This window comes from Nocardiopsis coralliicola (genome assembly GCF_054779695.1).
On the sequence record NZ_BAAGXT010000025.1, the window covers coordinates 1 to 52365 of the forward strand.

Consider the following 52365-nt stretch of genomic DNA (forward strand, 5'->3'; position numbering starts at 1 on the left):
TCGGGCGGGCGGCGCGGCGGCGATGCCGAGCGCGGCCGCGCCCGCGGCGGCAGCGCCGCCGATCAGCACGGCGCGCCGCGTGGCGCCGAAGCGCCCGGTTCCCGGGACGGCGCCCGTACCGCCCGGGGCGGACAGGAGCGGGGCGGGCAGGGCGGGAACCAGCAGGGAGGGCGCTCTAGAGGGGAGCCGCGGGGGCGGGGCGAGGGCGGCGGGCAGGCGGTGCGGAGTGGGCGGGGAAGCGGGGGATTGCGGGTGCGGGACTCCCGGCATGCGCGCTCCTGGGACTCGGCGGGTGCCCGCCGCCCGCTGGGGCGGCGGTGCGGGACCGTGCTCCATCCCGCCATGGGGGACGGACGGTTCCAACCCCCACGCAATGAACATCAGAACCGCGAATGTGACGGATCAGTGACGTTTCGTGTCCGTCGGCGCGTCGCGCCCGGTCCCGCCGCCGGGCGCCGATCGCGTCCGGCCGGCCCGCGTCCGATTCCGGTCGAGAGCTTGCTTCCCGGCCCGGCAGATGCGCGGCTAGGAAAGCTTTCACCAGGCGTTATCCCATGCCCCCTGAGGTGCGGCGGGTCCCGCCCGGCGCTCCGGGCGCAGCACCGCAACGGTGCCGCAGCCGCCCCAGCCGCTGCGTCGGGGACGAGCGGGCGGCGCGCGATCCGGTCACGCTCCGCAACCGCGGGCCCGGTCAGCACGTCCCGGAGCGGAGGGCAGGGGCCCGGGTGGGGCAGCTCCCGAGGGGAAGGACCGGCGCGCCGGCAGTATTCTGCACCGTTCCCGGGAAAGTACACGCCACAGCCCTCCGCACATCATCCACGCCAGTAATCGAGCGAAGACGGGAACAACCCCCGGCCGACGGCGACAGAAGGCGATGCATTGACCGATCCCCATGCCCGGATTCACGCGGCCTTGCGCGGCCTGCACAGCCCCGCGGAGCGGGAGAAGATCGCCAAGCGGCTACCGGCCGAGAGCGGTGTGGACGCGATCGGTGTGCGGATGAAGCAAGTGTTCGACACCGCCAAGGAGTGGACGGACATCGACCTGCCCGATGTTGCCGGCCTGCTCTGCAGCAGGTGGTACGAAGTGCGTATGGTCGGTGTCTCGATCCTCGACTTCAAGGCGCGGCGCCGGGACCTGGACGACGACGGGCGGCACCGGCTCTACGCGACCTATCTGGGCAACCACGAGTTCATCAACCTCTGGGACTTCGTCGATCGGGCCGCTCCCCGCGTGGTCGGCTGGTACCTGCTCGACAAGTCGCGCCGGCCGCTGTTCGAGCTCGCCCGGTCGGCACGCCCGATCGAGCGCCGCACGGCGATCACCGCCTCCTTCTGGCTCATCCGGCAGAGCGATCTCGACGATCCGCTTGCCCTGGCCCGCCTTCTGCTCGACGATCCCAGCGACCTGGTCGCCCGACCGGTCGGAACCGCGCTGCGCGAGGTCGGCAAGATCGACCAGGGCCGCCTGCTCGACTTCCTCAGCGCACACCGCCACCGGATGAGCCGCCCTACCCTCCGCCTCGCGACCTCACTGCTCCCCGAGGAGGACCGTTGACCGCCTCAGGGGTGCGCAACGCCCGGACGCTCTGGCACTGCCCCCAGGGGGCGCAGATGGCGGGCGGCACCCTGCCGCTAGCCCCTGCCCCGGGTGCCTGCCGGATCGCTGCTGCGGCGCCGGTGAGCAGGTAGCCGCAGCTTCCGGCGGTTCCGCCGGGCACCGCGGTGGAGCGCCGGCCGCGCCCGGCGACCGGGGCGGAGCCGGCACGCCGGGTCACCGGAGTGCGCGCACCGCGCGGTCCACGTCGTCGTCGGTGTTGTACAGGTGGAAGGCGAGCCGTGTCCGGCCCGCGCGCTCGGTCACCGTGATCCCGGCGCGGGACAGGCGCTCGGCGGCGCCCGGCAGGTCGATCGCCGTGATCGCCGAGCCCAGCGGCTCCAGCCCGAGCTCGCCGCGGAAGCGGTCGGCCAGCGCCGTGTTGTGCGCGCCCACCTGCTCCACACCCGCTGCGACGAGCGCGGCCGTGCTCTGCGCTGCGGCGACCCCGGCGAACCAGTTGGGTGCGGCGTCGAACGCGCGCGCCGTCGCGGCGAGCTCCATGTCCGCGGCGTAGAACGACGACGCCGGCACCGCGGCCGCGGCGGGGTTGGCGGCCTGCGGGCGCAGTGCGGCCCGGACCTGCGGGGTGAGCACGGCGAACGCCAGCCCGCGCGGAGCCATCAGCCACTTGTAGGCCGAACCGACCAGCACGTCGGCGCCGATGCCGCCCAGCGGATACCAGCCGGCGGCCTGGGTGACGTCGGCGACGACCCGCGCCCCCGCGGCGCGCGCGGCCGCGGCGATGTCCGCCGCGGGGGCGATCGCTCCGTCGGCCGACTGCACGGGGCTGTAGGCGACGGTGTGCGTGCCCGGTTCCACCGCCTCGGCGAGCTTCGCCAGCGGCGCGCGGCGGACCGTGACACCGCGGTCGGCCTGCGCCAGCCAGGGGAACACGACCGAGGTGAACTCGCCCTCCGGCAGCAGCACCTCCGCACCGTCCGGCACTGACGCGGCGACCACGCCCACCAGCTGCGACGTTGCCGCGCCGAGGGCGGTGTCGTCCACCCGTGCGCCGGCGATGGCCGCCACGTTGGCCCGGGTGCGCTCCACCGCGGCGTCCCAGTCGCTGGGCGCGGCGGTGGCGGAGCCCCAGCCGGAGAGCGCCTCGTCGAGCGCGGCCCGGGCGTGCAGCGGAGGGATGCCGTACTGTGCGGTATTGAGCCAGGTGCGCTCCAGGTCCCACGCGGAGCCGCCCGCGGTGCGGCGCACGCTGCTGCCGGCGGCGGGCGGGGCCTCGGAGGACGTGTCATCGCGGCGCGCTCCGCCGCTCAGGCCGGTACTCATGGAGCCAGTATCGCGCCGGCGTGCCCGGAGCCGCAGACCGGGGCGGACCGCCGGGGGCGGACATCGCGGCGCCGAAGGTCAGGGTTTGCGGGCCACCGCGCAGAACTCGTCCACCGGCTCCGCGGAGCCGTCCGGCCCGGGACGCCACTCGGTGCAGGAGACGACACCGGGCTCCAGGATCTCCAGCTCCTCCAGCATCGCCGCGATCTCCTGGGGCGTGCGCGCCGTCAGCTTCGGCGTGCTGCTCTCGTTCCAGACCCGCACGACCTCGCGGGCGCGCTCGGGGTGCACGACCGCGGTGGGGTGGCTGATCGCCACGTGGCTGCCGGGGGCCAGCGCGGCCGACAGCCGGCCGATGGCACGGCGCACCTCGGCGCCGTCCTCGACGAAGTTGGCGACGCCGAGCAGCATCAGCCCGACCGGGCGGTCGAAATCGAGGGTGCGCGCCGCCTCGGTGAGGATCCGGTCGGGGTCGCGGAAGTCGGCGTGCACGTAGGCGGCCGCGCCCTCCGGGGTGCTCTGCAGCAGCCGGTCCGCTTGGGCGAGGACCAGCGGGTCGTGGTCGGTGTAGACGGTGCGGGCCTCCGGAGCGCACCGCTGGGCGACCTGGTGGGTGTTGTCGGCGGTGGGCAGGCCGGACCCGACGTCCAGGAACTGGCGGAGCCCCGCCTCGGCCGCCATGTACTGCACCGCACGGGCCAAGAACGCCCGGTCAGCCCGGGCGTTGTCGGCGATCTCCGGGAAGAACCCGCGGATCTGCTCGCCCATCGCCCGGTCGGCGGGGTAGTGGTCGTCGCCGCCGAGCCAGTAGTTCCAGATGCGCGCGCTGTGCGGCACGCGGGTGTCGATCGCCTCGCCCATCGGGTTCCCCCTCTCCCCGCGGCCGTCCCCCGCGGTGGGGGAACAGTAGCGCGCCGGACGCAGTCCGGGCAGCGCGCTGCAGCCCTTCAGCGGAACGCGGCGGCGTGGTCGGCCGCCCAGGCCGAGTAGGGCAGAGCGGGCCGCCCGAGGACCTCCAGCACGTCGCCGGTCACGTGGTCCATCCCCGATCCCTCCGCGCGCACGTCGAGCAGCCAGTCGGCGACCTCCGCCGGCATCGCCCCGTCCGCGGTCCACCGCTCCCGGGCCCCGGCGCTGCCGAGTTCGACCAGCCGCAGCGGCCGCCCGAGCGCTTCGGCGAGCTGCTCCACCAGTGTGCGGCGGCTCAGCGCCGCCGGCCCGGTCACCTCGTAGATGCGGTCGGCGGGGTGGTCGCCCAGCAGCAGCGCGGCGGCCATCGCGCCGATGTCGGCCTCGTGCACCACGGAGCTGCGGAAGTCGGCGAAGGGCTCGTAGACGGCCCCTTCGCTGCGGACCGCGCCGGCCCACTCCAGGGTGTTGGCCATGTACTCCCACGGCTCGACGTGCACGGTCGGCACGCCGGCTGCCCGCATCTGCTCGACGGCGTACTCGTCGCCTCCGCCCGGAACGGCGGTGGCGCGGCGCACCCCGGCGCGCGCGGCCGCCCGGGCGAAGGCCGGCGCCGCAGCGACGGTGGCGGCGTCGTGCAGGCTGATCAGGTGGATGCGGTCGACACCAGACAGGGCTGCGGGCCAGCTCGCGGGGTCGGTGAGGTCGCCGCCGGCGGCGACGGCCCCCCGCGGGAGCCCGGCGGTGCGCGGCCGCCGGGTCAGCGCGCGGACCTCCTCGCCCGCGTCGAGGAGGGCGCGGACGACATGGCGTCCGACAGTGCCGGTGGCGCCGGTCACCAGAGTCGTCATCGATGGCTCCGCTCGGGTCGGGGCGGAGGCGACATCCTGGCGCATCCGGGCGGCGTCCGTCTACAGGCCGCCTGCGATGTTCCACGTGGAACCGTTGACCTGCACAAAGGAAGGGAAAGCGGCGGATTCGGCGCCGATCGGGCGGAGCATCGGTGCGGGGCCGGCGCGCGCCGCAGGGAGGGCGGGGCGCCGGGCGCGGCGGGGGCGCGGCCGTACCGCCGGGCGGTGCGGTGCATCCGGTGCCGGGGCGCCGGCGGCGCGGTTCATTCGGCTGGAGGGTGCCGCCGCGGCGGGCTGATCGCGCGGGTCCGGGGCCGGGCAGCGCGCCGCGGGAAGTTCTGGCCGGAAGGGTCCTAGAGGCGCCGCTGCTGAGCGGCGGAGACGAAGGCCGCCCACTCTGCGGGCGGCAGGCGGAGCACCGCCCGCAGCGGATGGCGGCTGTCCCGCAGCAGCACCCCGTGGGGGCCGCCCCGGACCGGGTCCGGGGCGGCTTCCACGCAGTCGCCGCCCTTGGAGCTGCTGTAGGTGCTCTTGTGCCAGGCGAGGTGTTCAGTCAAGGCTCTCCCGGACCTTTCTGACGAGGTCCTCCGACTCCGCGGGTGGCAGGGCCACGGCGCGCAGGTCTTCGAAGGCCGCCGCGTACTCGGCGGGGGCATCCGGGTCGCGCGGGTCCTCCACCAGCAGCGACTTGTTGCGGGTCTCCAGCACCACCACCTGGCGGCCCTCCACGGTGAGCAGCTGGAAGCTGCCGTCGAGCCCGGGGTGCGGCGCGGTGGAGAGCCGCACGATCTGGATCGTGATGTTGCTGCTCGCGCCCACGTCGAGGAGGTGGTCGAGTTGCTTGGTCAAGGTCGCGTATCCCCCTACCGGGCGCGAGAGCACGCCCTCGTCCAGCACCACGAGCAGCTGCGGCCGGTCGTCGGCCCAGAGCAGGGCTTGGCGCCCCATCCGGCCGGTGACCAGGGCGTCGATGTGCGACATCGGCGAACGCGGGTAGCCGGACTGGAACTGGGCCCGGGCATAGCCCTCCACCTGCAGCAGGCCGGGCACCAGGCCCAGCTGGAACTGGCGGATCTCGCTGGCGCTGCGCTGCAGCCGGTCGATGTCGCGGAACCACTCCGGAATGCCCCCGCCAGTGGAATGGAGCATCCGCGAGACGACCCCGTTTGTGGCGAGCGCCGCATCAATCTGTTCTGCAATGTCTGGTTTGCACGATCTGACGCCGCGCTCGATCGCGCTGATCATCGCCGGCGAGATCGTGAGCCGTTTCGACAGCTGCTCGAGTGAAAATCCCCGAGACGTGCGGATCCGGCGAATGACGCGCCCGACGCGCAGCCACTCTTCCTTGACGTGGTCGCCCATCTCTACAGTTCAGCACAATTATTCGACGAGAGTCTACTTGGAAAAACGAAGCTCGCCATTTCCGTGTAATCGCTGGCCCCGCGGAGCCCGGAGCCGGGATGGTTGCTGCATTCGGCCCCGCACGGCGGGCAGGCAGACCGGCAGGAGAGCGATCCATGGCACCGCGACTGGCGCACCCGCGCCGCCCCCCGGCGCGCGGGTGCGTGCTGGCCTCGCGGTTCGTCCGAGGGTTCGCCGGTACGGGGCCGAACGTGCGCACCGCCCGGGACTGGGCGGCCCGCGCACTGGCAGGGCTGGGTCCCGATGCCGCCGAGACGGTACGGCTGCTCGTCGGCGAAGCGGTGACCAACGCCGTGGCGCACACCAGGTCGGGCGCACCCAACGGTGCGTTCGCCGTCGTCGTCGCGGTATCCGGGCGGCACGCCCGCATCGAGGTCCACGATGCGGGCGGTGCTGCGACCGAGCCCGCCCCGGCCGCTCCCGACCCCCTCAGTGAGAGCGGCCGGGGCGTCTCACTCATCAGCGTCCTCGCCGATGAGTGGGGTGTCCTGACCAGCCCGGCGTGCGGGGTGTACTTCACCCTGAGCCGTCCGGTCCGGTGGTGACCGGCCGGCCCGCGCTTCCCCCCGCGCGGTCAGGTCAGGCGGGGCCGCACCGTTCCCCCCGTGCGGCCCCGCCGTGTTTCTCTGCCGGTGCAGTATGGCAGGTGTACGGTGAATTTCCCGGGAATGCCGATTATTGCCGCATGTCCGTTTTTTCTGCCGGGGGCTAGGCGGCCGGGCGGCGCATTTCGGCAATGGTGCTCCGTGGTCATTTCGGGCGTATGTTCTGAAAATCGGCATAATGATTGACGTCCGGAGCGGGGGCGGAGAATCGGGTTCCGGCAGCCCGGGGAAATCGGATCCGATTCCGTTGCTCCGTCATTCTGCGGGGGCTGGACCGCCCCATTGGCCGGTGGCAGGTGTGTGCTGCCGCGTATCCGGCAGTGTCATCCGTGCGGCGGTGTCAACGGCCGCGACCACGGATCGGCGGCCTCCGCAACGGCTCCGCCACGGCTGTGCTGCCCGCGGGGCGCGGCCGCAGGGCCGGGCAGCCGCTGCTGCGCGCCTGCTCAGAGGGCCCCCGCCTGCTGCAGAGCGGTGCGCAGGCGGTGCACACCGTCGATGATCTCCGCGGTGCCCGCCGTGCCGAGGAAGGACAGGCGCAGCCGCGGGCCCGGCGGCTCGGAAGGGTGGAAGGGGCGTCCGGGGGCGACCGCGACGCCCGCCCGCGCCGCTGCCGCAGCGACGGCGGACTCGTCGGCCCCCTGCGGCAGGTGCAGCCACAGGTGCCCGCCGCCTCCGGGCAGGTGCGGGGCCGGCAGCTCGGGGAGGCCGGCCAGCAGCGCCGACGCCATCGCGGTGCGCCGTTCGGCCAGAGCCGTCCCGACCGCCCGCAGGTGGCGGCCCCACGCGGGAGAGGAGACCAGCTCCAGCGCGGCGTCCTGGAGCGGTCGCGGCACGAAGAACATGTCCACCACCTGGATGGCGCGCAGCCGCCGCACCACCGGGCCGCGCGCGGCGAGCGCACCCACCCGCAGGCTCGGTGACGTCGCCTTGGTCAGCGAGCGCACGTGCACCACGGTGCCGTGCTCGTCCTGTGCGGCCAGTGGCGGCGGCTGCGCGCCGGAGTCGGCGTGGGCGAGGTGGCGCGCGAAGTCGTCCTCGACGATGAACGCGCCCGCATCGCGCGCGATCCGGAGGACCTCGCTGCGGCGGTGCGGCGCGAGTACCGCCCCCGTCGGGTTGTGGAAGAGCGGCTGGCACACGAGTGCGCGGGCGCCGGTCGACGCGAACGCCTCGGCGAGCAGGTCGGTGCGCAGGCCGTCGGCGTCGACCGGCACCGGAACCGGGCGCGCGCCCGACGCGCGCGCCACCGCCAGGAGCCCCGGATAGGTCGGCGACTCCACCAGCACGGCAGCGCCGGGTGGGGTGAGAGCGCGCAGCGCCGTCGCCAGCGCGCTCTGCCCGCCCGCGGTGACCAGGACCCCGGAGGCGTCGAGCAGCCCGGACGCCCCGCCGATCTCGCGCGCGAACCAGTGCCGCAGCTCCGCCACGCCCTCGACGGGCGGGCGGTCCCAGGCGCCGGGGCGGCGGCCGGCGCGGGCCAGGGCCGCACTGAGGGCGCGCTCCGGGACCAGCGCCGAGTGCAGATAGCCGCCGCTGAAGCTGACCGTCCCCGGCGGTGGAGCGGTGAGCGTCGCCAGCACGCCGCTGTCGTCGACGACGCGGGGCAGCGACTCGCCGCCGGCTCCGGCCGGCTCTGCGCTGAGGGCGACCTCCTGCCAGGAGGTGTCGCCGCCCCGGGCCGGACCGCCGGCCCGGGCGCGGAACGCCCCGGCACCCGGCCGCGTGGTGACCAGCCCCTCTGCGGCCAGTAGCGCCACCGCACGGGACACCGTCACCGGGCTGACACCGAACCGCTCGACCAGCTTCCGGCTGGACGGCAGCTTCTCGCCAGGAGAGTAGCGGATGAGCTCCTGGCGCAGAGACGCCGCCAGATCGCCCACACTGCTACTCTTTTTCATGAGAGTAGATAATAGCGCTACCGTTCCGAGTTCGGTAGCGGTCCGCACCGGAACGCTCGCGGCGGTGCTCGGCGTCGCCGGCTTCTCGCTGATCCTGCCGGCGACCCAGTGGGCCTTCACCGGGTTCGGGCCCTGGACCACTACCGGCCTGCGCGCCACCCTGGCCGGCGCCGCGGCAGCCCTCTACCTCTGGTCGGTGCGGGCGCCGCGCCCGCAGCGGGCCGACCTGCCCGGCCTGGCTGTCGTGGCGGTGGGCTGCGTGCTCGGCTTCCCGCTACTCACCACACTCGCGCTGGTCACCACGGCGACCGCGGACGCGGCCGTGGTGATCGGCGCACTGCCGCTGGCGACCGCCGCCCTCGCGTCCCTGCGCAGCGGCATCCGCCATTCGCCGCTGTTCTGGTGCGCCGCAGTCGCCGGCGCGGTTGTGATCACCGCGTTCACCCTGGTCCGGACGGGTTTCTCACCGGGAGCGGCCGACCTGCTGCTGGTGGCCGCGGTCGCGGTCTGCGCCGCCGGCTACGCCGAGGGCGGACGGCTCGCCGGGCGCATGCCGGGCGGGCACGTCATCGCCTGGGCACTCGTGGCCTGCCTGCCGGCCGGCTGCGCGGTGGCCGCGTTCGGCCTGTCCGCCGAGCCGGCCGACCCGGGGCCGTTCGCCCTGGCCGGAGTGGCCTACCTCGCCCTCGCCGGGCAGTTCGGCGCCTTCATCGCCTGGTACGCCGGCATGGCGCGGATCGGCGTCGCCCGGGCAGGGCAGGTGCAGCTCGCGCAGCCGCTGCTGACCATGGCGGCGGCGGTCGTCCTGCTGGGTGAGGCCCTGCCGCCGGCGGCTCCGGCGGCGGCCCTGGCGGTCCTGGCATGCATCGCCGTGACGCAGCGCGCCCGGTGAGGGTACGGGGGCCGGGGCGCCGGCGGTCGAGCAGGACCTGCACCGGGAACTGAGTACGCATACCGATGCTGCGCTGACGTGCCGGATCTAGCGTCGGAGCATGCTCTACACCACCGCGGGCACGGTCGCTGCCGCCCTCCACTTCGCGTTCCTGGCCTTCGTCGTCTTCGGCGGGTTCCTCGCCTGGCGCTGGCCGCGCCTGCTGGTCCTGCACGCGGCCGTCGCCGCCTACGCGCTCGGCATCGTCATCGTGGGCTGGCCGTGCTTCCTCACCGAGATCGAGAACTGGGCCCGGGCCGGCCTCGGCCAGCCGGTCATGCACAACGGCTTCATCGACCACTACCTCACCGGCACCCTCTATCCCCCGGATCACCTGCTCACTTCGCGCATCGTGATGGGGGCGGTCATCGCGGTGTCCTGGGCCGCGGCGCTGGTGCGCCACGGGGGTGCACTCCGCGCGCCGCTCGCGGGCGGCCGCGCGGACGCGGGCGCCCCGGCTGCAGGCAGCGGCGCCGGCGGTGCTCAGCCGGTGCGCACCGCGCGGATCCGCAGCCGCCGGTAGTCGGCGTACCAGCGCCCGCCGCGGAAGAGGTCCGGCCGGAGCCGCTCGGCGATCCGCTCGCCGAGGGCGGCCGGCTCGGGGGCGCCCGCGGTCAGGTGCGGCGCGAACATGTCCAGCCAGGTGGTGAGCGCGTCGGGTCCGTCCAACGGCGTCGGCCGCTCGAACAGCCGCGCCTCGACCACCTCGAATCCGGCCCCCTCCAGGACCGCGGTGTACTCGGCGATCCCCGGGAAGTACCACGGCGACGCGGGCGCGGGCAGCCCCTGCTCAGCGCGGACCGCGCGGGCCGCGGCCTCGATGGCGGCGACGTTTCCGGCCCCGCCCAGCTCGGCGGCGAGGCGGGTGCCGCGGCGCAGCGCGCCCGCGAGGGCGGCGGCCGCGCGGCCCGCCTCCGGAATCCAGTGCAGCACCGCGTTGCTGAGCACCGCGTCGAAGCCGGACTCCTCCAGGGTGCGCAGGTCGCCGACGCGCAGATCCAGGCCGGGGAAGCGGGCGCGGCCCCGCTCCACCATCTCCGCGCTGGCGTCCACGCCGACCACGTCGGCGCCCGCCTCGGCCAGCTGCGCCGCGTGCTCGCCGGTGCCGCACCCCGCGTCCAGGATGCGCTCGCCGGGTTGCGGCGCGAGCGCGCCGATCAGCTCCGTGCCGTAGGCGGCGACGAAGCCGTGCCGGGTGTCGTACAGGTGGGCGTTCCATGCGGGTCCGGTCATGGTCGGAACCTAACCCGGATGCCCGGAGTATGGAACTCGTGTCTCAATTATTGATACGTCGCCCCGTGGCGCATGCGCTCCCGGGCGGCGGCCGCTGACCGGCGTACCGGGATCTGCTCGGTGGCCCGGGCCAGTCCCATCGGCGGAGTGGCGCTGTAGACCGACTCGGCGCGGGCCACCAGGTAGGTCTCATGCCAGATGCCGACCGCGCCCGGCGCGCGTGCCGCCCTCCGGTTGAAGGCGCGCCATGCGGGCCGGTGCTTCGCCTGGGTGTCGCTCGCATAGGCGTAGAGCTTGTCCAGCGAGTTCCAGTACTGGATCACCGTGGGGTGGCCGCCCTCCAGGGTGAGCCGGTAGCCGAGCATGCCGGAGTCGGGGTCGGCGGACAGCTCGCGCAGCATGGCCGGCATCGCGCGAAAGGGGGGAAGCCACTGGTCGGGGCGGTGCGGGCGGTTGATCGTCATCCCGATGAGGAAGACGACGAGCTCGCCCTCGTGGCGGTGGGTGGTGCGGCTCAGGGTCTTTCGGGCCACGGCGGCCTCCAATTGGATAGTCGAACTCTCCGTTAATGGATAGTTTGACTATCCAATGGAGGGAGGGCGAGGCCGTGGCCGGATGCGGCCGGGATCGGGGGAGGCCGGAAGCTGCCGCGGGCCCGGCGCGGGAACGTGCCGGGCCCGCGGTGCAGGCGTGCCTCAGGGCGCTTCCGCTACAGCTGTGCCAAGTGCTCGAGCGGGAACGGCGGAGCGGCCAGCGGCCGGGTCGCCATGCGCATGAGCATCAGCGGGTTGTCGTCGCCCGCGCTGCGGTTGGCCGACAGGGCGTCGCAGCGGGAGCATCGGTGGATGATCACCCATTCGCCATTGCCGCGTACCGAGATCGCGATCGGCTCCATGCGCGCGCCGCAGTCGGCGGCCCGGTCGCCCGGGACGTCGTCGTCGACGTGCTTGCTGTACAGGCACTGCGGGCAGTGGTTGCGGTGCCGGGTACCGGGAGCGTCCATCGCGACATCGAGGCGGCAGTGGGCGCAGCGGAAGGATTCTGGACCGCGCGGACGGCGCGATCGTGCGGAATCGTGTCGTGGGGACACGGGGACTCCTCGCGGAGAGATACGGGAACGGTCGTCGTGATCCGCACCGCCTCCGCCGCAAGGGCAGTGGACAGGGACTCGGCGCACTGCGGCCGCCGCTGCGGACGCCCGCCCGTCCGGGTCGGGTTCCGCGGGGCCGGATCGCCGCGCGCTACCGGGCCGTGAGCGCCCTCGCGTCAGAGACGGGGGTCGCTTCCCGGGGGGTTCCCCACCGCTTACTGCACATAGTGGCGTCACGCTTCCTTCGCGCCGTGGACTAGGGACGCAGGCGGTGTGCGGCGCTCACCTGCGCCACCACCTGCGCCGACCATCAAACGCGAGGCGGCGCGGGCGGCGCAACAGGTTTTCCGGCGGGCGCTCCGGAGCCGGCGCCCTGTCCCGGTTCGAGAAGAGCAGCGGCCTGGGCTGCGCTCCAGGTGCCCCGCGCCCCCGGTCGGCCGGCGAGGTAGGCGCCGGTTCGCTCGGCGCCCCACCGGTGTACGGCGGCCAGGCCGCGGCCGATGGTGCGGAGGTAGGCGGCCGAGGGCGCGCGGTGCTCGACCGCGCCGGCGGGCCAGTGCGCGGTGAACGTCAGCAGCGGCCGGCCGCCGATCGCACCGCAGAGCAGAAGCGTCTCGTAGCGCCCCTCACCCAGTACGGCTCGGCCGGTGGCCAGGGCCTCCCGCGGGTCGGGCCCCGCGCCGGGCGCCCGGTACATCTCCTGGGCGGCGATGTCGGAGAACTGCCCGGCGGTGACCAGGTAGGCGCGGGCGGGGGCGGCGCCGGGCAGCGCCGCGTCGAGCATCGCCAGACCGCCGCCCCACATCGGCGAATCCAGCCCGAAGTAGACGCCGCCGGGCAGCCACACCGCCGCCTGCGCGCGCGGCGGTGTCCGGTCCCGGCAGCCGGGGTTGGCCCTCGTGCCGCCCGGCGGCGTGCCTCCGGCCACGTAGCAGGCGAACCGCTCCCACGCCGCGTTCGCCCCGTAGCCGGCGTACCAGACCAGCCCGTCCCCGATCGGACCGCTCTCCGTATGCCCGCCGCCCATCGGCCCTCCCGCACTCTCGCCGCCCCCGACAGGATCCCGCCCCGGCCCGGCTGAAGCCAAGGGAAGGCTCCCCGCGCAGGCGGGAGCGGCCCGCGGCGGCTCCGGTGGTGAACCAGGGCCCCAGGGCGAACATGTCCCGGCGGGAAGTGCGGTCGGGGAGCCGCCCGGACCGATGAGGCCGGTCGCCGCTCTACCGCTGGCCGGATGGCCCCGGCGGGTTGATGTGATGGGCTCTGTCAGGCCCAGTCGGGCCCGTCCTCGGCGGCCTCGTCTTCGTCCTGCTCCGTGCGCTCGACTTCATCGGGGGGCGGTCCCTCGTCGGGTTCATCACCGGTCGGGCTGATTCGGTCCACGACCCGCAGTGCCATTCGGGGCTCCCTTCCGGGCTTTCTGCCCACTGTGCGCTCGGGCCGGTCTGGGCACAAGGCCCGGATGCGGTCGTCATCGAGGGCACCGTGCACCCATCGTTCCCGCTGCGCCCGCGCGATGTGGCCATGATGCGGTCAGGCGCTGCATCTTTCCGATAACGCCGCGCGTCGTCGCAGGTAGGCTCTTGTGGCTCCCGCGCATGCGGGAATGGACCGGGCTGCGAATTGTCGTTGTTCGCGGAGTTCATGTGGCTCCCGCGCATGCGGGAATGGACCGAGCCGGATGTTGATGCCGTAGGCGTTGATATCGTGGCTCCCGCGCATGCGGGAATGGACCGGGTTCGCGCATTGTCCGCGAACACGGTCTTGAGTGGCTCCCGCGCATGCGGGAATGGACCGGTCCTGCCCGAGTCGTTCACCCTGCGGGCGGACGTGGAGATCCTGGAATCGCCCGCGTCATCGAACTCGGCGCAGATCCTCCTATCCGAGTCCGACGCCGGGTACAGCGACGTGGAGCAGAACCTCTACTCCTACAACCTGCTGGTCAGGGCAAACGGCAACCTGGACCTCTACCGGTGCGACAAGCCCGGAGCAACCAAACTCGGAGGAGCCACCTCTCCCGCCCCCACCGTGTCCCCGACCGCGCCCACCCGGGTGACGGTGGAGATCACGGTGATGCCCACGACGATCGCGTTCCGGCGGGTCGATACGGCGTCGTCCCCCGCGACGGTGACCGCCACGGACGCGACGTTCCGCGGCCTGGTGCTCGGGGTGGGGGTGCGGTCCGCGCGGGCCCGGTTCTCCAACCTGCGGCTCGTGTAGCCGGGGCCTAGAGGTGCAGCGAACCGGAGATGTGGCCGGCCTGGATCACGCGGCCGCTGACGGTCCCGCCGCTGATGGTGTTGCGGACGCCGCGTTTCGGAGCGTCATCGTCGCCCAGGTGGCCGACCTGGGTGATTTCGCCTTCTACGGTGCCGTCCGTCGCGATGGTGTTCTCGACGCCGTCATCGTCGTCGGCGTGCTGGTGTCCGTATGCCGTGTGTCTACCCATGGGGCGCAGGCTACGAGAGGGGCCGCTGCGACGATCGACGGGCCCCTAGGATTGTGCCGTCCCGCACCCACTGGGCCGGGGTGTGCTTCGCGTGTCGTCCTATGGCCTGCCGGAATGCCTGCCTACCGTGGAGGTTAGCGGCGGGCGCGGCCTTCCAGCGGTGGGCTTTCCCAGGCGTCCGCCGCACCATCCCTGCGCGGTCGCCACCACGCAGCACCGCCCCGCACCCGGTTGGGTGCGGGGCGGCTTTTCGTGCGTCCGGGGTCAGGCGCGGGGCTGGTGCGAGTCGAGCATGTGCCGGGGAAGGCCGCGGCGCCACTCGGCGCGTAGCAGCGCGACACGGCGCTGCAGTTCGGGCGCCGGCGTCTCGGTGTCGACCGGGACCTGGAGCCCGCGGATCAGCTCGATGTCTTCGGTGGGGAGTAGTTCGTCCAGGTCTGTTGGCTCGATCACTGCGGACAGCGACAACGGCGTGTCGATCTCGTCCCGGCCTCGGGCGTCGAGCATGGCGCTGATCGTGCGTCCGGCGATGAGCGCGGCGCCCTTGGGATGCGTGGACAGCGAGTCCACGGCCCGCGTCAGGTGCGCGGGACAGATATGGGCAACCCACGCGGCCACCGCGGTCGGGTAGTCGTGGCGGGCGCGGGACGGCGCCGGCATGATCCAGTCCTCGGACATGCCCCTAGTGTGCCCGGCCTGGTCAGACGTCCACCCGCGGGTCAGCTCGTCGGCGCGATCACGCCGCGGTGCGCGGCCCAGGCCCGTGCCGCCTCTGCCATCGCGCCCAGCCAGTACACGTCGGGGTAGGCGTCGGCCAGGTGGCCGCGAAGGCGGGCGTCAGCCCGCGCGATCGCGTCGGCCGCCTCCGCATCCGCGCGCGCCCACACGTCGGTGCCCGCGATCCACGCCTCCGCCGAAGCCGGGGTGTGGCCGGAGGAGACCAGCTGGACGGCGAGGCACGTCGGGCCGATCGCGGGGGAGCCGACGGTGGGCCATTCCCAGTCGATAACCCAGCACCAGCCGTCGACGTCGTCGACCAGGACGTTCTCGGGCTGGATGTCGGTGTAGGTGAGCGTAGCCCCGCGCAGGAGTTCGGGGGCGTCGGTGACCGCGTCCCATCGGGTCTCGGTCCAGGCGGCCGCGGCGGCAGGCACGGGGGTGGCGGCGATGGCGTCGAGTGCGGCGACGACGAGCGGCAGGTCGCTGGAGCCGGGCGCGAAATCCGCCTTCCTGCCGTGGATCGCTTCGTAGCCCAGCACGAACCATTCATCGTCGACCGCGGTCCAGCGCAGGCGCGGCGCGATGCCGGCGACCGCGGGGTTGATCTGGCCCTCGCGGACGACGGAGTCCAGGTGGCCGCCAGCCCTGTGGGGGACGGACTTGATGAATGTTCGCTCGCCGTCGTAGCCGGTGACGATGGCGGTGGTGGCGCCGGAGTGGCCGCCGGAGATGGGCGCCACCTCGGCGAGGGGCCCGGTGTGGTCCTCGACGAGGTGGCGGATCTGCTCGATTCCGATGGTGGTCTCCTGGATCAGGATCGGGGTCCGCAGCCGCTGCCCGGGCCTCCGGGGCGGCACCAGTGGTCGGGGTCGCAACCTGGGGAGTTGTCGGGGTCGCAGTTGTCATCGTCGTCGGGGTCGCAGCCGCGCGCGGCCCGCGGGTGGGCGTGCCGGATCTCCTCTGCGGCGGCGGCGAACCGCGGACCAGCCAGGATATCGGCGAGGGGTTCCTCGCGGGCGTCGCCGGTGGCCATCCAGGACGACATGATGCAGGGGGTCACGGTCCCTTCGGGGCCGATGGCGGCGCGGCCCTGCCCGCAGTGTCCGCACAGCCCGTCGACGCAGGGCTCGGAGTCCTGTTCGGCGCCGCGGCCGAACGGGCGCACCCGGTCGACGCCGACGCGTTCGACGCCGAGCGCTTCGAGGTCGCGGACCGCATCGGTGGCGTCCGATCCCTCCGGGACGACGACGCCGACCCGCAGCGACACCCCGCGCGCCACGGCCTTCGCGATGTTGTCGCGGGTGCGCGCGTGGGACGGTCGTCCGGTCATCGCGTTGTGGGCTGCGGGGTCGGCGGCGTAGTAGGAGGTGGCCAGCCGCGCGCCGGGCCGGGCGAGCAGCGCCCACCAGGCGTTGGGGACGCGCACCAGGTTGGAGTACACCTCCACCTCCATCCCCGCTCCGAGTGCGCAGTCGGCCACCGCGAGCGCATCCGGGTGCAGCGTCGGCTCGCCGCCGATGAGCTGGATCAGCTCGACGCCGCCGGCGGCGGCCTGTTCGACCACCGAGAGCCAGTCCGCGCGGGTCATGGTGCCGTGGTCGCCGTCGGGGCCGGAGGCGTTGTAGCAGTGCGTGCAGGCCAGCTGGCACTTTCGCGTGAGGTCGAGCCAGAGCATGCGGGTCGTGGGTCTGGTCGTCGGGGTGGGTGCTTCAGGGGTCAGGGTCATCTGTTCTCCCATCTGCTCTGCGGGTCGCTACTTCTTCGCCACCAGCTTCAGGCCCCGGCATTCGGGGCATTCCCGGTACTCCTGCCAGCGCTCCGGCGGGTCGCTCATCAGCGGCCTGATTTCGCCCTGCCCGCCGCAGTTGGGGCAGGGCTGCAGCTCGATCTCGTCGGAGGGCACGGCTAGTACGTGGTCCAGCCGGTGCCGCCGCACTCCGGACAGATCGCTTCGTGTTCCCATCCGGGTTCTGGCGGAGGGCCGTCCTCTCGGCCGGTGCCGCGGCAGTTGCGGCACGTCTCCTCCTCCTTGGCCATGGGGAGCATCGTCGTTGCGCAGGGGGCTTGCATCAGGTCCTCTTCGGCGTCGCGGCGTCGGTCGGGGAGTCCCGGCCCGGGGCGCTGGATCCCCGGGCCGGGTGCCGTGCCCAACTCCAGCGGGCACGGCGGCTTGGGGGTTACTGGCTCCTGCTGCTCTTGCGGGCGGCGCGGGCTCGGCGCGCCGCGCGGCGTCCGGCGGTGCGCAGGCACCGGCAGTAGGTCAGTTCAGCGATCGTCGCGACGGGCCACACCAGCACGGTTAGCCCGGATGCGACGGCGTGGATCCATGCGGGGGCGGCGTCCTGCTCCTGCCACGTCGTGATTTGCTGCGCGCACACTGGCGTGCAGCCGTCTGCGGCGTCGAGGTGCTCGGGGTCGAGGCCGCTCGCCAGCGAGGTGACGCCGATGGCGAGGTAGAGCGTGGCGATGCCGAGTCCGATCGAGGGGGTCATATCCGTCCTGCTGGTCTAGGGGGTGGCCCGGCCCGGGGTGTGCAAGCCCGGGCCGGGGTGCCACGCGGTCCTGACTCCGCGCGGCGTCTGTGGCCCCGGCCCGAGTGATGGAGGGCACCCGGGCCGGGGCGGTGTGCCGCGCCTCTCTCCTGGCGGCGGCATGAGCCCGGAGCTCTCACCCTCCGGGCGGCGCCGCACACGCAGAGGCGCGGCGCTCTGGGGTCCCCGCCCCGGAGGGGAAACGTGGTTCCAGGGCGGGGACGGTCCGGCCCGCCCCACCGGGGGGAGGGGAGAGCCGGAGTCATCGCAGGTCCCACCAGTAGGCGGAGACCTCGGAACCGTCGTCGCGGCGCAGTACGACGACGGCGAGCCCGTTCGACCACGGGCTGTCCACGTAGCCGGCGACGGTCCAGTCTTCGCCGCGGTAGTGGGCACGCTCGCCGACTGGCCACGTCCGTTTCAGCTCGGCGAGGGTGTAGTGCACGGAGGTCATCACGCTGCCTCCTGTGCAGCGAGCCACGCGCGGACCGCGCCGGTGAGCCGATCGGTGTCGGCGGCATCGACCGCGGCGTCCCGCTCGGCGGGGGAGGTGGCGCGGATGGTGCGCTCGACCGCGCCCGTGCTCCGCTCGACCAGTACGGCCACGCAGGGGAGCAGAGAGTGCGAGGCTTCCCAGTGGAGCCACGTCCACCCGGCGCTCACTGGTCGCCTCCGACGAGCGGACGACCGAACCGCCTGCCGGGGGACTCCAGGAGGCGTTCGAGCTCTCCGGAGCTGCTGGCGTGCAGGGTCGGCTCGATGCCGTCGTCCGCCGTTCGCGACGCCGCCCAGCCGGCGGGGCGCCCGTGCTGGTCGCGGGTGCGCCAGATGCGCCAGCCGGGGAACGCCTCGGCGAGGTAGTCCGCCTGGATCTCGTCGACCGGGTCCGGCTCGGCGGGGGCGGAGTGCGGCAGGCGGGCATGGATGGCAGTGCCGGAAACGGCGCCCGCGGGCATTCCCTCGCGCGGCCGAGGCGGGCTATCGTCGAACACGTCATCAGCTCCATGTGCTGGTGGCCGTGCCCCCGGACGGTCGGCTCCGTCGCGGGGGCGTCGTATTGCCCGACGATCCCGCCCCCGATCGGCTGAATCCATTCCACCGGGGTATCCCTGCCTGAGATAGTGGCCAGGTCCGACCGACCCCCACGGGAGGCAGCGATGCCACGACCGAGCGATCCCGTTGCCCTACCGGACTGGGCGTGGGGGCGCGACGACGTCGAGTCCGCCCTGGTCGCGCGCGATATCGGAGCGCTGCTGCGGTTCGTCCAGCAGTACGGAGGCGCCTCCCAAACGCGGTTGGCTGCGGCGACCGGCATATCCCAGGGGCGGATCAGCGAGATCCTCGCCGGGAAAAAGGCGGTGACGGCGTTCGAGGTCATCGAACGGATCGCCGACGGTCTCGCCATGCCCGACCCGGCGCGGATGCGGCTCGGGCTCGCGCCGCGAACCTGGATCGATGGGAATTCCGGATCTGGGCCCCCGGCGGGCCGCGGCTCCTCTACGCTCACGATTCCCACGAGCGAGGAGGGTGCTGTGCGCCGTCGTGAATTCATCGGCCTCGGAGTCGGAGCCGCGGCCGGACTGGCAGGCATCGCCGCCGCCCTCACCCACTACGGCGCGCCCAACCCTGACGCGCCGCGCCCAGTGCGTGAGCTGATTGCCGCCGCGGGCGACATGAAGGCCGCCTATCAGCGGTGCCGGTACGGTCGGGTCGACGCTGATCTGCCGCCGCTGCTGCGCGCTCTGGACGCCGCCGCGACCGGCGCCGCTGAATCTGCGCTGCACGCGGCCCGCGCGGAGGCGTACCACGTTGCCGCGAGCGTCCTGCTGAAACGCGGACAGGGCGGGCTGGCATGGCTGGCCGCGGACCGGGCTATGCGCGCTGCAGAGACCAGCGGTGACGCCATCGCCGTGGGCACCAGCACGCGCGTGCTGGTGCGGGCACTGGTCCGCGATGGCCACTACGGCACCGCGGCTGACCTGGCCGCCGACTCTGCCGCTCGTATCACCCCCGACAGCCCGCAATCCCTCTCGGTGTACGGGGCGCTGCTGCTCACCGGCGCGACCGCGGCCGCCCTCGGTGAGGACCGCGCCCAGGCCGACACGCTGCTCGCCGAGGCCGACGATGCCGGGCGCCGCCTCGGCGGCGATCACAACCACGCATGGACCGCCTTCGGCCCGACAAACGTCGCGCTGCACAGGGTGAACGCCTCCATCGAGCTCGGCGACGCCGGCGTCGCCGTCGACCAGGCCGGCGGCATCGACCTGGGCCGGATCGACGTGGTGGAGCGTCGCGCCGCGCTGCTCGTGGACACCGGCCGCGCCTACACGCAGTGGGGGAAAATCGACCGGGCCTATGAGGCTCTCGCTGCCGCTGAGCGAATCGCCCCCGAGGAGCTGGCCGCCCGTCCGGTCGCACGGAACCTGCTGCGGGAAATGGGCGACCGTTCAGTGGGGCACCTGCACACGCGCATCACCGAGCTCGCCGAGCGGACGGCGCTGGCGGCATGAGCGGGCGCGTGCTGTATGTGGTGGTGTGCGGGGCGGGCCCAGCCGGGGATGTGGGCGAACTCGTCGCAGAGGCGCAGAGCCGCGGCTGGACGGTGCAGGTCATCGCCACACCCTCGGGTCTGGGGTTCGTGGACCACGAGGCGCTGGAGGTGCTCACCGGCCGTCCGCTCCGCAGCCGCCACCGGGCGCGGGGGGCACCTCGCAGCCCGCGCGCGGACGCGATCGCCGTGGCTCCCGCGTCGTACAACACGGTGAACAAGCTCGCTGCTGGGATCGCGGACACCTACGCGTTGGACGTCGTGGGCGAGTCCGTCGGCATCGGTGTGCCGACCGTGATCGCTCCGTTCGTCAACGCGGCCTACGCGGCTCGGGCTCCGTTTCGCCGGTCCGTGGAGTCACTGCGTGCTGAGGACGTCGAGGTGATCCTGGAGTCCGATCCCCACCCTCCCGGGTCCGGTGGCGGCGTCAAGTTCCCATGGCGGCTGATCATGGACAAGGTCGAGTCCGCCGTCGAGTAGGTACGCGCCAGGCCCGGTCTTCGGACCGGGCCTGGCGCTGGCTCTACGCCGAGGCGCTCCACGGCGGAGAGCCGCGTCCCTGGATGGGGATCGCGGTCTCAGGAATATCCGTTTCGGCAGGAGTGGCCCTGCAAGGCGTGCGGAACTCGTCGTCCAGCGTCATGTCCCACTCGTCATCCTGGACTGCTGTGAAGGCATCCATGCGGTCCCGGAAGGTGACGGTGCCGCTCCACGCGATCCCGCCTGGCTCTGCCGCGAGTTCGGCGTCGGCGTCGATATGTTTGCCGCTGTCGCAGTGGAGCGTGACGGGTCCGCTGTATCGGGTTGCCACTGATCCCCCCGGCGTCGTTGTGGCGACTGCCCCTCAGCCGAGGATGCACCACGCGGCCGTGATGGGCACGCATATCCAGCACGTGGCGCGTACCACGCGTTCCTGCCAGCCCTCGGCGTCGGCGGCGAACGGCAGCGGGCTGCGCCACATCCACCACCGTTTCCCGCGCACCCGCAGCGGCCAGGCGAGCGGCACCCCGGCCCGGGTGAGCCAGTCCCCGAGCGTGTGCACGACCATTCCGGCCGCGGCCACTGCGCCGAGCAGCAGGGGATGCGGCGGCTCGACGGCGAGCACCACGGCGGTCGCGAGCGCGGCGCCGAGGCTGACCGTGGTCCACTGCGACAGCGACGCCCGGTCCCGCCCGGTGAGCGAGGCGCCCAGCCCGCGCAGCCCGAGGCTGAGCAGCAGCCACAGTGCCACCGCCGCAGTCGTCCAGTGCAGCGCCGCCGCACCCGCTCCGGCGCCGACCGCCATAGCGGCGGGCACGGTGTGCGTGAGGTGGCGGTGGGCGCCTCGTTCGTCGTACTGGCCGCCGTCATCGCGCGGCGTCCGGGTCGCCCGCCACGCCGCACGCGAAGCCCGCCGCACCGCCGTGCACGCGCCGCGGCTGAGCGGGCCCTGAGACCGCGACGCCGTGCTCGCCGGGTGATCCAGGTCCGGGACGAGCGCCGCACCCGCACCCACCCCGGCCGCGGCCAGAAGCCCGACCGGGCCCGCGTCGGCCGCGGCGGCGAGGAGAACGCCGGCCAGTGCTCCGGTGGCAGCGTGCGATGAGCCCATCATGGGGGCCTCCAGTAGAGGGGGGGAACCGGGGGCGCCCGCGCGCCCGAAACGCCGGTGATCATGGTCCCCCGGACGGGGGTACTCAGTAGTTCACGCAGGTCACGACCTCTACCGGGCCGGTAGTGGTACCGGGGGTTCTACCGGGCCCGGTAGAGGGTCTACTCAGTCCTCCAGGGCGTCCCACACCTCGCGCGGGCACTCTTGGGCGCCGATCATCACCGCCGCCGCAGCGGCCACGATGTGGGCCACCTCGTAGCCTTTGCCGGACGTGCCGTTCACCGTGAACGGGTGGCCGATCGGCTCGATGCCGACCATCCGAAGCAGCTCGGCCAGGCGCCGCGAGGTGAGGCCGCGTGGCTCCCGCGCATGCGGGAATGGACCGCCGCGCTCGGGCGGGATCCGCCAGGCCCGAGAGTGGCTCCCGCGCATGCGGGAATGGACCGCTGTTGGTGGTCGACCATGTGGGGCTGATGGCGTGGCTCCCGCGCATGCGGGAATGGACCGCTGCGCCAGATGGCCAGCGTGCTCGGGGTCGCGTGGCTCCCGCGCATGCGGGAATGGACCGACGCTGATGCGCTGAACCGAACGGTGATCCGTGTGGCTCCCGCGCATGCGGGAATGGACCGCTGCATTGGGTAGTAGGTGTCCGCCCGGTTTGGTGACTCCCGCGCATGCGGGAATGGACCGGTGGCGCCCGGGGTGACGTAGACGGGGCCGCGGTGACTCCCGCGCATGCGGGAATGGGCCGGACACGCAATGAACTTCCTCGCCGCCGTCACCGTGACTCCCGCGCATGCGGGAATGGGCCGAGGAGCCCAGGGTGCCCTTCAGGAGGGCGCCGGTGACTCCCGCGCATGCGGGAATGGACCGGTGGCCCACCTCTTCCACAACACCTTTCCCGGTGCGATGCAGGTGTGCCGCCGCTGGCGGCCCGACCTGGCGGTGTTCAACACCGAATGGGTCCGCGAGCATTACCGGCGGCACCGCATGATCACGCCCGGCACCGAGACGCTGGTGGTGCACCCGCCGATCGACGGCGCCCGCCACCGCACCCGCCCCGGCACGCACGTCACCCTGGTCAACCTGAACCGCGACAAGGGCGGCGAGATCTTCTACCGGCTGGCTGAGCGGATGCCCGACGTCGCCTTCATGGGCGTCGTCGGCGGGCACGGCGAGCAGGTCATCCGCACCGACCTGGCCAACGTGCGCATCCAGCCCCACACCGCGAATGCGCGCCGCGACATCTGGGCGCGCACCCTCATCCTGCTCATGCCCAGCGTGTATGAGTCCTACGGGATGGTCGCCGTCGAGGCCGCGCACTCCGGCATCCCCACCATCGCCAACCCGACCCCCCGGCCTGCAGGAGGCGCTCGACGACGCCGGCATCTGGGTGCGCCGCGACGACACCGGCGCGTGGGAGTCCGAGATCCGCCGCCTGCTGGAGCCCGCGGAGTGGCGCCTGGCCGCGAAACGGGCCCGCGCGCGGGCCGCCGAACTCAACCCCGGGGAGGAGCTGGCCGAATGGGTGGACGCGATCGAGCAGCTGTGATCATCCCGTGGCGGGGCGGCTGTCCGCACCGGGAGGCCGCACTCGGCTGGACGGCCGGGCGATGGAATTCCGCCGGCTACGAGGTGGTGCTCGGCGCGATGGCGGGGGAGTGGTGCAAGGGCGCGGCGGTCGCCGACGCACTTCCGGCCCTCGACGCGGATCTGCTGATCATCGCCGACGCCGACTGCTGGTCCGATGGGATCGGCGCCGCCGTGAACGCGGTCCGGTCCGGGGCGCCGTGGTCGATGCCGCACGGCCCGGTCCGCCGGCTCACCCACGCGGCCACCCTGGACGTGCTCGGCGGCGCCGAACCGGACCCGGGGATGGACCTGGTGCAGCGGCCGTATGCGGGCTGGCCGGGCGGCGGCATCGTCGTCGTCCCGCGGAGTCTCTACGTCGAGGCGCCGTTCGACCCGCGCTTCATGGGATGGTCGGGCGAGGACGAGTCCGCGGCGCACGCCTGGGCCACCCTGGCGGGTCCGCCGTGGCGCGGCGCGGCGCCGCTGTGGCACCTGTGGCATCCGCCCCAGCCGCGCATGTCCCGCCGGTGGGGGAGTCCGGAGGCGCGGTCGCTCGCCGGCCGCTACCAGGCCGCTGCCGGCCGCCCGGACGCGATGCTCGGCCTGATCGGCGAGGCCCGCATCCCCGCATGACGAAGCCCCGCACCCATTCGGGTGCGGGGCGCTTTTCGCGTCCCCGGGGTCACATCTTGGTGCCGATGGCGGCGAGCAGCAGGATGGCGAAGTGCATCAGGAAGGTGCCGCAGCCGAGCGCGAAACCGACAGCACCGACCGCATGCTCGCGCAGCCCGCGGCGGTGGGTCACCCGCAGCGCGTAGGCGCCGGTGATGGTGGCCGCGATGGGCAGCGGAACCAGCAGGCCCAGGCCGGCCACGGCCGGGATCGACGCGATCCCGAGGATCAGCGGCACGATCGCGCTTGCGGCGTAGGGCGCCGGCGGCGCGGCGGTGGGGGGATGCATCAGGGCTCCTGTCAGCGGGCCGGGCGAGTCCGGCGATGATGGGACGCCGTGAGAGGAGCGCGGGTTCACCGCTCAGGCGCGCGATGCTTAGGGGTGCAGCGGGCCGCTGATGTTCCTGGCCTGGATCAGTCGTCCGGCCACCGTGCCGCCGGCGTTCCTCGCCTCCGCGGTAGCGAGCGTGCAAAGCAATCGGGGCGTTCTTTACTAAAAGACGCGTGCACGCATTCGGGGGCCGCTAGCGTGGACGCGCCGTGCTGGCTTCCGCCGTAGGCGTCGGTCTCGTCGTGTCCCTCGTTGGGGCGTGGCGAGCCTGACGCCTATACGAAGGAGATGCCATGCGCGGAAAGCGGCCCACCTGGCGCGACTTCCTGATTCCGGAGTTCCTCCGGCTCGTTGAGACGCTTATCCGTCTGTTCAGCGACGGACCCAGGTAGGCCACCGGCCCTGGGCAGCGGGATGGATTCGACCCCCACTTTCGCTGCTCAGGGCATCTTCCTTGCGGAGCAAGACGCATATTAGACCACACCGTCGGGCCCGACCTTAGTCGACGACACCCTGTCGGCGAGAGGCTTCGTAACATTTTTGTCGGCAGAAACCCCGGTTTCCCCGGAGAGGGCTTCTCCACGTTCAGACCCGCGGCTGGTGCTCGTCCAGCATGTGCCGGGGCAGTCCGCGCCGCCACTCGGCGCGTAGCAGTGTGACACGCCGCTGCAGTTCGGGCGCCGGCGTCTCGGTGTCGATCGGGACCTGGAGCCCGCGGATCAGCTCGATGCCCTCGGTCGGGAGGATCTCGTTTAGTTCGTCGGGGCCGATGACGGCGGACATGGAGATGGGGGTCTCCGTCTCGTCGCGCCCGCGCGCGTCGAGCATCGCGTCGATGGTCCGTCCGGCGATGAGTGCAGCACCGCGCGGATGGGTGGACAGCGACTCGACCGCCCGCGTCAGGTGGGCGGGGCAGATGTACGCGTCCCACGCCGTGACCGCCGTGGGGTAGTCGTGGCGGGCGCGGGACGGCGCGTCCATGATCCAGTCGGACACGGGTCCAGTGTGCCCGACCAGGCTAGACGTCCCGCTTCCGGAATTGGGCGGCGGCCCGGCGGCGCAGCGCGGGCAGCCCCTCACGGGTGCGCCCGTAGGCGATGGCGTTGGTCAGGACCACCAGGTACCGTCCCGCGCTCGGGTCGAGGTACAAGCTCGTGCCGGTGAACCCGTGGTGGTACACGAGCCCGCCGTCGGAGACCAGCCACGCAAGGCCCCTGCTGGTTGAATCGTCGACCCGCACCGCCGGTTGCCAGGACTGCGCGATGTACTCCGCCCACGCGCCCGTCTCCCTCTTCGCCGTGAGCAGGCGCTGGGCGAGCGCGGCGAGCGCCTCGGCGGAGGCGAAGACGCCCGCGTGTCCGGCCGCTCCTCCCAAGGTGTGGGCGTTCTCGTCGTGCACGACCCCTTGCAGCGGTTCGCCGCCCACCAGGCGCCGCTCGGTGGGGGCGACGTTCGCGTTCCGGCCGAGGGGTCCGTATCGGAATCCGGAGGTTCCGAGCTCCACTGCGAATTCGTCGAGGAGGTGGGCCAGAGGGCGGCCGTGGACTCGGGCGAGCAGTAGCCCGAGGAGGATGAACCCGCGGTTGATGTAGCAGTGTACGCCGGCGGCGTCGATCGGTTCGGAGAGGATCACTTCGGCGACGTCGCGCGGGTCTCCGACGTAGCGGTCCAGGCGAGTCGCGGGCATCAGGCCCGAGGTGTGGGTGAGGATCTCCCGCACAGTGACGCCGCCGCCGGGCGCGTACCGCGCCGCAGGGATGTGCTCGCTGATCGGTGCGTCGAGGTCGAGAAGCCCGCGGCCGATCGCACGGCCGACTAGTGGCCACGTTGCGGCCACCTTCGTCAGACTCGCGATGTCGTACAGTGCCGAAGAATCCGGTGCGGCCTCACCGTTCGGTGAGACCGTCCCCGCAGCGGCGAACACGGGCTCGATATCGGTTCCGCCGGCGGCGACAATCCCGCCCGGTGTCTGACCTGCCTCGACCATGCGCTCTAGCTCACCGTGCAGGGCGTCCATGGACGCCTCCGCCCACGCGGACAACTGGCGGGTGGGGGTCTCGGTCACGGCTCCTCCTCGATGTCGGCGCCCAGCGCCCGCAAGGTGCGCGGCAGGTCCTCGTACCCGCGACGCAGGTGAGACATCCCGTAGACGTGGGTGGTTCCCTCAGCGGCCAGGGCCGCCAGGACGAGCGCAGTTGCAGCTCGGATGTCGCCCCCGGCTACGGTAGCGCCGCGCAGTGGCGACGGCCCGGAGATCACGAGTTCGCGCCCGCGTGCGGTGACGTCCGCGCCGAGCGAGGCTAGGCCGGCAGCGTGAGTCTCCCGCTGGTCGTAGACGGTCTCGGTCACAGCGGAGACCCCGGGCGCCTGGGTGAGCACCGCGCATAGCTGGGGTTGCAGATCCGTCGGATATCCGGGGTGTACGCCGGTTGCGATGGCGATCGGTCGCAGGTCGGCGCGTTCAGCGCGCACCGAGCCATGAAGCGGTGCGAGCTTCACCCCGGCTGCTGCGAGCGCATCGATGAATCCGTGGGGCAGATCGCTGAGGGCGGCGCCTGTGACGTCGATGCGGCCGCCGGTGATAGCCCCGGCCAGCATCAGCGTTCCTGCGGCCATACGGTCAGCCGGGACGCGTGCGGCGGCGCCGCCGATCCGGTCGCGTCCTTGCACGAGCAGGGCGTTGGTGTCAGCCTCGATGGGAACTCCCATGCGGCACAGCATCTCTACGGTCGAGTCCACCTCGGGCTCCTCGCTCGGCGAGGTGATCCGCGATTCTCCGCGCGCCGCTGCGGCCAGGAGGAGTGCCGTCACGGTTGCGCCGAGGCTCGGGCCGTACCCGCCTGGGGTAGCGCAGTCGACGTCGAACCCCCGCAACAGATCTGCGCTGGCAGTGATCGCCTGCCTGTCGGCGCGGACCTCGGCGCCTGCGGCGCGCATCGTCTCCAGGTGACGATCGATGCGCCGCACGGCGAAGGCGTCACCGCCCGGTGGAGGAAACGTTGTATGTCCGGTGCGGGCGAGCAGCGCCGCCCCGAAGCACGCGGTCGGGCGGATCCTGCCGCCGAGGTCGGGCGGGATCATGCTCTTCGAGAGGGCGCCGGCCTGGACGCTCATGGTGTCGCCGTGGACGCTCACCCTGGCGCCGGCGGTGTTGATGATGTCGGCGACCACTTCGGTGTCGGTGATCTGGGGGACGTTGCTCAGGTGTACCGGTCGGTCGGACAGTAGCGAGGCGGCGGCCAGGTGCAGGAAGACGTTCTTCGACCCCTGGACGGGTACGGATCCGGTGAGCGGGCGACCGCCGGTAATGCGCAGGTGGGTCATGACTTCACCCGCGCCTGACTCGGATACAGGCCGCCGAGCTGGTCCGTCGGATAGATGGTGACATCCGGGCCGATCAGCGTTCCCGGGGCGACTGAGGTCAGCGCGGGGAGCTGGACGCGGTCGCCGAGTACCGCGCCGAACTTGGTCTGCCCCGTTCCGACTTTGGCGTCGGCGACGGTGACGGACAGCTCGTCAACGGCCGGTTCGACTACAGGCCGGTCGACCCGCAGGTTCGCCAGCACCGAGGAGGAACCGACGTTGACCTGGCTACCGATGATCGAGTCTCCGATGAACACGAAGTGCATCGCCCTGGACTCGGCCAGGATGAGGCTGCGGGCGATCTCGCAGGAGTAGCCGACCTTGCTCCCGGGGCCGATCACCGTGTGATCGCGCACGAGGCCGCGCCCGACGTAGGCGCCGCGGCAGATCAGGGCCGGGCCGATGATGACTGCTCCGGCGTCGACGGTCGCGCCGGGCTCGACGATGACGGCGCCGTCGATCTCGGCGCGGGGGTGAACGACGCCTTCGAGAGAACGGCGGGCAGTGGCGAGCCAGGCGGCCATGGCCGCTTTCACGTCGAAGACGCGCCCTGGCAGGGAGAAGGGAAGAGGGACGGCCTGTGTGTCGCAGTAGTAGGAGAGGTCGAGGAACTCGTTGTGGTGCATCGCGTCTCCAGATGAAGTTGTCCCGGCTCAGACGTGTGCAAGCCCTGAACCGAGGGCCGCGCCCACTCCGACGGGGCGCGGCGGATGTGGGCCCCGCCCCCGCCCCGGTAGGGAACAACTGCGGTGCGGGAGCGGGGCGTCGCCGGCGCCTCTTCCCCTGGGGCGCGCGGCGGCTGGCCCGCTCGGCGTTGGGGAGGAGTGCGCCGCCGAGCGGTCAGGTCGGCCGCCGCACCGGGGGTGGGCAGCGGCCGACGATCAGGGGTCAGTCGGGGTCGTCGCGGCGGGGCAGCCAGCGGGCGCGGTCACTGGCGCCCTCGACGTCTGCAGCGCGGGCGTCGCGGTAGGGGTCGAGGATGGACCGGTGCCCGGCGAACCGCTCATCGCGGTCAGCGTCGCGTTTCTGCTTCTCCTCCGGTTCGGTCACGACGCACCTCCGACGAGCGGCCGGCCGAAACGCCGGCCTGGGGCTTCCAGGAGGCGTTCGAGCTCTCCGGCCGTCGCGGCGTGCAGCGTCGGCTCGACGCCGTCGTCAGCCAGACGGGTCGCGGCCCAGCCGGCCGGGCTGCCGTCCGGGCCGCGGGTGCGCCAGATGCTCCATCCGGGGAACGCCTCGGCGAGGTAGTCGGCCTGGATCTCGTCGACCGGGTCCGGCTCGGCGGGGGCGGCACGGGACAGGCGGAGCCTCGGCGCGCTCACCGACCCGCCTCTGCGGCCGTCAGCAGCATTCGCACCCATTCCGCACCCTCCGGCATCGTGGCCTGCCCTATCGTGGACACGACGCTACGGAGCGCCACGTCACAGCAGCAGTGACCCCGAGTACGGGTATCCCGCTCCCAGGAGGACCCGATGCCGACCCCCCGCGGCAAAACCCCGACCAGCAGTCAGGGTTCAGCCGAACGCGCCCGATCCGGTGTGATCTCCGGCTACGTCCTGCGGCTCATCCGCGAGCAAATCGGCCTGTCGCAAGACCAGCTCGCCGAGCAGCTGCGCGTCTCCCTGGACACCGTCGTCGGGCGGGAGACGGGGCGCCGCCCGATCACGGCCGTACCGGTCGGGCAGATGCTCGTTCACCGTCACCGCCTCCTGCGTCTCGGCGCCCCCGCGACGCTGCTGGCCGCGTTCGAGAAGGCCCAGGAGGCCGACGTCCTTCTCGGCGCTGCGATCGAGGGCAAGGAGGACCACGACGCCGACCCGCTCGGCGCGTGGGTCATGCAGCGCGAACTCGTCGAGGTCATGGCCTGGCCCCTGACGGGAGCGCCTCCCGAACCGGTGCGCGCCACCCCCGCGCCGCCCCGATCCCGCCGAGGACCTGTTCCGGCCGGCCCCGAGCTCGGCTTCACGGAGCGGCGGCAGTTCTTCACAGGGTTGCGGCGAACGGCCGAGGCCGCCCGCGAACCCCGCCATTTCCTTCTCCGTCGGCAGGCGCTCTACCTGTCGGGCTACGACGACGCTGCCGACGCTCAGGAATGGCTCGCCGCCCAGCAGCGCACCCGCGCGCCGGATGACTGGCTCTCGACCTGGCTGAACGGTCGGTCCGTCGCCTCGGTGGCCACGCGCTTCGGCGACACGGGGCGGCTGCGCCACTTCATCGACGGCGACCTGGCCGATGATCGGGGCGAGGCGGCGAACCTGAACTACTGGGCCTACTGGGTCGGCGAGCACGAGCACCTGGAACTGTCCGACGACTTCATCGCCGCGGGCCGCACCGGGCCGTGGGAGGGGCGGCGGCTCCTTGCTCATCTCCTGCCGCGCCTGGAGGCGGGACAACGGCTACCTCGACCTGTACGTGCACACGGCGTGGTCGCTGCTCGCGGCCCGCCCGGCGCTGCTGCGCAACGTCGAGGGTGCAGCCGAGGGGCTGCGCGACCGCGCGCAAATGCTGTTGGACGACGGCGGCACCTCGGCGCCGGCGCGCCGGGAACTCGACTCGATCCTGTACGCGATCCGCCTGGCCACGGCGTAGGAAGCGACCCCTCATGGACGAACTGACCCGCACCGCGCACCTGCTGTTCGAAGCCGGCACGCTGAAGGTGCAGCGCCGGACCGGGTGGTGGATGGGCGGGGTGCGCGACCCGGAATCGGTCGCCGAACACTCCTGGCGGACATCGCTGATCGCGTCGGTGGTGGCCTCGATGGAGGGAGCGGACCCTGCGCGCACGGCGCTCCTCGCGGTCTGGCATGACACCGGGGAGACCCGCAGCGGCGACGTGAACCACCTGGCGAAGAAGTACGCCGCCGTGGAGGCGGACCCGCGGGACATCGTGGAGGACCAGACCGAAGGCGCCGCCGACGCGGTCGCGGAGCTGGCCCGGTCGGTCATCGGGGAGTACGAGGACCAGGAATCGGCGGAGGCCCGCTGCGCGAAGGACGCCGACAAGATCGAGTGCATGCTGCAAGGCATCGAGTATCGAGCCCAGGGCTACGCCAGCGCTCAGCGGTGGATCGACAATTCGCGGGCCCGGGTGAAGACGGCCTCGGGGCAGGCGTTGGCGGATGCGCTCCTGGAGCAGGAGCCGGTTGACTGGCTCCGGGCCGCGATGGGGGAGTAGGTACGCGAAAGGCCCGGCGCCGAAGCGCCGGGCCTTAAGACCCGTTCAGCCCCTGGGGGGAAGATGGGGCGTCCTATTCGGTCACTTCACCGGGATGCCGCTCCAGAAACTCGTAGTAGCTGGGATCGACGACGGCGTTGGTCAACCTCCAGGCCCGCCGCTCATACGCCAGTTCTCCTGAAACTGTGAGCGGCAGCTTCTGCATGTACGCGCGGGCCGCCCAATCGTGGTCGCGGCCGGATAGGTGCATGTGCACCATGCGCTCACGACCATTGACGTCAGTCCTCAGCACCACGCTCGCAGGCGCTTCCTCGCCGTCGACCTCTTCGCCACGGCTGAGCGTTCTCACTGAACCCACCAAGGTGGCCTGCTGCGGAGGCTCGTCTCTTCGGACGAGGCGTTCCTTGACGACAGGGAGCCTTCCGAACTCGTCGCGGCCGAAACGGATGGGCAGTCGTCCAACCGTCGGGCGAGGCCCAGAAGCAGCCCACTCGAAGGACAAGTCAACCTGCCGTAGCTGATCTGGCTGAGCGATGTCCTCCAGGGATTCGACCAGCCCGGCGCTGAGCCCTGAGCTGCTGGGCATGTCGAAGATGCTCTTGTGGTCAACAAGCGATTGAGTCAGGGCCTGAGTGGTTTCCAACCCCCGTGCCAGAGTCTCCATGACCTGGCGGGTAAACGGAGTCAGAGGATCGTCGCCCACGTGTGCTGACTGGCTATCGGCGCTGCCATGCCTGGCAACCAACGTAAAGACGAAGCCCCCCTGCTTGGTGTGGCCGAGGCGGACGTCGTCCTCGAGGAACTCCGTGACTACGGACGGGCGGCGGCCGCGGTGGGAGTGCGTCGGGTCAGCTGTGGTCGTGGCAGCAGCCTTCATCATCTTCAGCAGAGCCTGAAGCGTCGCCTCTGCTTGCTTGAAAGGAATCGTGCCATCTGAAACGGTCTGATCCAGGCGCAGAAAGAACAGGTCCGCGCGGGTGTTGACGACGCGCTCGTAGAGTTCACTTACGCTCACCTCGTGCACATGACTCAGCACCTCGAGAGTCTCGGCGAAACGCCGATGGAAGTCCACGAACCCCCGGGCGAGTGGCAGCATGACGCGGCCCTCGGGCCTGCCGAAAACGCTACGTAGCCGCCAAACTTCTCGAACGTTCTCCTGCCGCGCTTCCAACTGCCAGTTGTGAGCGGCGAGGAACTGCGAGACAGCTCCAGGTGAGAGGTTCTCGGCAGCCTCCTGGAAGTCAGCAAAGGTGGAGCTCACCACGATCCCCCTCCCGGTGCGTCTCCGATGCTTCTCATGATGTCCAGCAGCTTCTCCCCTGTGAAGAGGTTACGCCGAGGGATGTGCACCGTCTTGGAGCCCTCTGGCCCCGCTAGCGGGGGGAGCTCCGCTGCGGCCTGCCAGTACATGCGGCTCTCAGTTACGAGGCGGTCGTGGTTCACTGACAGCCAACCAGCGTCGCTGTCGGGGAGGATGAGAACGCCCAGGTAGGCGGGAAGGTACCTGTTTGGAGCCGTGAGCTTCTTGTAGGGCTTTGCCTGCATCTGCCAGGTCAAGTACTCGCTACCAAGCTTGTGCTGTTGAGTCGTGCACTTGAGCTGAAGTTCCAGCTGAGCACCTTGGTAGAACCTGTAGTTTGCTGCTGAAGTGATCGTTATATCAACGCCTTCATAGTCGGTTTCGTGGTACTTGACCCCGCATCCGGCCTCGTAGGCGATCATTCGCGTAAATGCGACGCTGAATTGTTCCTGCCGTGCGTTCATCGGCAGCTGTCCGTCGACAAGGTCACGAGCGTCGCTGCCGCGCGACAGGGGGTCCTCGTGTTCTGCGGCCATAGACGGCTCCTACTGGTGGGTGCGTGAGAACCTAACCAGAGGCTTCGTTGGCGACCTATAGCTCCCGGAAGCTTGAGGTGGCCGAATCAGGCCAGGGGCGCTCTCGCCGCGTTCGTCAGGCGCCCGGTGCGGCAGGCAGCGCTGCTAGCCCCACAATCGTGCTCACCGCAAGGCTCACGGCGCGGATGCTTGCCTCAGCCCAGGAGTCTCCTGTGACGAACGGAAGCGGCGACCGCAGCATGTGCCAACGCGCGCCCCGAACCTGAAGGGGCCAGGCGAGCGGAACGCCGGACTTCGTCAGCCAATCGCCGACGATGTGGGTCAGTGACCCGACCGCGACGGTAAGGCCCAGCAGCCACGCCGATGCGCCCGGAGCGAGTGACTCTCGCGCATGCGGGAATGGACCGAGCACCATCACGCGTGCCCTTCATCGCATTGAGTGACTCCCGCGCATGCGGGAATGGACCGCGGGTTCCCGGCCAGCGCCACATGGGCAACCGGTGACTCCCGCGCATGCGGGAATGGACCGGCCGGAGAGGCGGACGGTCACCTTGGCCCAGTAGTGACTCCCGCGCAGGCGGGAATTGACCGCGCGGCGAGGTCGAGATGGGGGCCCGGTCGGGGTGTGCCCCGCTGTGCAGGTGAGGACTGGACCGTCGTCGGCCACGCGGACAGCCCGCGGTGGACTGGCTCGCCGTCGTCGCGCTGTGCCGCGGCGAGGTTCCGAGCTCTCCGCCTCCTGGTGGCCCACCCTGACCTCCCTGTTTCCATTGCGGAAACTCCTGGTACAGTTTCCTCCATGGAAACAGGTGGTGATCAATCGCCGGACCGGGGCGAAGCGCAGGCGATGTTCGAAGCAGTGCGTCAAGCCGAGTCCGAGACCCGGAACCCGCCGCTGCCTTGGAGGTTCTTCGTTGTACAAGCACTGCTGCTCGCCGTGATCTGCAGTGCACAGGTGCTTCCGATGGGTCCGTCGCGCCTGGTGACGATCCTCGGGCTTGTGGCTGTGGTGGGCATCGGCATGCGGGCAGTGTTCACAAGGCCGGGCTACGGGGTCGTCTGGCCTGATGGCCGGGCCGCCTTTCCCTACCTGGTTGCCATGTTGATTCTGGTCGGGCTTCCCGCTGCGCTCGCGTTGGGTCTCGAAGTGCCGTGGCTTTGGCTCGTCGCCGCGGCCCTGGCCGCGGTGACCACTCTGGAGATGGGGCGTCGGTACCGAAAGGCGTTCGGTCGTGCCTGAGGCGAGGTTTGATCAGTTGATCCATGCCCCGCACAGGCTGATGATCTGCGCGGTCGCGAATGCCGCGACGCATGTCGAGTTCAGTGAACTGCAGGAGCGGCTGGGCATATCGAAGTCCGCACTCAGCAAACACATCGGCCAACTTGTCGAACACGGATACCTGCAGGAAGAACACCGGACAAGAGGCGGGTACTCCCGGCTGCGGCTCTCGCTCACCGAGCCAGGGCGCCGCGCATTTCGAGCGCACACTGCCGCCCTGAAGAAGATCATCGAGGCAGACGAGCAACCCGGCGCATCGTGACTCCCGCGCACGCGGAATGGGCCGCCGATCTGCGCTCGCCGGAGCACCGCCGCAACAAGAGCCACTACCAGCGGTTCCGCGCGGCCCGCCGCCCGCCGGCGCGGATGCGGGCACTGCTGAGTGCTGCGCCCGCCGCCCCCAGCGCGTGCGGGGAGGCGGCCCGCGTCAGGTGGTCAGCTTCCGCTCGTAGCAGACGCTTTCGGCGCAGTCGACGTAGTGGCCGAAGCGGGGGATGGGGTGGTAGCCGCAGCGTTCGTAGAGGCGGATGGCGTCCGGTTGCTCGACACCGGTCTCCAGGCGCATGGTCTGCGCGCCGGACTCCGCCGCGCGGCGCTCCAGGGCCCGCAGCAGGTGCGCGCCGATCCGGCGCCCGCGCCACTCCGGCACGATGTACATCCGCTTGACCTCGAAGGCGGACGCGTCCAGCCGGCGCAGGCCGCCGCAGCCGACGGGGCCGGTGTCCGTGCTCGCGAGCAGGAACAGGTCGATGTCGGCCGCCGACGGCTTGGGGCCCAGTTCCAGATCGGCGCCGTAGCGCTCGATGGTCTCCCGCTCCTGGGCCTCGCGCAGCCGCTTTCCGGCCGGATCGTCCCAGGCGGTGTCCCGAAGGGTGATTCGCACGGTGCGAAGCCTATGTGCCGGGGGCCCATGCCCGGAACGCCGCGCGTACCGGGAGGCGGCGCCGATCGGCCGCTGCGGCCGGGGAACCGCGCGCGCTGCCCCGGCGGTCACGGAGACGGCCACGTGCGCAGCGCGCGCAGCCGGGTGAGGAACACCGATTCGGCGGGGGAGAGGACCCGGTCGCGGCGCCGGCAGACCACGATCGGGCGGCCCTCCCGCGGCGGTCGGACACCGATCACCGCCAGCACGCCGGCGCGCACGTCCCGCTCCACCGCGTGCTCCGACAGCAGCGCGATACCGAGCCCGGCGGCGACGGCCTGCTTGGCGGTCTCCGCACCCCAGATCTCGGCGGTGGCCGCGCCCTCCAGGCCCCACTCCTCCAGCGCCGCCACCTGCTCGGTGCGGGTGGAGGAGCCCGGCTCGCGGAGCAGGAACCGCTCGCCGCGCACCGACTCGGGGCCGATGTCCGCGGCGCCGGCCAGGGGATGGCCGGGCGCGCAGCACAGCAGCAGCCGGTCGCTGAGCAGCGGCTCCTGCACCAGCTGCGGTGCCGCGGGCCCGCCCGCGACGACCGCCAGCCCGATCTCTCCGGCGACCAGCGCCGCCTCCACCTGCCCGCTGTTGCCGACGAACAGGTCGAAGTCGACCTCCGGGAAGTCGGTGCGGAACGCCGCGGTCAGCCCGGGCAGCAGATAGGTGCCGACGGTCGTGGTCCCGCCGATGCGCAGCCGCCCCGCCCGCAGCCCCTGGATCTGCTCGACCGCCGCCACCGCCTCGTCGGCGAGCAGCAGCAGCCGGCGCGCGTAGGCGGCGAGCGCCTCGCCTTCGGCGGTGGGCCGGATGCGCGCGCCGGACCGGTCCACCAGCCGCGCCCGCAGCGATGCCTCCAACTTCTTCACCTGTGTGGAGACCGAGGGCTGGCTCATGTACAGGTGCGCCGCAGCGGCGGAGAAGCTGCCGTGGTCGATCACGCGCAGGAAGATCTCCAGCCGGTGCAGGTTCAGGTCCATGCGCGCTCCTCCGCCGCTCCGCGCCCGCGGGTGCGGGCTCCCCGCGGGCCCTGCCGCCGGCGGCGGCCGGCCGGGGTCGGCCCCGGCCGGCAGTACCGCCGCCCGCCGCATCTCAGTAGGAGATGCAGGCCGACCGCCACTCGGTATAGAAGTCCCACACCTGGGGGGAGCACTCCGGCGCCCCGTACTGGGACATCTTGGACCCTCCGTGCGGCAGGTGGGCATAGGCGCCCACGCCCGGACGGTTGACGTGCAGCATTCCCGCCTCGAACCGGTCGAGCGCCTCGAAGATGCGCGCCGGGTCAGCCGTGAAGACCGTGCCCGACATGCCGTAGCGCACCCCGTTGGCGATCTCCAGCGCCTCGTCGAAGCCGTCGCACCCGATGACGGACAGCACCGGGCCGAACACCTCCTCGCGCGCGATCTCGGAGTCGGGGGCGACATCGGCCAGCACCGTCGGCGCCACGTAGTAGCCGGGCGGCAGCCCCTCCGGCGGCCGGCCGTCGCCGTGCGGGCCGCCGCCGCAGGCCACCCGCGCGCCCTCGCGCACCGCGGTGCGGACCGCTGCCAGGCAGGCGTCGCGCCGCTCGGCGGTCACCACCGGGCCGATATCCGACTCCGGGTCGGCGCCCGGGCCGATCCGCAGCGCCGCCACCCGCGCCCCGAGCAGCTCCAGCAGCCGGCCGTGCACCGCCCGGTCCACCACGACCCGGCTGGTCGCGCTGCACCGCTGCCCCGCCTGCCCGAAGGCGCCGTGCACGATCGCCTCGGCCGCCTTCTCCAGATCGGCGTCGGCCAGCACCACCACCGCGTTCTTACCGCCCAGCTCCAGCTGGGTCCGGAGCAGCCGGTCGGCGCCGGCCCGGTGGATCGCCCGCCCCACCGGCAGCGACCCGGTGAACGACACCCCCGCCACCGACGGGTGGTCCACCAGCGCCTCGCCCGCAGCGCGGTCCCCCTGCACCAGATTGAGCACGCCCGGCGGCAGGCCCGCGTCGGCGAACACCTCGGTGAGCAGCGCCGCCGTCAGCGGCGTGAACGGAGACGGCTTGAGGACCGCGGTGCAGCCGGCCAGCAGCGCCGGCGCCGCCTTCCACACCGGGATGGCGAGCGGGAAGTTCCACGGCGTGATCAGCGCCGTCACCCCGATCGGTGCGCGGGTGGTGAACGCGAAGGTGCGCGGGTCCTCGGCCGGCGTCGTCACTCCGTTGAGCCGCCGCGCCTCGCCCGCGGTGAAGTCGAGCACCGCCAGTGCGCGCTCCACCTCGCCGAGCGCCTCGGCGGTGCGCTTGCCCTGCTCGGCGGTGATCGCCGCGGCGAACTCGTCGGCGCGGGCGCGCAGCAGCTCCTCGGCGCGGCGCAGTACCCGGGCCCGCGCGATCGGGCCCTCCGCCCGCCAGGCGGGCCAGGCGCGGGCGGCGGCCTCGACCGCCTCCTCGCTGTCGGCGCCGCCCGATTCGGCGAACCGGCCGATCGCGGGCGCCCCGCCGCCGTAGGCGGGGTCGGTGTCACTGCGCCGCTGCCCGCTCTCGGCGGGGCGCCAGGCGCCGTCGATGTAGTTGTCCTGCAGGGCCGGGCGCCGGGCCAGAACCGCGGCGGAGGGTTCGGCGGTGGTCTCGTGCATGGGTCCTCGTCTCGTGGCGGGGGCCGGCCGTGCGCGGCCGGCCCGGTGCTCCGATCGCGGGCGGTCTTCAGACCAGGGCCGCGGTGGTCTCCTGGGCCAGGCCGAACGACAGGGTCATGCCGGCGCCGCCGAGGCCGTTGACGACGGTGACCCCGGGTGCGGCCTCGACGACCAGGTCGGCCGCCCCGTCCGGCAGTGACGGGTAGACGCCGTGCCAGCGCTCGGCGATCTCCGGCCGCGGCAGGGCGGCGAAGCCGGCGAAGTAGTCCAGGACGGCGCGGTCCACCTCGTCGCGCTCGAACGGGTCGTGGGTGAGGCCGTAGGCGTGGCTGTCGCCGAGGGTGACCTGCCCGCCGGCGGTGGCGGAGACCAGCACGTGCACCCCTTCGGCGCGGTGCAGCGGCAGCTCCCGGTCGAACCGCTCGCGCAGCGCGCCCAGCGCCGTGCAGTGCGCGTAGGCGCCGTAGTGCAGCAGTGTCAGCCCCGCACACAGCGCCGGCCCGAGCTCCCACCCCTCCGGCTGCGCGGTGGTGCGCATCATCTGCAGCTTGCAGCGGCGCACGCCGCTCCGGTCGAACACCTCCGGGAAGAGCGCCTGGAACTCGTTTCCGGAGCAGACGAACACGTGGTCCGCCCGCCACGGTCCCTCGGTGGTGTCGACCCGCGGCCGGTCGATACCGGTCACCGCGGTGCCGAAGCGCAGCTGCACGCCCTCCTCCGCCAGCAGGCCGGCCAGGGCCGGGATCGCGGTGCGGGGGTCGACGTTGACCTCGGTGGGGCTCCACAGCGCGCCGCGCACCCCCTCGGTGCGCAGCACCGGCGAGGCCGCGACGGTCTCGCCAGGCGCCAGCATCCGGGCGCCGCGCTCCACCGCGTGCGGCGACGTGGCCAGGTACTCCTCGGCGACGGCCTCCTCCTCGGGTGTGCGGACCACCAGCAGCGATCCGCTGGCCCGGTGCCAGATCCCGGTCCGCTCGGCCACCTCCAGCCACACGTCGCGGCTGCGCAGCGCCCGGTCGTACAGCCCGGCCGGCTGTCCCACCGGCCACACCAGGCCGAAGTTGCGGACCGAGGCGCCGACCGCGCGCTCGTCGCGTTCGAACAGGGCCACGCGCAGGCCGGCGCTGGCGGCGGCCAGCGCGTGGGCGAGGCCGACGATGCCGGCGCCGACCACCGCCACGTCCACGCTGCGGTCGGCGCCGGACGGAGCGCTGCGGGCGGGAGCGGCGGTGCGCGGTTGCGTGCTCATGGGGAGCCTTTCCACGAGGGCGGGGGAGCGGCGGGCGGGGATGGCGGGAGCGGGGGCGCGGTGCGGGTCAGACGGCATCGGGCATCCGGTTCCACCACGGCAGCAGGATGAGGCCGGACACCAGGGCCGCGGCGGCGAAGCCGTAGAACAGCACGCCGGCGCCGAGGTAGCCGGGCAGCAGGCCGCCCAGGACGGCGCCCACCGAGCCGCAGCCGTTGATGAAGCCGGCCGAGGCGCCGGCCCGCTCGGAGGTGCCGAAGTCGACCGCCGCCGTGCAGGAGATCATCGTGTCGGCGGCGTAGACGGCGAGCCCGATCAGCGCCAGCACGGCCACCATCACCGGGACGCTGCCGGAAGCGGTCAGCGGTTCGAAGGCGACGAGCGCCGCGACCAGCACAGCCAGGCTGAGCACGGTGGAGGGGATGCGCCGGGCGCCGAGCAGCCGGTCGGAGACGTAGCCGATCACGATCGGGGCGGCCAGCCCGGCCACGCCGAAGGAGACCGGGATGACGACCGCTTCCAGGTGCGAGGCCTCCGGGATGCGCTGGGACACGATGACCGGTCCCCACAGCAGGATCGCGTAGCGGGCCGGCTTCAGGAGGAAGTAGGACAGCCCCAGCATGAGCACCATGCGGTTGCGCACGGCCGTGGCCAGCGCCGCTCGCACCCCGGGGCGGTCTCGGCGGGGCCCGCCGCCGTCCGGAGCGGCACCGCCGGAAGCGGCGGAGGCGGCCGCATCCGGCAGGGCGGCCGCCTCCCCGGCGCCGCGGTACTCCTCCACCGGTGGCAGGCCGACGTCCTCGGGCCGGTTCCGCTGCAGCAGCAGGAACACCAGCAGGGCCAGCAGCACGACCGCGGCTCCGGCGTAGAACGCGGCGCTCCAGTGGCCGAAGACCTCGTAGGCCCACCAGCCGGCGAACGGCGTGGCCACCAGACCGCCGAAGGCGTAGTTGGTGCTCCAGAAGCCCAGGACCCTTCCCCGCTCGCCGACGGTGAAGAACGACGACATGTTCTTGCACAGCGACGCCCAGCCTGTCGACTGCGCGAGGCCCTGCACGATCATCAGCGGGGCGAACAGGAGAAGCGCCGGGAAAAGCCCCATGAACAGGGCCGCCAGTGCCGAGAACGCGAGCCCGCCGGCGACCACCACACGGGGGCCGAACCGGTCGGCGAGCGCGCCCCAGAAGAACTGGCCTGCGGCATAGGCCGCCAGGTAGAGCGCGTCGAGATTGCCGAGCACCTCCTGGGTCATGCCGGCGGAGGGGTCGTCGAGGATGCCGACCTTGGCGGCGGCGAAGGCGTTGCGGGAGAAGTAGAAGCCGGCGTAGACCAGCCAGGTCACGGCGAAGATCTGGATGCGCCAGCGCTCGAACCGGGGGTCGCGGGCGAAGGGTCGGGCCGGTCGCGTATCGGTGTCGGCCGGGTCGGCCATGTCAGGCACCTTCTCGGGAGGAGGGGAGGGCGCGGCCGCCGCGGCGGCCGCATCGGCGGTCGGGGCGGCGGGCCGGGCCGGGCCCGCCGCCCGAGGTCCCCGGGGTGCGGTGAGGGGGCGTCGGCTCAGGCGGCCGGCGCCTGCTGGGCCGCGCAGTCGAGCGCGAACCGGTAGGCGTCGAAGTTGCGCAGCCGGTGGCCGGGCGGGACGGCCACGCCGGGCCGGTTGACGATGAACGGCACCCGCTGCTCGGTGAGGCCTCCGTGCGAGCGCAGCGGCGCGTCCAACTGGGACAGGTCGTGCCGCTCCGGCGCGGTTCCCAGCGCAGTGTTCTTGCCGGCGATGACCACCAGGTCGCCGATCCGGTCGGCCGGCAGTTCGAACTCGGCGCACGCCGCCGCGCGGTCGAGCACGCGCTCGACGCCGGGCAGCGCCGCAATGCGCTCCGCCGCGCCCGGAACGCTGCCGGTGTCGGCGATGTGCACGGTGGCGAACGAGCCCAGCGCGCCGTGGTGCACCGTGTAGGGGTCGGTGATGGGCAGAACCACCCGCGACGCGCCGGCGCCCAGCCCTTCGTCCAGTCGGCTCTGCAGGTAGACCACGGTGGGCGCGCCCTCGGCGTCGGACTTGCGGTTCATGCCGTGGTCGGCGGTGATGACGAGGACCGCGCCCAGTTCGTGGATGCGCCGGAAGTAGCCGTCGAGCATCGCGTAGAAGTCGTCGGCGACCGGGCTGCCGGGCGCGTGCTTGTGCTGGATGTAGTCGGTGAGGGAGATGTAGGCCAGGTCGGGCCGGGTGCGCTCCAGCACGGCCGTGCCCGCCGCCATCGCGAACTCGCTGAGCTCCGCGCTGTAGACCGACGGCACCTCCCGGTCCACCAGGGCGGGCACGCCGCCGATGCCGTTCTCCTCGGGGGTGGCTTCACCCGCGCGCTCGGCGGAGAAGCACACGCCGCGGCCCTGCAGCCCGTGGCCGAGGAGGCGGCGCAGCTTGTCCTTGGCGGTCACCACCGCCACCGAGCGGCCGGCGTCGGCGAAGGCCGAGAACAGGGTGGGCGCGCGGAGCAGCGCCGGGTCGTTCATCATCACCTCCTCGCCCCGGTCGGGGTCGAAGAAGTAGTTGCCGCAGATTCCGTGTACCGACGGCGGTGCGCCGGTGGCGATGGAGAGGTTGTTGGGATTGGTGAAGGACGGCATCGCGCATTCCGCGTCCAGGAACGTTCCGCCCGATTCCATCAGCTCTGCAAGGAACGGCATGCGGCCCGCGTCGATCGCCCGCAGATGGTAGTCGGGCTCGCTTCCGTCGATGCACACGACCACGGCGGGTTCGCGGGGGATCGGGTAGCTGCGGCCGTTGGCGACCACGCTGTCCTGGGGCATCGTGCACCCTTTCTGGGTATCACCGGGCCGGGGGCGCGAATTCACGGCGAATTCACTGCGCCGCCACTGGGCCGAAAGAACAGATATCCGGATCCGCAGAACACCGCCCTTCCCGTCTGCGGAGAAGGGTTGGATCTGCGTCCGGTTCGTTTCTAACAGCGCATTTCTTCCGCAGGAACCGGGCAATTCCCTATAGGGCGTATAGCCGTCCGGCTATGGCGTCGCCAGAGGCCGCCGCGGCAGGGCGGGCGAGGAGAGTAGGGAGAGTCCAGAGAGCGGTGGCGCACGCCGAAGGCGTCACCGCGGGCGGTGCGGTGGGCGGTGCGGTGCGCAGCGGCAGCGGCTGCGCGGGCCGGATCGGGCGCGGTTGCGGCCGCGCTCGGCTGAGCAGTGCACGCCGCCCCCGCCCGGGCAGCCGCGCAGCGCCGGAGCCTGTGGCTCAGGCCGATGGTGCGGGGGAGCGCGGCCCGCTCGGGGCCGCGGCGCCGGGGCAGGGGGCGCCGGGAGGCGCTCCGCTCAGGCCGCGCGGCCGGTGCGGGCGAGCAGGACCGTCTGCGGGTCGGCGGAGTCGGGAACCGGGACCTGCGGGGCGAAGATGCCGCCCTGGCCCTCGTTCTGACCCGGTACCAGTTCGCCGGAGAACTCCTCGGAGGCGAGCAGCGCCGCCACCAGGTCCGGATCGAGCCGCTCGTCGGCGCCGATACCGCGGGCCAGGTCCCAGGCGTGCACGGCGAGGTCGAACGTCATCTGCCAGAGGTAGAGCGTGGCCGGGGCCGAGCCGAAGGACAGGTCCACGGTGCGCTCCAGCATGCCGGGCCGCACCCAGGCGGCCCGCGCCGCGCTCGCGGCCTCATCCCACGCCGCCTTCGGGGCGCCGCCCAGCACATCGCCGGAGAAGCGGTCGCCTGCGGCGGAGGTGCGGCCGCCGTCCAGCAGGTAGGGCACCCACAGCTGCTCCTCGACCAAGTGGGCGAGCAGGTCGGCGACGGTCCAGTCGGCGCAGGGCGTGCCCCGTTCGAGAGCGCCGCCATCGACGGCGCGGACGCGGCGGTCGAACTCGTCCATGGCGGCGGCGTGCAGGTCGAGGGTCGTGGACACGGGGCGCTCCTCTGCCTGGGGCGGTCGCGCCGCACGCGGCGCTCGACGAAAAGCGTAGGCCGCGGCGGGCGGTCGGGAAAAGGCAATCATCGCGCCTGTGGACGGCCAAGCGGGGCGCGGCGCGCCGCCGCGGCGCCGGCGCCGATCCCAGGATGGTCGCGCGCGGCCGCACGGGGCGGCCGACCGAAGCGGGAAGGGGCCGACCGTGGCCGGATCCCACGCTGCGCCGCAGCCCGGCGCCGGACAGGCGTCGCTGGCGCGCGTCGTCACCATCGCGAGCGCCGCGGCAATGGGCGGCTTCCTGTTCGGCTACGACAGCTCGGTGATCAACGGGGCCGTCGACGCCGTGCAGGAGCGGTTCCAGGTCGGCGCGGCCGCCACCGGCTTCACCGTGGCCGCCGCGCTGCTCGGCTCCGCCGTCGGCGCGGCGATCGCCGGCGGCATGGCCGACCGGGTCGGCCGGATCCGGGTCATGCAGCTCGCCGGTGTGCTGTTCCTGATCAGCGGAATCGGCTCGGCGCTTCCGTTCGCGATCTGGGACCTGGCGATCTGGCGGGTGGTCGGCGGCATCGCCATCGGCGTGGCCTCGGTCATCGCCCCGACCTACATCGCCGAAGTGTCGCCGGCCGCCTACCGCGGCCGGCTGGCGTCGCTGCAGCAGCTCGCGATCGTGCTCGGCATCGCGGTATCGCAGCTGGTCAACTACGCGCTGGCGGCGGCCGCCGGCGGCAGCGCGCTCGGCGCGCTCGGCCCACTCCAGGCGTGGCAGTGGATGCTCGGCGTCGAGGCGGTGCCCGCGCTCGTCTACATCGCCCTCAGCTTCACCATCCCGGAGTCCCCGCGCTACCTCGTGCGCACGGGGCGGGCGGACGAGGCCGGGGAGGTCCTGGCGACCGTCGAAGGCGGCGACACCGACGCGCGCATCGCCGAGATCCGCACCGCGCTCGGGTCCGAGGTCAAGCCCCGCCTGCGCGACCTGAGGGGCCCGTTCCTGCTGCTGCCGACCGTGTGGATCGGCATGGCGATCTCGGCGTTCCAGCAGCTCGTCGGCATCAACGTGATCTTCTACTACTCGGCGTCGCTGTGGCAGTCGGTCGGCGTCGACGAGAGCAGCTCGCTGCTGCTCAGCCTGTTCACCTCGATCGTCAACATCGTCGGCACGCTCATCGCGATCGGGCTGGTCGACCGGATCGGCCGCCGCCCGCTGCTGCTGGCCGGCTCGGCCGGCATGGCCCTCGCCCTCGCCGTCGCGGCCTGGGCGTTCAGCCACGCCGAGGTGGCCGGCGAGCAGGCCCAGCTGCCGTTCCTCTGGGGTGCGGTGGCGCTGGCCGCGGCCAGCTTCTTCGTCCTGTTCTTCGCGCTGTCCTGGGGCGTGGTCACCTGGGTGCTGCTCGGCGAGATGTTCCCGCTGCCGATCCGCGCCGCAGCGATGGCGGTGGCCACCGCGACCCAGTGGATCGCGAACTGGCTGGTCACGGTCAGCTTCCCGAGCCTGCGCGACTGGAACCTGTCCGGCGCCTACATGCTCTACACGGCCTTCGCCGTGCTGTCCTTCTTCTTCGTCCTCAAGTTCGTCCGGGAGACCAAGGGCAAGACGCTGGAGGAGATGCAGGGCTGACTTCGGGAGGGGGCGCGAGGGCACTGCAGGGCTGAGCGGAGCGCGAACGGAGGGGAGCGGACCATGTGGGCGGCGTGTGCGCGGGAGCTGAACGGGATCGGAGCCGTGGAGGTGTGCCCGACGCCGGCCCCCGGGCCCGGACCGGGCCAGGCCCTGGTCCGGGTGCGCGGCGCGGGCGCCGGGCCCTGGGACGTCGGCTTCCTGAGCGGCGCCATGCCCGGCGTCGCGGTGCCGTTCATTCCCGGGCAGGAGATCGCGGGCGTCGTGGAGCAGGCGGAGGACGGCGCCGGGGTGCGCGCCGGCGACCGCGTCTGGGGGACGCTCTTCCCCGCCGGGGGCGGTTTCGCCGAGCTGGCCGCCGCCGACACTGCCCGCCTGGCGCCGCTGCCCCGCGGGACCGGCTTCGCCGACGCCGCCGGCCTGGTCATCGCCGCGGGCACCGCGCACGAGGGCCTGATCGCGCGCGGCGGACTCACCGCGGGCCAGTCGGTGCTTGTCACCGCGGCCTCCGGCGGCGTCGGCAGCGCCGCGGTGCAGATCGCCGCCGCGCAGGGCGCGCGGGTCTTCGGCGCGGCAAGCCCCGCCAACCACGCCTACGTGCGCGGCCTCGGCGCCGAAGCGGTGTTCGACTACCACGGTGCCCACTGGGCCGAGCAGCTGCGGGAGGCGGTGCCGGACGGCGTCGACCTGCTCTTCGACGCCGCCGGCGGGGACACCCGCGACCGCGCCCTCGGCGCTGTCCGCGACGGCGGGCGCGCGGTCTCCACCATCGTCCGCGACCCGGTCCCGGACGCCCCCCGCGGCATCGACTCCGGCGCCTTCTCCGCCACCGTCGACCGCCCGCGCCTGGAGGCCCTCAGCGACCTGATCGCCGCGGGCGCCCTGCGCCCCCAGACTTCGGCCGCCTACCCCCTCACCCGCGCCCGCGAGGCCCTCACCCACGTCGCCACCGCCCACACCCGCGGCAAGGTCGTCATCGACATCGCCGGCTGAGGCGCCGGACGCCCTGGGGCGTGGTGGGCGGGCACCTGTCCTGCTGCTTCTCGCCCCGGCACGCCCCTCGCGGCGGGTTCTCCTCTCCGGGAGGAGGAAAACCCGCGTGGGCTCCCTCGCCGGCCGTGCGACGGGTCCACCGCCGACACCGCTCGCGGCAGACGCCACCCACCCGATACGCCCTAGCCGGAGCCGACCATCTTGGCCGCGAGGCGCTCCTTGTTCGGCCACCGCACGTTGGTGGCCCAGCCGAACTTCTCGAAGGCCCAGATGACGCGGGCGGAGATGTCGATCTGGCCCTTGAGGACGCCGTGCCGGGCGCAGGTCGGGTCGGCGTGGTGCAGGTTGTGCCAGGACTCGCCGAAGGAGGGGATGGCGAGCCACCACACGTTCCGGGAGCGGTCGCGGACCTCGAAGTTCTCCTCGCCGATGGTGTGGCAGATCGAGTTGACCGACCAGGTGACGTGCTGCTGGAGGGCGAGGCGGACCAGCCCGGCCCAGAAGAAGGCGGTGAGGGCGCCCCACCACGACATCGTGACCAGTCCGCCGATCACCGCCGGCGAGAACAGGGAGAAGAGGAAGACCGGGACCGCCCACCGGTCGATCGCCGCGATGTCGCGGTCCCTGAGCAGGTCGGGGGCGAACCGGCGCAGCGAGGTCTTCCGGTTGTCCAGGTACAGCCAGCCCATGTGCGCGTAGTACAGCCCCTTGGCGACCGAGCGCCAGTCGTCGCCGAACCGCCACGGCGAGTGCGGGTCGCCCTCGTGGTCGGCGTACTTGTGGTGCCGCCGGTGGTCGGCCACCCATTTGATGACCGACCCCTGGAACGCCAGGGTGCCGGCCAGGGCCAGGGCGATCCGCAGCGGCCGGTTGGCCTTGAACGAGCCGTGCGTGAAGTAGCGGTGGAAGCCCACCGTGACCCCCAGGCCGCCGACGAGGAAGTACACGGCGCCGATGGCGATGTCCGTCCAGCTCAGCGCCCAGCCCCAGGCGAAGGGCACGGCGGCGCCCAGCGCAAGCAGCGGGATCAGGACGTAGCCGAACACGGTGGCGCGTTCGCGCATGCTGCGGGGCTCGGGGTCGAGATCGCGCTCGGGGGCGCCGCCGGTCGCGGCGGTCTCCTCTGCGCCGGTGGCGGCTGCGGGGTCGGGTGGCATGGTCATCGGCTGCCTCGCAATCGGGATGGAATTCAACCTACGGAACCGTAACCTACGGTCCCGTAGGTCTGTTGTCTACGGCCCCCGCTGCGCCGTGCCGGCGCAAGGCCGGCGCAAGGCGCAGGAAAGGGCGGGGCGCGACGCTGGCGAGGTACGGGGGGCTGCACTGGGACTGGCCGAGGCCCCCAGTGCAGGGCCGGGCAGGGCGCCACGGAAGGGGAACTGCAGTGCTGAAGACTGCCGGACGCATCCTCGCGGCGGGTTCCGTCGCCCCTTGCCGCCGCCGCGCCCTTCGGGGCCGTATCCGCCGCGGCTGCGGAGAGCGCGAACTGGATCACGGGCTACACGCGCCAGCCTGACGACGGAGACGCGGGAGGGGTCACGGTCTCCGAGTTCGCCCAGAAGAAGCGCGGCGACGGGCAGCTGGTCTCGGCCCGGTTCGCGGCGAAGGGCGAGGCCCTCACGATCTACGACAGCCACGCCAACGGCCGCCCGGCCGTCGCCCGGCTCTGGGTGGGCGGTGGCGGGCCCGCCGTCTTCACCGGGAAGGAGGGCGGGAGCCGCACGGTCCCGCTCTCCTATGCCGAGGGGCAGACCGTCTACCTGCAGGTGTGCACCAGCTACGCCGACAGGGCGATGTGCACCGAGAAGAGGCGCGAGCCGGGGCGGACCTGACGGCAGCCCCGCAAGCACCGGGGGCTCTCCCACCCGCCTGCTCAGCCGGGGCGCCGGTTTCCGCGGCGGCCTCAGCTACGCCGACGGCAAGGACGTCTCCCTCCAGGTCTGCCTCGGAGACACCGGCTTCTGCTCGACGACCTACAGCGGCGGCCGCACCTGACCCGGGCGCCCGGGGAGGCCGGCAGCCCGCTCAGACGCGGCCGGCCGCGGACCAGATCCAGGCTTCGGCGGGGGTGTACGGCGTGGTCGCGCCGTCGGGGCGCCACTCGGCGGCGGGGACGACGCCCGGGGGGAGCAGGCGGGTGGCCGACATCGCCTGCTCGACCTGGGCGCGCGTGCGGGCCCGGCCGGGCAGGCCGAGGGCGTGGTACATGCGGGCGGCGACGGCGGCAGCGTCCGGGTCGAGGTCGGCGGATCCGTGGGTGCACACGATCCAGGAGCCCGGCGCGGCGGCGGCGGCCAGCTCAGCCACGATGCCCTCCGGGCCCGCGCCGCCGGCGTCGGCGTAGTCCACGAAATGGAACAGGGCGCCGAACACCGTGCACACCGGCCGGCTGAAGTCGATCGTGCCGGCGGCGCGGACCCGGTCGACGAGTGCCGCCGGCTCGCGGGCGTCCGCCTCCACCACCGAGGTGGCCGGGCCGTCGCCGGCCAGCAGCGCCGTTGCGTGCGCGACCACGTAGGGGTCGTGGTCCACCAGCGCTGAGGCGGCGCCCGGGTGGCGCGCGCGGAGTACGTCGTGCAGCGGCGGCGCCTCGTCGCTGGGCAGGTCGCAGCCGATGTCGATGATCTGGTCGATGCCGTCGGCGGCGGCCGCAGCCACTGCGCGGCGCAGCATCTCCACGTTGGCCTGGGCCGTGGTGACCATGGACGGCAGCGCCGCGATGATGTCGCGCGCGTCGCCCCGGTCTTCGGGGTGCAGCCCCTTGGCGCGGTCCGGGCTTCCGCTCTTGTAGGCGCGGTAGAGGCGGCTGGTGCTGGCGGTGTGCTCTTCGTCGTCGCCGTGGTCCATGGGGACCCCCTCCGTTGCCCGGTGCGCGCCCGGCGGCACGTGCGGTGGATGCTACCCCCGGTGCCGGGGCCGCGACAGCCGGAGGAGGGAAGTCCGCGGTGCCGCCGCGCGGTGAGCACGCGTACTCAGGACTCCGCTCCGCGGCGGCGGCAGGATGGCGGCATGGGACATCGAGGGCATGAAGCAGCAGGGGCGGCCTGGAGCGCAGCAGCGGCGGCGGTGCTGCTGCTGGCCGGTACGGCGGCCGCGGTGTGGTGGCGCACCGACGCCGCCGGCGCCGCGAGCTGGGCTGAGACCGGACTGCCGCTGGCAGAAGCCGACCACGCCGCCGCACCGCTGCCGCTGGGCGGCACCGCGGTGGCCGCGATCGGAGCCGGCGGACTGGCCGCTGCGCTGGCGGCGCTGGCAGTACTGGTCCTCCTGGTCCGTGCCGGGCGCCTGCACTGGAGCCGGGCCGCCGCAGTCGGCCTGCTCCTGCCGGGCGCCGCGACCGCGGGGCTGTGGTGGGGCACCGCCACCGCGCCGGTCATCGGGGCCAACATCGGCCTCGGCCTGATCGCGCTGATCCTCGTCCCTGCCGCAGGGCTGTGCGCGGCAGCCGGTGCCGGCCTCGCCTGGTTCGCACGGCCCGGCCGCCGGCCGGCTCCCGGCGCCGGCTGAGCGGGGGCCGCGTGCGGACCCCCTGGGAGGACGGCTCCAGGGGGTCCGCACGCGGCCCCGTCGTGTGCCCGGCCCCAAGCCCTTGCCTGCATATATGCCTGAGTGGTTATACTCGGAGAGTGATCTTCGATGCGGTGGCCGACCCTCGGCGGAGGCAGATCCTCGACCTGCTCCGATCGGGCGAGCGCAGCGTGGGCGACCTCGTCGCCCAGGTGGGCGCCTCGCAGCCGGCCGTCTCCAAACACCTCGCCGTGCTGCGCAGGGAAGGGCTCGTCGCGGTCCGCGTCGAGGCCCAGCGGCGCTGGTACCGGCTGCGCCCCGAGCCGCTGGCGGAGATCGACACGTGGCTGGCGCCCTACCGCCGGTTCTGGGACGGGCGGCTGGACGCCCTCGAACTCCACCTGGACGCGGCAGGGCGCGCCGCGGACATCCGCGACCACTCTGAGGAGGACCCGCCATGACGGCCCTGGACCCCGTCTTCGACTCGTCCGGCGACGACGCCGAGCTACGCTTCGAACGCCGCCTGGCCCACCCGCCCGAGCGCGTGTGGGCCGCGGTCACCGACCCCGCGCAGCTCGCCGTCTGGTTCCCCGCGGTCCCCGCCTATGACCCGGTGCCGGGCGGCTCCGTGCACTTCACCTTCCCCGGCGCCGACGGCGGCCCGGACGAGGACGGCGGCACCGGCGAGGTCCTCGCCTTCGACCCGCCCGCGGTGTTCGCCTTCACCTGGAACGGCGACCTGCTCCGCTTCACCCTGGAGCCGGACGGCGCCGGCACCCGGCTGGTCTTCACCCACCGGCTCGGCGGCGGCCCGGTCGGCCGGCTGGCCGCGGCGCGCAGCGCGATGGGCTGGACGGCCTGCCTGGCCGCGCTCGGCGCCGTCCTCGGCGAGCGTCCGCTGCCGGCGGAGCCGGACGCCGCCGAGCGCCGCGCCGGAACGGACCGGTTCACCGAGCTGTTCGGACTCGGCGACGGCACGGCCGAATTCCACGGGGCCGACCTCGGGTACACGGTCCGCTTCGCCCGCGACCTGTCCTGGCAGCCGATCGAGGAGGTCTGGGCGTTCCTCACCGAGGGCAAGGCGCCCGCCGCCGGAGGAGAGGCGCCGCAGCGGCTGGTCAACGGCTACGTCACCGCGGGCGCGGTCACCGGCGCCGAACCGCCCCGCGAAGTCGCCTACGCCTGGACCGACGAGGGCGGCCCGGCCGGCACCGTGCGGTGGATCCTGGCCGCCGACCCGGTCCTGGGCACCCGGATCGAGCTGGAGCAGTCGGTGCCGCCGCGCCGTGCCGACCGGCTGCCGGTCTACCTCGCGGCGTGGCACACCCACCTGGAGCTGATCGTCGACGGCCTGCGCGGTGTCGAGCGCTGCCCCTGGCCCGCGGACCGGACCGAGGAGCTCACCCGGCGCTATGCCGAGCGGCTCGCCGGCGGCGCCGGATGAGAGAAACGGGGGCGGAGCGGCCGGATCAGACGCCGGACCCGCTCGGAGTCCGCTGCCTGCCCAGCGGGGCGGCCGGCGGCACGGGCGCGGACGCGGGCGGGGGGTAGGGAGCCGCGGGGGAAGAAGCGGGAGCCGTGAGGAAGGCAGCGGCCAGGGACGCGTTGGTCAGCGCCGCGAAGCGCAGCACCGCCGGCAGCGTCAGGGCGAACAGCACGCCGGCCGCAGTGTGCAGTGCGACGTCGGCGGCCAGCCCCGGACCGAGTCCGATCAGCTCGGGGAGGGATTCCCCCTGCAGGCCGTGCAGGATCCATCCGTAGAGCGGGTAGGAGAGGCCGGCGACGGTCCCCGCCCACCACGTCACGGCAATGCAGAACGCGGCCACGGCGAGGGGGAAGCGCAGCAGCCCGAAGCCGAGGTCCATCCAGCTCTGCCCGCAGGTCACCGGGTGCACCGCCCGGCGGAACCAGCCGGACTCCGCCGGCACCGGCCGGTAGCGGGGCTCGGGCGCCTCCCGATCCAGCACGGACGGGAGCAGGATCCGCTCCGCGGTCGCGAGGCCGCGGGCGATGAGCAGCCCGACCGCCAGGACGAACACCCCGGCGACCAGGGGGGCGGTCGCGACTCCCGCGGCGAAGAACGGAACGAGCAGGCAGAACGAGATGACGGCGGTCGGGAAGGCGATGGCGATGTAGCGCGTGTCGGCGCCGATGCGCCGCAGGATGGTCGGCATGCTCCGACGCTACGGAGCCCGGTCCCGCCGTTCACGCCCCTCCGCTCGCGTCTGCGGGGTGGTGCCCGCTCCACCACCGCCGGGTGCGCACGCCCGCTGGGCGCCGGCGGCGGGCCGGTGCCGGCCCGGTCTGCAGTGCGGTTCGGAGCGGGGGAGACCCCGTCCCCCGTGCCCGCCCAGCGCTCGCGGCCGCGGCCGGCGGCAGGGCCGGGGTAGCGCTGCGCCGGCCCGTGCGCCTCAGCGGCGGACGGCTGGCCGGCGTGCCGCACAGGGGCCGGTTGGATCGGCGCGGCCTGGCGGAGGAGCCGGGCAGCGGGCGCCCTGCCTTCCCCGGCGCCCGGGACCGCTCCGGCTCCGCCGTGCCTCGCGCTGCGGACCCCGCCGGCGGGCGGTGGCGGAGGCGGTGCCCCGGTGCCCGGTCTCCGGGCGCGGGCGCCGCCTCCGCCGGACCGGTGGGGTGCCGGGCCCGCGTTCGCACGCGGGCGGTGCCTGTCACCAGCGGCGCGTACACGTGCCGGGCCCGGGCGCTGTGCGGTCCAGCGCCCGGGCCCGCGGTGCTCAGAGGCTCTGGGCGAGGGCTTCCAGCCGGTCGAGGCCGTCGACGGTGCCCTCCTCCATCCCCTCGGCGAGCATGCCGTCGCGGTCCTCCACGGACTGGAAGACCGAGGTGGAGGTGTAGCGCGTCCGACCGGAGCCGAGGTCCTCCAGCACGACCGTCTCCAGCAGGACGTGCCCCGGCATGCCCTCGAACTCGAACGTCTGCACGACCCGTTCCGGGGCGGCGACCTCGTGGTAGACGCCGCGGAAGGCGTACTCGCCGCTGCCGTCCTTCTGCACGAACCGCCAGTCGCCGCCGGGGCGCACGTCGGCGCGGTCCACCGTGGTCTCGAACCCGGCGGGGCCCCACCACTGCGGGATGAACTGCGGCTCCGTCATCGCGCGGAAGACCTTCTCGCGCGGTGCGTCGTAGTCACGGGTGACGGTGATGGCATGGCTGCCGTCCTCGACGGTGAAGTCGGTCGCACCCACGGTCCTGGTGGCCATAGTCAGCATTCCCTCCGGCGCCGCAGTGGCGCCTGTCCGGGCGGTGCGGCACCTCGGGTGCCCTCCGCCGCGTCTTCGTGCGGCGCGATCTGCGCCGCACCCTGCGGTGCTGCCTGCGAAGCCGCTCGCGCTAGCCGCCGGCGCCGCCGGTGCCGCCGGTGCCGCCGGGCGGGTCCGCCGGATCGGTGATCGTGCGGATGACCTCCTCCAGGCGGTCCAGCCGGTCGGCCTGCGCCCGCGCGTAGCGGCCGATCCAGTCCGCGGCGTCGTCCAGGGGCGCCGTTTCGAGCCGGCAGGGCCGCCACTGGGCATCGCGCCCGCGGACCACCAGGCCGGCCCGCTCCAGCACCTTCAGGTGCTTGGACACGGACTGAAGGCTGACGGGGAAGGGCTCGGCCAGCTCGTTGACCGTTGCCTCGCCCTCCGCCAGCCGGGCCAGCAGGGCCCGGCGGGTGGGGTCGGCGA

General features: G+C 73.1%; 63 protein-coding genes, 3 pseudogenes and 1 CRISPR repeat array (1 of these 67 only partly in view). Of the genes and pseudogenes, 19 read left to right on the forward strand and 47 right to left on the reverse strand.

Features of this window, described 5'->3' with window-relative positions; translation table 11 throughout:
* Positions 1–270: pseudogene (locus ACYVGT_RS17405) on the reverse strand (hypothetical protein); the annotation flags it as partial.
* Positions 271–879: 609 nt separating this feature from the next.
* Here ACYVGT_RS17405 and ACYVGT_RS17410 point away from each other — a divergent pair.
* The gene (locus ACYVGT_RS17410; RefSeq protein WP_460859580.1) at positions 880–1557 is read left to right on the forward strand and encodes a DNA alkylation repair protein; all 678 of its coding nucleotides are present in this window, start codon (positions 880–882) and stop codon (positions 1555–1557) included.
* 216 nt (positions 1558–1773) lie between these two features.
* On the opposite strand, the gene ACYVGT_RS17415 is transcribed toward ACYVGT_RS17410, so the two are convergent.
* The 6 genes and pseudogenes from ACYVGT_RS17415 to ACYVGT_RS17440 form a co-directional block, all read right to left on the reverse strand.
* The gene (locus ACYVGT_RS17415) at positions 1774–2883 is read right to left on the reverse strand and encodes an aminotransferase class V-fold PLP-dependent enzyme (RefSeq protein ID WP_460859582.1); all 1110 of its coding nucleotides are present in this window, start codon (positions 2881–2883) and stop codon (positions 1774–1776) included.
* 78 nt (positions 2884–2961) lie between these two features.
* Positions 2962–3744 (reverse strand): SAM-dependent methyltransferase, encoded by a 783-nt coding sequence (locus ACYVGT_RS17420; protein WP_460859584.1) that lies wholly within the window; start codon positions 3742–3744, stop codon positions 2962–2964.
* 86 nt (positions 3745–3830) lie between these two features.
* The gene (locus ACYVGT_RS17425) at positions 3831–4643 is read right to left on the reverse strand and encodes an NmrA family NAD(P)-binding protein (protein ID WP_460859586.1); all 813 of its coding nucleotides are present in this window, start codon (positions 4641–4643) and stop codon (positions 3831–3833) included.
* Positions 4644–4996: 353 nt separating this feature from the next.
* Positions 4997–5200 carry a DUF397 domain-containing protein gene (locus tag ACYVGT_RS17430; protein ID WP_460859588.1) on the reverse strand — a complete coding sequence of 68 codons (204 nt, stop codon included), beginning with the start codon at positions 5198–5200 and terminating at the stop codon, positions 4997–4999.
* Positions 5193–5792 (reverse strand): DUF5753 domain-containing protein, encoded by a 600-nt coding sequence (locus ACYVGT_RS17435; RefSeq protein WP_460859757.1) that lies wholly within the window; start codon positions 5790–5792, stop codon positions 5193–5195. Before ACYVGT_RS17435 ends, ACYVGT_RS17430 begins: the two co-directional genes overlap by 8 nt.
* A gap of 24 nt (positions 5793–5816) precedes the next feature.
* Positions 5817–6005 (reverse strand): annotated as a pseudogene (locus ACYVGT_RS17440) (helix-turn-helix domain-containing protein); the annotation flags it as partial.
* A gap of 155 nt (positions 6006–6160) precedes the next feature.
* Between ACYVGT_RS17440 and ACYVGT_RS17445 the strand changes: the two are divergent.
* Positions 6161–6610 (forward strand): ATP-binding protein, encoded by a 450-nt coding sequence (locus ACYVGT_RS17445; protein WP_460859590.1) that lies wholly within the window; start codon positions 6161–6163, stop codon positions 6608–6610.
* A 506-nt stretch (positions 6611–7116) separates the two neighbouring features.
* Here ACYVGT_RS17445 and ACYVGT_RS17450 read toward each other — a convergent pair.
* Complete coding sequence (locus ACYVGT_RS17450; RefSeq protein ID WP_460859593.1) at positions 7117–8571, reverse strand: aminotransferase-like domain-containing protein; 1455 nt, start codon at positions 8569–8571, stop codon at positions 7117–7119.
* Here ACYVGT_RS17450 and ACYVGT_RS17455 point away from each other — a divergent pair.
* Together ACYVGT_RS17455 and ACYVGT_RS17460 are read left to right on the forward strand one after the other, a co-directional pair.
* The gene (locus ACYVGT_RS17455) at positions 8570–9463 is read left to right on the forward strand and encodes an EamA family transporter (protein WP_460859597.1); all 894 of its coding nucleotides are present in this window, start codon (positions 8570–8572) and stop codon (positions 9461–9463) included. The genes ACYVGT_RS17450 and ACYVGT_RS17455 overlap by 2 nt on opposite strands.
* 100 nt (positions 9464–9563) lie before the next feature.
* Positions 9564–10025 (forward strand): DUF2784 domain-containing protein, encoded by a 462-nt coding sequence (locus ACYVGT_RS17460; protein WP_460859599.1) that lies wholly within the window; start codon positions 9564–9566, stop codon positions 10023–10025.
* Here the strand turns inward: ACYVGT_RS17460 and ACYVGT_RS17465 are convergent.
* The 5 genes from ACYVGT_RS17465 to ACYVGT_RS17485 all read right to left on the reverse strand — a co-directional run bounded on the left by ACYVGT_RS17465 (position 9986) and on the right by ACYVGT_RS17485 (position 13220).
* On the reverse strand, positions 9986–10735 hold the full coding sequence (locus ACYVGT_RS17465) for a class I SAM-dependent methyltransferase (protein WP_460859601.1): 750 nt from the start codon (positions 10733–10735) through the stop codon (positions 9986–9988). The two genes, ACYVGT_RS17460 and ACYVGT_RS17465, sit on opposite strands and share 40 nt — an antisense overlap.
* A gap of 47 nt (positions 10736–10782) precedes the next feature.
* Entirely contained in the window at positions 10783–11268 is a 486-nt protein-coding gene (locus ACYVGT_RS17470; RefSeq protein WP_460859603.1) for a DUF4188 domain-containing protein, read from the reverse strand.
* Positions 11269–11444: 176 nt separating this feature from the next.
* Positions 11445–12062, reverse strand: coding sequence for an RNHCP domain-containing protein (locus ACYVGT_RS17475; protein WP_460859605.1), 618 nt, complete (start codon positions 12060–12062; stop codon positions 11445–11447).
* A 73-nt stretch (positions 12063–12135) separates the two neighbouring features.
* Positions 12136–12852: a histone deacetylase gene (locus ACYVGT_RS17480; protein WP_460859606.1), complete on the reverse strand. Its 717-nt coding sequence runs from the start codon at positions 12850–12852 to the stop codon at positions 12136–12138.
* 236 nt (positions 12853–13088) lie between these two features.
* Positions 13089–13220, reverse strand: a complete 132-nt coding sequence (locus ACYVGT_RS17485; RefSeq protein WP_460859608.1) for a hypothetical protein — start codon at positions 13218–13220, stop codon at positions 13089–13091.
* Positions 13221–13652: 432 nt separating this feature from the next.
* On the opposite strand from ACYVGT_RS17485, the gene ACYVGT_RS17490 reads away from it, so the two are divergent.
* Positions 13653–14042: a hypothetical protein gene (locus tag ACYVGT_RS17490; protein ID WP_460859610.1), complete on the forward strand. Its 390-nt coding sequence runs from the start codon at positions 13653–13655 to the stop codon at positions 14040–14042.
* Between the two features lie 7 nt (positions 14043–14049).
* On the opposite strand, the gene ACYVGT_RS17495 is transcribed toward ACYVGT_RS17490, so the two are convergent.
* The 9 genes from ACYVGT_RS17495 to ACYVGT_RS17535 all read right to left on the reverse strand — a co-directional run bounded on the left by ACYVGT_RS17495 (position 14050) and on the right by ACYVGT_RS17535 (position 18514).
* Positions 14050–14271, reverse strand: a complete 222-nt coding sequence (locus ACYVGT_RS17495) for a hypothetical protein (protein WP_460859612.1) — start codon at positions 14269–14271, stop codon at positions 14050–14052.
* 264 nt (positions 14272–14535) lie between these two features.
* Positions 14536–14949: a hypothetical protein gene (locus ACYVGT_RS17500; RefSeq protein ID WP_460859614.1), complete on the reverse strand. Its 414-nt coding sequence runs from the start codon at positions 14947–14949 to the stop codon at positions 14536–14538.
* Positions 14950–14990: 41 nt separating this feature from the next.
* A complete protein-coding gene (locus ACYVGT_RS17505) occupies positions 14991–15848 on the reverse strand; it encodes a phosphotransferase family protein (RefSeq protein WP_460859616.1) in 858 nt (285 codons plus the stop codon).
* Positions 15803–16717 (reverse strand): radical SAM protein, encoded by a 915-nt coding sequence (locus tag ACYVGT_RS17510; RefSeq protein WP_460859619.1) that lies wholly within the window; start codon positions 16715–16717, stop codon positions 15803–15805. Before ACYVGT_RS17510 ends, ACYVGT_RS17505 begins: the two co-directional genes overlap by 46 nt.
* A 27-nt stretch (positions 16718–16744) precedes the next feature.
* Positions 16745–16954 (reverse strand): hypothetical protein, encoded by a 210-nt coding sequence (locus tag ACYVGT_RS17515; protein ID WP_460859623.1) that lies wholly within the window; start codon positions 16952–16954, stop codon positions 16745–16747.
* Positions 16955–17168: 214 nt separating this feature from the next.
* The gene (locus ACYVGT_RS17520; RefSeq protein WP_460859625.1) at positions 17169–17483 is read right to left on the reverse strand and encodes a hypothetical protein; all 315 of its coding nucleotides are present in this window, start codon (positions 17481–17483) and stop codon (positions 17169–17171) included.
* A gap of 301 nt (positions 17484–17784) precedes the next feature.
* Positions 17785–17979, reverse strand: coding sequence for a hypothetical protein (locus ACYVGT_RS17525; RefSeq protein WP_460859628.1), 195 nt, complete (start codon positions 17977–17979; stop codon positions 17785–17787).
* Positions 17976–18128, reverse strand: coding sequence for a hypothetical protein (locus tag ACYVGT_RS17530; RefSeq protein WP_460859630.1), 153 nt, complete (start codon positions 18126–18128; stop codon positions 17976–17978). Before ACYVGT_RS17530 ends, ACYVGT_RS17525 begins: the two co-directional genes overlap by 4 nt.
* Before the next feature lie 53 nt (positions 18129–18181).
* Positions 18182–18514, reverse strand: a complete 333-nt coding sequence (locus tag ACYVGT_RS17535; RefSeq protein ID WP_460859632.1) for a hypothetical protein — start codon at positions 18512–18514, stop codon at positions 18182–18184.
* A 165-nt stretch (positions 18515–18679) separates the two neighbouring features.
* On the opposite strand from ACYVGT_RS17535, the gene ACYVGT_RS17540 reads away from it, so the two are divergent.
* The gene (locus tag ACYVGT_RS17540) at positions 18680–20032 is read left to right on the forward strand and encodes a helix-turn-helix domain-containing protein (RefSeq protein WP_460859634.1); all 1353 of its coding nucleotides are present in this window, start codon (positions 18680–18682) and stop codon (positions 20030–20032) included.
* Positions 20029–20550: a flavoprotein gene (locus ACYVGT_RS17545; RefSeq protein ID WP_460859635.1), complete on the forward strand. Its 522-nt coding sequence runs from the start codon at positions 20029–20031 to the stop codon at positions 20548–20550. The genes ACYVGT_RS17540 and ACYVGT_RS17545 overlap by 4 nt, the downstream gene beginning before the upstream one ends.
* A gap of 43 nt (positions 20551–20593) precedes the next feature.
* Here ACYVGT_RS17545 and ACYVGT_RS17550 read toward each other — a convergent pair whose 3' ends face one another.
* The 3 genes from ACYVGT_RS17550 to ACYVGT_RS17560 all read right to left on the reverse strand — a co-directional run bounded on the left by ACYVGT_RS17550 (position 20594) and on the right by ACYVGT_RS17560 (position 21979).
* The gene (locus ACYVGT_RS17550; protein WP_460859637.1) at positions 20594–20881 is read right to left on the reverse strand and encodes a hypothetical protein; all 288 of its coding nucleotides are present in this window, start codon (positions 20879–20881) and stop codon (positions 20594–20596) included.
* Positions 20882–20914: 33 nt separating this feature from the next.
* The gene (locus tag ACYVGT_RS17555; RefSeq protein ID WP_460859639.1) at positions 20915–21664 is read right to left on the reverse strand and encodes a metal-dependent hydrolase; all 750 of its coding nucleotides are present in this window, start codon (positions 21662–21664) and stop codon (positions 20915–20917) included.
* A gap of 162 nt (positions 21665–21826) precedes the next feature.
* Positions 21827–21979, reverse strand: coding sequence for a hypothetical protein (locus ACYVGT_RS17560; RefSeq protein ID WP_460859641.1), 153 nt, complete (start codon positions 21977–21979; stop codon positions 21827–21829).
* A 38-nt stretch (positions 21980–22017) separates the two neighbouring features.
* Positions 22018–22534: a CRISPR direct-repeat array (repeat unit 29 nt; unit sequence GTGGCTCCCGCGCATGCGGGAATGGACCG).
* Here ACYVGT_RS17560 and ACYVGT_RS17565 point away from each other — a divergent pair.
* The gene (locus tag ACYVGT_RS17565) at positions 22535–23866 is read left to right on the forward strand and encodes a glycosyltransferase family protein (protein ID WP_460859644.1); all 1332 of its coding nucleotides are present in this window, start codon (positions 22535–22537) and stop codon (positions 23864–23866) included.
* A 49-nt stretch (positions 23867–23915) separates the two neighbouring features.
* Here the strand turns inward: ACYVGT_RS17565 and ACYVGT_RS17570 are convergent, their stop codons facing one another.
* From ACYVGT_RS17570 to ACYVGT_RS17600, 7 genes are all read right to left on the reverse strand, one after another.
* The gene (locus tag ACYVGT_RS17570) at positions 23916–24194 is read right to left on the reverse strand and encodes a hypothetical protein (protein ID WP_460859645.1); all 279 of its coding nucleotides are present in this window, start codon (positions 24192–24194) and stop codon (positions 23916–23918) included.
* A 627-nt stretch (positions 24195–24821) separates the two neighbouring features.
* Complete coding sequence (locus tag ACYVGT_RS17575; protein ID WP_460859648.1) at positions 24822–25232, reverse strand: hypothetical protein; 411 nt, start codon at positions 25230–25232, stop codon at positions 24822–24824.
* 22 nt (positions 25233–25254) lie between these two features.
* Entirely contained in the window at positions 25255–26301 is a 1047-nt protein-coding gene (locus ACYVGT_RS17580; RefSeq protein ID WP_460859651.1) for a serine hydrolase domain-containing protein, read from the reverse strand.
* Positions 26298–27560: a UDP-N-acetylglucosamine 1-carboxyvinyltransferase gene (locus ACYVGT_RS17585; protein WP_460859653.1), complete on the reverse strand. Its 1263-nt coding sequence runs from the start codon at positions 27558–27560 to the stop codon at positions 26298–26300. Before ACYVGT_RS17585 ends, ACYVGT_RS17580 begins: the two co-directional genes overlap by 4 nt.
* Entirely contained in the window at positions 27557–28225 is a 669-nt protein-coding gene (locus tag ACYVGT_RS17590; RefSeq protein WP_460859655.1) for an LbetaH domain-containing protein, read from the reverse strand. Before ACYVGT_RS17590 ends, ACYVGT_RS17585 begins: the two co-directional genes overlap by 4 nt.
* Before the next feature lie 262 nt (positions 28226–28487).
* Entirely contained in the window at positions 28488–28649 is a 162-nt protein-coding gene (locus ACYVGT_RS17595; protein WP_460859657.1) for a hypothetical protein, read from the reverse strand.
* Entirely contained in the window at positions 28646–28921 is a 276-nt protein-coding gene (locus ACYVGT_RS17600; protein WP_460859659.1) for a hypothetical protein, read from the reverse strand. Before ACYVGT_RS17600 ends, ACYVGT_RS17595 begins: the two co-directional genes overlap by 4 nt.
* A gap of 150 nt (positions 28922–29071) precedes the next feature.
* Here ACYVGT_RS17600 and ACYVGT_RS17605 point away from each other — a divergent pair.
* From ACYVGT_RS17605 to ACYVGT_RS17615, 3 genes and pseudogenes are all read left to right on the forward strand, one after another.
* Positions 29072–29215, forward strand: a pseudogene (locus ACYVGT_RS17605) (transcriptional regulator); the annotation flags it as partial.
* Positions 29216–29957: 742 nt separating this feature from the next.
* Positions 29958–30188 (forward strand): hypothetical protein, encoded by a 231-nt coding sequence (locus ACYVGT_RS17610; RefSeq protein WP_460859762.1) that lies wholly within the window; start codon positions 29958–29960, stop codon positions 30186–30188.
* A 13-nt stretch (positions 30189–30201) separates the two neighbouring features.
* Positions 30202–30774: an HD domain-containing protein gene (locus ACYVGT_RS17615; RefSeq protein ID WP_460859662.1), complete on the forward strand. Its 573-nt coding sequence runs from the start codon at positions 30202–30204 to the stop codon at positions 30772–30774.
* A 73-nt stretch (positions 30775–30847) separates the two neighbouring features.
* Here ACYVGT_RS17615 and ACYVGT_RS17620 read toward each other — a convergent pair whose 3' ends face one another.
* From ACYVGT_RS17620 to ACYVGT_RS17630, 3 genes are all read right to left on the reverse strand, one after another.
* Positions 30848–32038, reverse strand: a complete 1191-nt coding sequence (locus ACYVGT_RS17620) for a hypothetical protein (protein WP_460859664.1) — start codon at positions 32036–32038, stop codon at positions 30848–30850.
* Complete coding sequence (locus ACYVGT_RS17625) at positions 32032–32610, reverse strand: DUF4365 domain-containing protein (protein ID WP_460859667.1); 579 nt, start codon at positions 32608–32610, stop codon at positions 32032–32034. Before ACYVGT_RS17625 ends, ACYVGT_RS17620 begins: the two co-directional genes overlap by 7 nt.
* Before the next feature lie 115 nt (positions 32611–32725).
* Entirely contained in the window at positions 32726–33025 is a 300-nt protein-coding gene (locus ACYVGT_RS17630; RefSeq protein WP_460859758.1) for a metal-dependent hydrolase, read from the reverse strand.
* Between the two features lie 384 nt (positions 33026–33409).
* Between ACYVGT_RS17630 and ACYVGT_RS17635 the strand changes: the two genes are divergently transcribed.
* Both ACYVGT_RS17635 and ACYVGT_RS17640 read left to right on the forward strand, forming a co-directional pair.
* A complete protein-coding gene (locus ACYVGT_RS17635) occupies positions 33410–33850 on the forward strand; it encodes a hypothetical protein (protein ID WP_460859668.1) in 441 nt (146 codons plus the stop codon).
* Positions 33843–34151 (forward strand): transcriptional regulator, encoded by a 309-nt coding sequence (locus ACYVGT_RS17640; RefSeq protein WP_460859670.1) that lies wholly within the window; start codon positions 33843–33845, stop codon positions 34149–34151. Before ACYVGT_RS17635 ends, ACYVGT_RS17640 begins: the two co-directional genes overlap by 8 nt.
* Positions 34152–34316: 165 nt before the next feature.
* On the opposite strand, the gene ACYVGT_RS17645 is transcribed toward ACYVGT_RS17640, so the two are convergent.
* From ACYVGT_RS17645 to ACYVGT_RS17675, 7 genes are all read right to left on the reverse strand, one after another.
* Positions 34317–34772, reverse strand: a complete 456-nt coding sequence (locus ACYVGT_RS17645) for a GNAT family N-acetyltransferase (protein WP_460859672.1) — start codon at positions 34770–34772, stop codon at positions 34317–34319.
* A 107-nt stretch (positions 34773–34879) separates the two neighbouring features.
* Positions 34880–35782: a LysR family transcriptional regulator gene (locus tag ACYVGT_RS17650; protein ID WP_460859674.1), complete on the reverse strand. Its 903-nt coding sequence runs from the start codon at positions 35780–35782 to the stop codon at positions 34880–34882.
* Between the two features lie 112 nt (positions 35783–35894).
* Positions 35895–37406: an aldehyde dehydrogenase family protein gene (locus ACYVGT_RS17655; protein ID WP_460859675.1), complete on the reverse strand. Its 1512-nt coding sequence runs from the start codon at positions 37404–37406 to the stop codon at positions 35895–35897.
* Positions 37407–37473: 67 nt separating this feature from the next.
* Positions 37474–38655, reverse strand: coding sequence for a TIGR03364 family FAD-dependent oxidoreductase (locus tag ACYVGT_RS17660; protein ID WP_460859677.1), 1182 nt, complete (start codon positions 38653–38655; stop codon positions 37474–37476).
* A 67-nt stretch (positions 38656–38722) separates the two neighbouring features.
* Complete coding sequence (locus tag ACYVGT_RS17665) at positions 38723–40087, reverse strand: MFS transporter (protein ID WP_460859679.1); 1365 nt, start codon at positions 40085–40087, stop codon at positions 38723–38725.
* 125 nt (positions 40088–40212) lie between these two features.
* On the reverse strand, positions 40213–41466 hold the full coding sequence (gene phnA / locus ACYVGT_RS17670) for a phosphonoacetate hydrolase (RefSeq protein ID WP_460859680.1): 1254 nt from the start codon (positions 41464–41466) through the stop codon (positions 40213–40215).
* A gap of 516 nt (positions 41467–41982) precedes the next feature.
* Positions 41983–42564 (reverse strand): TIGR03086 family metal-binding protein, encoded by a 582-nt coding sequence (locus ACYVGT_RS17675; protein ID WP_460859682.1) that lies wholly within the window; start codon positions 42562–42564, stop codon positions 41983–41985.
* A 205-nt stretch (positions 42565–42769) separates the two neighbouring features.
* Here ACYVGT_RS17675 and ACYVGT_RS17680 point away from each other — a divergent pair, with 205 nt between their 5' ends.
* Positions 42770–44182 carry a sugar porter family MFS transporter gene (locus tag ACYVGT_RS17680; RefSeq protein ID WP_460859686.1) on the forward strand — a complete coding sequence of 471 codons (1413 nt, stop codon included), beginning with the start codon at positions 42770–42772 and terminating at the stop codon, positions 44180–44182.
* Positions 44183–44245: 63 nt separating this feature from the next.
* The gene (locus ACYVGT_RS17685; RefSeq protein ID WP_460859688.1) at positions 44246–45175 is read left to right on the forward strand and encodes an NADP-dependent oxidoreductase; all 930 of its coding nucleotides are present in this window, start codon (positions 44246–44248) and stop codon (positions 45173–45175) included.
* A gap of 182 nt (positions 45176–45357) precedes the next feature.
* Here the strand turns inward: ACYVGT_RS17685 and ACYVGT_RS17690 are convergent, their stop codons facing one another.
* A complete protein-coding gene (locus ACYVGT_RS17690; RefSeq protein ID WP_460859690.1) occupies positions 45358–46338 on the reverse strand; it encodes an acyl-CoA desaturase in 981 nt (326 codons plus the stop codon).
* Positions 46339–46845: 507 nt separating this feature from the next.
* Here ACYVGT_RS17690 and ACYVGT_RS17695 point away from each other — a divergent pair.
* A complete protein-coding gene (locus ACYVGT_RS17695) occupies positions 46846–47007 on the forward strand; it encodes a hypothetical protein (protein ID WP_460859692.1) in 162 nt (53 codons plus the stop codon).
* Between the two features lie 193 nt (positions 47008–47200).
* Here the strand turns inward: ACYVGT_RS17695 and ACYVGT_RS17700 are convergent, their stop codons facing one another.
* A complete protein-coding gene (locus ACYVGT_RS17700) occupies positions 47201–48022 on the reverse strand; it encodes an SAM-dependent methyltransferase (RefSeq protein ID WP_460859694.1) in 822 nt (273 codons plus the stop codon).
* Between the two features lie 162 nt (positions 48023–48184).
* On the opposite strand from ACYVGT_RS17700, the gene ACYVGT_RS17705 reads away from it, so the two are divergent.
* From ACYVGT_RS17705 to ACYVGT_RS17715, 3 genes are all read left to right on the forward strand, one after another.
* Complete coding sequence (locus tag ACYVGT_RS17705; protein WP_460859697.1) at positions 48185–48682, forward strand: hypothetical protein; 498 nt, start codon at positions 48185–48187, stop codon at positions 48680–48682.
* Positions 48683–48801: 119 nt separating this feature from the next.
* A complete protein-coding gene (locus tag ACYVGT_RS17710) occupies positions 48802–49143 on the forward strand; it encodes an ArsR/SmtB family transcription factor (RefSeq protein ID WP_460859700.1) in 342 nt (113 codons plus the stop codon).
* Positions 49140–50126, forward strand: coding sequence for an SRPBCC family protein (locus tag ACYVGT_RS17715; protein ID WP_460859702.1), 987 nt, complete (start codon positions 49140–49142; stop codon positions 50124–50126). Before ACYVGT_RS17710 ends, ACYVGT_RS17715 begins: the two co-directional genes overlap by 4 nt.
* A gap of 25 nt (positions 50127–50151) precedes the next feature.
* Here ACYVGT_RS17715 and ACYVGT_RS17720 read toward each other — a convergent pair whose 3' ends face one another.
* From ACYVGT_RS17720 to ACYVGT_RS17730, 3 genes are all read right to left on the reverse strand, one after another.
* A complete protein-coding gene (locus tag ACYVGT_RS17720) occupies positions 50152–50856 on the reverse strand; it encodes a sensor domain-containing protein (protein WP_460859706.1) in 705 nt (234 codons plus the stop codon).
* 558 nt (positions 50857–51414) lie between these two features.
* Complete coding sequence (locus ACYVGT_RS17725; RefSeq protein WP_460859709.1) at positions 51415–51900, reverse strand: SRPBCC family protein; 486 nt, start codon at positions 51898–51900, stop codon at positions 51415–51417.
* 130 nt (positions 51901–52030) lie between these two features.
* Positions 52031–52365 carry the 3' portion of an ArsR/SmtB family transcription factor gene (locus ACYVGT_RS17730; RefSeq protein ID WP_460859711.1) on the reverse strand. The gene runs 37 nt beyond the window's last position, so the window shows 335 of its 372 coding nt (coding positions 38–372); its start codon lies beyond the right edge, outside the window; it ends in the stop codon at positions 52031–52033.

Coding starts and splice junctions, on each gene's coding strand:
- ACYVGT_RS17415 (WP_460859582.1), bottom strand. CDS start 2,883: ATGAGTACCGGCCTGAGCGGCGGAGCGCGCCGCGATGACACGTCCTCC.
- ACYVGT_RS17420 (WP_460859584.1), bottom strand. CDS start 3,744: ATGGGCGAGGCGATCGACACCCGCGTGCCGCACAGCGCGCGCATCTGG.
- ACYVGT_RS17425 (WP_460859586.1), bottom strand. CDS start 4,643: ATGACGACTCTGGTGACCGGCGCCACCGGCACTGTCGGACGCCATGTC.
- ACYVGT_RS17435 (WP_460859757.1), bottom strand. CDS start 5,792: ATGCTCCATTCCACTGGCGGGGGCATTCCGGAGTGGTTCCGCGACATC.
- ACYVGT_RS17445 (WP_460859590.1), top strand. CDS start 6,161: ATGGCACCGCGACTGGCGCACCCGCGCCGCCCCCCGGCGCGCGGGTGC.
- ACYVGT_RS17455 (WP_460859597.1), top strand. CDS start 8,570: ATGAGAGTAGATAATAGCGCTACCGTTCCGAGTTCGGTAGCGGTCCGC.
- ACYVGT_RS17450 (WP_460859593.1), bottom strand. CDS start 8,571: ATGAAAAAGAGTAGCAGTGTGGGCGATCTGGCGGCGTCTCTGCGCCAG.
- ACYVGT_RS17460 (WP_460859599.1), top strand. CDS start 9,564: ATGCTCTACACCACCGCGGGCACGGTCGCTGCCGCCCTCCACTTCGCG.
- ACYVGT_RS17465 (WP_460859601.1), bottom strand. CDS start 10,735: ATGACCGGACCCGCATGGAACGCCCACCTGTACGACACCCGGCACGGC.
- ACYVGT_RS17480 (WP_460859606.1), bottom strand. CDS start 12,852: ATGGGCGGCGGGCATACGGAGAGCGGTCCGATCGGGGACGGGCTGGTC.
- ACYVGT_RS17485 (WP_460859608.1), bottom strand. CDS start 13,220: ATGGCACTGCGGGTCGTGGACCGAATCAGCCCGACCGGTGATGAACCC.
- ACYVGT_RS17495 (WP_460859612.1), bottom strand. CDS start 14,271: ATGGGTAGACACACGGCATACGGACACCAGCACGCCGACGACGATGAC.
- ACYVGT_RS17500 (WP_460859614.1), bottom strand. CDS start 14,949: ATGTCCGAGGACTGGATCATGCCGGCGCCGTCCCGCGCCCGCCACGAC.
- ACYVGT_RS17510 (WP_460859619.1), bottom strand. CDS start 16,717: ATGACCCTGACCCCTGAAGCACCCACCCCGACGACCAGACCCACGACC.
- ACYVGT_RS17515 (WP_460859623.1), bottom strand. CDS start 16,954: ATGGGAACACGAAGCGATCTGTCCGGAGTGCGGCGGCACCGGCTGGAC.
- ACYVGT_RS17520 (WP_460859625.1), bottom strand. CDS start 17,483: ATGACCCCCTCGATCGGACTCGGCATCGCCACGCTCTACCTCGCCATC.
- ACYVGT_RS17540 (WP_460859634.1), top strand. CDS start 18,680: ATGCCACGACCGAGCGATCCCGTTGCCCTACCGGACTGGGCGTGGGGG.
- ACYVGT_RS17545 (WP_460859635.1), top strand. CDS start 20,029: ATGAGCGGGCGCGTGCTGTATGTGGTGGTGTGCGGGGCGGGCCCAGCC.
- ACYVGT_RS17555 (WP_460859639.1), bottom strand. CDS start 21,664: ATGATGGGCTCATCGCACGCTGCCACCGGAGCACTGGCCGGCGTTCTC.
- ACYVGT_RS17560 (WP_460859641.1), bottom strand. CDS start 21,979: ATGGTCGGCATCGAGCCGATCGGCCACCCGTTCACGGTGAACGGCACG.
- ACYVGT_RS17570 (WP_460859645.1), bottom strand. CDS start 24,194: ATGCATCCCCCCACCGCCGCGCCGCCGGCGCCCTACGCCGCAAGCGCG.
- ACYVGT_RS17585 (WP_460859653.1), bottom strand. CDS start 27,560: ATGACCCACCTGCGCATTACCGGCGGTCGCCCGCTCACCGGATCCGTA.
- ACYVGT_RS17590 (WP_460859655.1), bottom strand. CDS start 28,225: ATGCACCACAACGAGTTCCTCGACCTCTCCTACTACTGCGACACACAG.
- ACYVGT_RS17615 (WP_460859662.1), top strand. CDS start 30,202: ATGGACGAACTGACCCGCACCGCGCACCTGCTGTTCGAAGCCGGCACG.
- ACYVGT_RS17625 (WP_460859667.1), bottom strand. CDS start 32,610: ATGGCCGCAGAACACGAGGACCCCCTGTCGCGCGGCAGCGACGCTCGT.
- ACYVGT_RS17630 (WP_460859758.1), bottom strand. CDS start 33,025: ATGGTGCTCGGTCCATTCCCGCATGCGCGAGAGTCACTCGCTCCGGGC.
- ACYVGT_RS17635 (WP_460859668.1), top strand. CDS start 33,410: ATGGAAACAGGTGGTGATCAATCGCCGGACCGGGGCGAAGCGCAGGCG.
- ACYVGT_RS17650 (WP_460859674.1), bottom strand. CDS start 35,782: ATGGACCTGAACCTGCACCGGCTGGAGATCTTCCTGCGCGTGATCGAC.
- ACYVGT_RS17655 (WP_460859675.1), bottom strand. CDS start 37,406: ATGCACGAGACCACCGCCGAACCCTCCGCCGCGGTTCTGGCCCGGCGC.
- ACYVGT_RS17660 (WP_460859677.1), bottom strand. CDS start 38,655: ATGAGCACGCAACCGCGCACCGCCGCTCCCGCCCGCAGCGCTCCGTCC.
- ACYVGT_RS17665 (WP_460859679.1), bottom strand. CDS start 40,087: ATGGCCGACCCGGCCGACACCGATACGCGACCGGCCCGACCCTTCGCC.
- phnA (WP_460859680.1), bottom strand. CDS start 41,466: ATGCCCCAGGACAGCGTGGTCGCCAACGGCCGCAGCTACCCGATCCCC.
- ACYVGT_RS17685 (WP_460859688.1), top strand. CDS start 44,246: ATGTGGGCGGCGTGTGCGCGGGAGCTGAACGGGATCGGAGCCGTGGAG.
- ACYVGT_RS17690 (WP_460859690.1), bottom strand. CDS start 46,338: ATGACCATGCCACCCGACCCCGCAGCCGCCACCGGCGCAGAGGAGACC.
- ACYVGT_RS17700 (WP_460859694.1), bottom strand. CDS start 48,022: ATGGACCACGGCGACGACGAAGAGCACACCGCCAGCACCAGCCGCCTC.
- ACYVGT_RS17705 (WP_460859697.1), top strand. CDS start 48,185: ATGGGACATCGAGGGCATGAAGCAGCAGGGGCGGCCTGGAGCGCAGCA.
- ACYVGT_RS17715 (WP_460859702.1), top strand. CDS start 49,140: ATGACGGCCCTGGACCCCGTCTTCGACTCGTCCGGCGACGACGCCGAG.
- ACYVGT_RS17720 (WP_460859706.1), bottom strand. CDS start 50,856: ATGCCGACCATCCTGCGGCGCATCGGCGCCGACACGCGCTACATCGCC.
- ACYVGT_RS17725 (WP_460859709.1), bottom strand. CDS start 51,900: ATGGCCACCAGGACCGTGGGTGCGACCGACTTCACCGTCGAGGACGGC.